Raw genomic sequence first — 55,882 nt, forward strand, 5'->3', positions numbered from 1 at the left:
ATGCGATCGTCGGCAGCGTCAGATGTGTATAAGAGACAGGTGCGGGCTGGCCCGGCGGCGGCGCTTGGCCCGGTGGGGGCGCCTGGCCGGGCGCCGGCTGACCCGGCGGCGGGGCCTGGCCCGGGGGCGGCGCCTGCCCCGGGGGCGGCGCCTTCGGGGCGGGCTTGGGCTGGACGGCCTGCGCCGGCATCGAGTTCAGCACCGGGCGGATGTAGAGGCGGGCTGTCTGGCCCAGGTTGCGGGCCTCGTTGCCGTCATTGCCGGGCACGGTGATGACCAGGTTGTCGCCGTCGACAACCACTTCGGAGCCGGACACGCCAAGCCCGTTGACCCGCGCACTGATGATCTGCTGTGCCTGTGCCAGCGCATCCCGGCTCGGGCGCGACCCGTCCGGGGTGCGGGCGGTCAACGTGACGCGGGTACCGCCCTGCAGGTCGATGCCGAGCTTGGGGGCGGCACGCTTGTCCCCGGTCAGGAACACCAACAGGTAGACGCCGACGAGCAGCAACAAGAAAACCGACAGGTAGCGGGCAGGGTGCACCGGCGCCGAAGACGATGCCACGTTCCTTCTATCTCCTCGAGTAGCGGTTCTTACCCCGGACAGAGCCCGGAACAGAGCCTAGTGCCGCGCACGCGTCCGTTGCGCAAGCGGTCCGCCGCGGCGGCGGGATCTTCCGTCAGGAATCCTTGGTAACCCGGCCCTCGTCGGATTCTGCCAAGTCGTCGGAGTCGTCACCGTCGGCCAGGTCTTCATCGTCGTCGGGCAGGATCCGGTCGCGGATGGCCAGCTTCATCCACGTGGTCACCACGCCGGGGGCGATCTCGAGATCGATGGTGTCCTCCGTGATCGCGACGACCGTCGCCTCCAGACCGGACGTCGTGTGGACGCGGTCCCCCGGCTGCAGTGACTCGTGCAGGTCGATGGTGGCCTGCATCGCGCGCTTCTGGCGCCGCGACGCGAAGTACATGAACCCACCCATGATGAGTAGGAAGGGCAGGAACAGGATCAAACTCTCCATGAACGGGCCTGTCTTTCGTAGTGGCGTTTAAGGCATTTCTTGTCGCCGGGTGCCGGACGGCCCGCGGGCCGCGCACCTCGTACCGGCCAGTGTGCCATTGCCGCAGGTCGCTCTCGACCGCCGCGGTGCGCGGGAGGCCCGATGGCGCCGCGCCGGATAGGCTTTAGTGGCGACGTGACAGGCGCGCCGCGGTGAGGAGGAAATCGTGGCTGGCCTCGAGCAGACTCGCCAGCTGGTCACCGAAATCCCCGGTCCCGCTTCGCTGGAACTGACCAAACGGCGCGCCGCGGCGGTGTCCCATGGGGTGAACGTCTCGCTGCCGGTGTTCGTCGCGCGCGCCTCCGGCGGCATCATCGAGGACGTCGACGGCAACCGGCTCATCGACCTGGCGTCGGGCATCGCGGTGACCACCATCGGCAATTCCGCACCCCGGGTGGTGGAGGCCGTGCGCGCGCAGGTCGCCGAGTTCACTCACACCTGTTTCATGGTCGCGCCGTACGAGCAGTACATCGCCGTCGCCGAGGAGCTCAACCGGATCACGCCAGGCTCCGGCGAGAAGCGTTCGGTGTTGTTCAATTCCGGCGCCGAAGCGGTCGAGAACGCCGTCAAGGTCGCGCGCACGTACACGCGCAAGCCCGCCGTCGTGGCGTTCAACCACGCCTATCACGGCCGCACCAACCTGGCGATGGCGCTGACCGCCAAGTCCAAGCCCTACAAGAGCGGCTTCGGCCCGTTCGCGCCGGAGGTCTACCGCGCCCCGGTGTCCTACCCCTATCGGGACGGACTGCTCGACAAGGAGCTGGCCACCGACGGGGAGAAGGCCGCCGCGCGGGCGATCGACGTGATCGAGAGCCAGGTCGGTGCCGACAGCCTCGCCGCCGTCATCATCGAACCGATCGCCGGCGAAGGCGGATTCATCGTGCCCGCCGAGGGATTCCTGCCCGCCCTGCTCGACTGGTGCCGCAGCAACGACGTGGTGTTCATCGCCGACGAGGTGCAGACCGGCTTCGCGCGCACCGGCGCGATGTTCGCCTGCGAGCACGAGGGCATCGAACCCGACCTGATCTGCACCGCCAAGGGCATCGCCGACGGGCTGCCGCTGTCGGCGGTCACCGGCCGCGCGCCGATCATGGACGCATCGCACGTCGGCGGTTTGGGCGGCACATTCGGCGGTAACCCAATCGCTTGTGCGGCAGCACTGGCCACCATCACCACGATCGAAAGCGACGGACTGATCGAGCGCGCTCAACAATTGGAACGGCTGATCACCGAACCATTGTTGCGTCTGCAGGCCAGCGATGACCGGATCGGCGATGTGCGTGGCCGCGGGGCCATGATCGCCATCGAGTTGGTGAAGTCAGGGACCTCGGAACCCGACGCGGAGCTGACTCAGAAATTGTCCACCGCGGCCCACGCCGCCGGGGTCGTCGTGTTGACCTGCGGCATGTTCGGCAACATCATCCGGCTGCTGCCGCCGCTGCCGATCGGCGACGAGCTGCTCAACGAGGGGCTCGACATCCTCGGCCGGCTCCTGGGCGACCTGTAAGTCCTGGGGACTCATCGGCCCGCGTGGGCAATCTCACAACGTCCGCCGCGGCGAGCCCATGGTGGAATAACGTTACTTTAGCTAACGTTCTAACCGTCAGCGCATCGGCGCGAAAAACGACTCACTATCTTTCATTGCAAGGGAATTTGTTTATGTCGACCATCAATCGCGACGAGCGGCTCGAGCGCCGCATCGAGGACCTGACCGCCAACGACCCGCAGTTCGCCGCCGCGCGCCCCGACCCGGCGGTCGAGGCCGCCGTCGAAAAGCCCGGGATGCCACTCCCGCAGGTCATCCGGACCGTGCTCGAGGGGTATGCGGACCGGCCGGCCCTCGCGCACCGCGTGGTGGAGTACGTCGAGGACGCGGCGACCGGACGCACCAGGCTGGAGCTGCTACCCCGCTACGAGACCATCACGTACCGCCAGCTGGGCGACCGCGTCGAAGCGCTCGGCCGCGCGTGGGCCAACGACGAGGTACACGTCGGTGACCGGGTCTGTGTGTTGGGCTTCAACAGCGTCGACTACGCCACCATCGACATGGCGCTGGCCGTCATCAGCGCGGTGTCGGTGCCGCTGCAGACCAGCGCATCGCTTACGTCGCTGCAGCCGATCGTGACCGAGACCGAGCCCACCGTGATCGCGGCGAGCGTGAACCAGCTGCCCGAGGCCGTGGAGTTGATCCTGAGCGGCCACCGGCCCGCCAAGCTGGTGGCGTTCGACTACCACCCCGAGGTCGACGACGAGCGCGAGGCCGTGGAAACCGCGCGCACGCGGCTGGCAGACGCCGGCGTGCTGGTCGAGACGCTGGCCGAGGTGCTCGAGCGCGGCAAGGCGCTGCCGGAGGCCGCCATCGCGGTGCCCGACTCCGACGACCCGCTGGCCCTGCTGATCTACACCTCCGGCAGCACCGGCGCACCCAAGGGCGCGATGTACCCGCAGAGCAACGTCGCCAAGATCTGGCGCCGGGGCAGCAGGAACTGGTTCGGCGAAAGCGCCGCGTCGATCACCCTCAACTTCATGCCGATGAGCCACGTCATGGGCCGCGGCATCCTCTACGGCACGCTGGGCAACGGCGGCACCGCCTACTTCGCCGCCAAGAGCGACCTCTCCACGCTGCTGGAGGACCTCGAACTGGTGCGGCCGACCGAGCTGAACTTCGTGCCGCGCATCTGGGAGACCCTGTTCGGCGAATTCCAGCGCCAGGTGGAGCGGCGGCTGGCCGACGGTGCCGACCGCGCAGCGGTCGCGGCGGAGGTCCTGGCCGAGCAGCGCCAGTACCTGCTGGGCGGGCGGTTCATCTTCGCGATGACGGGCTCGGCCCCGACCTCGCCGGAGTTGCGCACCTGGGTCGAGTCCCTGCTCGAGATGCACCTGATGGACGGCTACGGCTCGACCGAGGCCGGGATGGTGCTGTTCGACGGCGAGATTCAGCGCCCGCCGGTGATCGACTACAAGCTCGTCGACGTGCCGGACCTGGGCTACTTCAGCACCGACCGGCCGCACCCGCGCGGTGAGCTGTTGCTGCGCACCGAGAACATGTTCCCCGGCTACTACAAGCGGGCCGAGACCACCGCCAACGTGTTCGACGAGGACGGCTACTACCGCACCGGTGACGTGCTCGCCGAGATCGCGCCCGACAAGCTTGTGTACGTCGACCGCCGCAACAACGTGCTGAAGCTGGCGCAGGGCGAGTTCGTGACCCTGGCCAAGCTCGAGGCCGAGTTCGGCAACAGCCCGCTGGTGCGCCAGATCTACGTCTACGGCAACAGCTCCCAGCCCTATCTGGTGGCCGTCGTGGTGCCCACCGAGGAGGCGCTGGCCTCGGGCGACCTCGAGACGCTCAAGCCGAAGATCGCCGACTCTCTGCAGAACGTCGCCCGTCAGGTGGGCCTGCAGTCCTACGAGGTGCCGCGCGACTTCATCATCGAGACCACACCGTTCAGCCTGGAGAACGGTCTGCTGACCGGCATCCGCAAGCTGGCATGGCCGAAGCTGAAGCAGCACTACGGCGAGCGGCTCGAGCAGCTCTACGCCGAGCTCGCCGAGGGGCAGGCCAACGAGCTCGCCGAATTGCGCCGCAACGGCGCGAACGCAGCGGTGCTGCAGACGGTGAGCCGGGCCGCGGCCGCGATGCTGGGCACGGCGAGCACCGAGCTGACCCCCGACGCGCGCTTCACCGATCTGGGCGGAGACTCGTTGTCGGCGTTGACGTTCGGCAACCTGCTGCGCGAGATCTTCGACATCGACGTCCCGGTGGGCGTCATCGTCAGCCCGGCCAGCGACCTGCAGGCCATCGCCAACTACATCGAGGGCGAGCGCCAGGGCACCAAGCGGCCGACCTTCGCCGCAGTGCACGGTCGCGACGCGACCACGGTGCACGCCGGCGACCTCACCCTGGACAAGTTCCTCGAGGCCGAGACGCTGGCCGCCGCGCCCAGCCTGCCCAAGCCCACCACCGAGGTGCGGACGGTGCTGTTGACCGGCGCGACCGGCTTCCTGGGCCGCTACCTGGCGCTGGAATGGCTCGAGCGCATGGACATGGTGGACGGCAAGGTGATTGCGCTGGTCCGCGCCAAGTCCGACGACGAGGCTCGCGGCCGGCTGGACAAGACCTTCGGCGTGGGCTCCCCGCACGGCGATCCGAAGTTGGTGACGCACTATCAGGAACTCGCCGCCGACCACCTCGAAGTCATCGCCGGTGACAAGGGCGAGGCCAACCTCGGCCTGGACCAGCTGACCTGGCAGCGGCTGGCCGACACCGTCGACCTGATCGTCGACCCGGCCGCTCTGGTCAACCACGTCCTGCCGTACAGCGAGCTGTTCGGCCCGAACGCGGTAGGTACCGCCGAACTGATCCGGATCGCGCTCACCACCAAGCTGAAGCCGTACACCTACGTGTCGACGATCGGCGTCGGTGACCAGATCAAGCCGGGCGAGTTCGTCGAGGACGCCGACGTCCGGCAGATCAGCGCGACCCGCGAGATCAACGACAACTACGCCAACGGCTACGGCAACAGCAAGTGGGCCGGCGAGGTACTGCTGCGCGAGGCGCACGACCTGTGCGGACTGCCCGTCGCGGTATTCCGGTGCGACATGATCCTGGCCGACACCACCTACGCCGGACAGCTCAACCTGCCGGACATGTTCACCCGGCTGATGCTGAGCCTGGTCGCCACCGGTGTCGCACCCGGTTCGTTCTACGAGCTGGACGCCGAGGGGAACCGTCAGCGTTCGCACTACGACGGCCTGCCGGTCGAGTTCATCGCCGCGGCGATCTCCACGCTGGGGACGCAGGTGCTGGACACCGGGGACGGCTTCCAGACGTACCACGTGATGAACCCGTACGACGACGGCATCGGGCTCGACGAGTACGTCGACTGGCTGATCGACGCCGGATATGGGATCCAGCGGATCTCCGACTACGGCGAATGGCTGCGGCGGTTCGATCAGACGATGCGCGGCCTGGCCGAGCGGCAACGCCAGTACTCGCTGCTGCCGCTGCTGCACAACTACCAGCAGCCCGAGAAGCCGATCAACGGATCGATGGCACCGACCGACCGCTTCCGCGCCGCGGTGCAGGAGGCGAAGATCGGCCCCGACAAAGACATTCCACATGTCTCGGCGCCGATCATCGTCAAGTACATCACCGACCTGCAGTTGCTCGGACTGCTGTAAGCACAAGACAGCGATCGCCCAGTCCGTCGCGGACTGGGCGATCGCTGTTCTAGCTGAATCGGTTACTGCTGTGGGTGCGGCCAGCGCAGGTACGCGGCGTTGGCACCCGACGCCGGGCGATGGCGACGCCACCCCCGCTTCGGCTCCGGGTCGGCAGCCGTGCGCGGCTTGGTCAACGCGCCGGAGGACACCTCGGCGGGCTCGTACGCCGAGTCGCGGTAGGGCTCGACGCCCGGCGCCGCGGCGGCTGTCGCCGGCGCGATGGGCTGGACGTCACGCGCCAACCGCGCGGCCGTGCGGGCCAGCACGACACCGCCGACGAAGACGATCAGCGCACCCAGTCCGGAGAAATAGGTGACCTCGAGCACCGCACGCTTGCGCTCGGTGGCGGCGACCGGGTCACCGGCGGAGCCGATTCCCAGCAGCGGCGCGAGCTGACCACCGACGACGAACCAGGCGCCGGCCAGCACCGCCAGCCATCCGCCCAGCATGGCCGCCACCCGATTTCCAGCGACGATCAACAACAGACCGCCCAGCACGGTCGCGGCTCCCGGCAGGACCTCGAGCCACCCACGAGCCGAACTCCACGCCCACTCCCGATCGGGTGTGTAGGCGAAATTGATGCGCGGTCCGACAAACGGTATTAACGCCCCCCAAGCTCCCAAGATGACCAGGAGCAATCCGCTGACCGCGCCACGCGAACGCGGCATGCTCAGCCCGCGGGTTTGGCCGTCTTCTGCGTATTTCATGACTTCCCCTCGTTGAATACCGGGCCTATTTCCGGCCGGAGATGGGTACCCGGCGGTTTCTAGTCGTAACCCATCGGGCGCGCGAAAACCACCGTGCCCCGTGACTATTGGTGCTGATGAGGCTGCTGTTACTGCTGAAGTCCGAGCAGCAGCAGCACGATCGCGATCACCGGGAAGATGCCCTGCGTCACCGCGGCGCGCGCCTTCTCCGGCGCGGACAAGAGCAGCACCACCGCGGCCGCCGCCATCGAACCGACACCGGCGAAAATCAGGGCTGCACCAACGGCGTTGTGCCGCAAGACGATCGCGACAATGCCCAGGCCGCTGACCACCGCCAGGAACAAGTTGTAGAAGCCTTGGTTGAAGGCCAGCAGCTTGGTGGTCTCGGCCTCCTCGGCCGTGGTGCCGAACGTGGCACGGGTGCGCGGCGAGGTCCAGGTCAACGATTCCATCACGAAGATGTAGATGTGCAATAACGCCGCCAATGCGGCGAATACCAACCCGGCGGCGATCATCGCTCCTCCTCGCTTGTCGAGGCCCGCGCGATGGTCACGCAAGCATCCCGCATGTCCCGGCGCCGGTGACTCTACCGATCTGCGGGTGGCGGAGTGCCCTGACGCGAAGGGCGCCGGTAGCCAACGGCTACCGGCGCCTCCCGAGTTGCTAGTTACCGCCCTACACGCCGGCGTGGTGGCGGCGGTGGAACAGGCCCCGCCCGCGGGGCTCCGGCTCGGGCGCCGTTGCGTCCGCCCGCGCCCGCGTCACGCCGTGAGTCTCGTCGTACATGGCGGGCTCACCCGCCGGTACGGCGTCCCCGGCCACTGGCGCCGGTTCCCTCACCATGACATCGCGTGCGTGCCGAACCGCCAGGCGCGCCACGGCCGCCCCGCCCAGGAACACGATCAGGGCGCCCAGGCCGGTGAAGTAGGTGATCTCGAGCAGGGCTCGCTTCAGGTCCGTCGACGCCACGGGCTGACCGAGGCCCCCGATGCCCAGCGTCGACGCGAAGGCGCGGCCCACCACGAACCAGGCGCCGCCGGCGACCGCCAGCCAGCCGCCGAACACGGCGCTGGCCCGGTTACCGGACAACAGCACGAGCAGGCCGCCCGCTGCCGTAGCGGCCCCGGGAAGCACCTCGAGCCAGCCCTTGGTCGTCGTCCACGTCCATGCCGGGTCGGACATGTACGCCCAATCGATGTTGGGCCCGAAGAACGGCACCAATGCGCCCCAGGTACCCAACAGAATCAGGAGCAGGCCGGTCAGCGCGCCGCGGGTGCGCGGCATGTACAGCGCGCGAGGGCGTTCATAGTCGTAGCGCGTGGTCCTCATCAGAATCTCCTTCAACAGGTATTGCTGTTGTGAGCCTGGTTACCCGGCGGCGCCTACGTATAACCTGGCGCGGGCCACGCATGTGGTTTGCTGCGACCTTTCACCTAGGTGCGCGCGGCGCTGGCTGCGGCCCTCTGAGCAGGCCGGATCCCGCCGGCGCACGTCCGCGCACCGGTCCGGCGGAAAGGTCACGATTTGGCCGCAAGGGCAGGCCGCCGACGGTGGCGGCCCGCTTCGCCCGCCTACGCCGCTAGTCGAACAGACCGGGTTGGCCCAAACCGGCCGCCCCCGCCGGCGGGCTCATGCCCAGGTGGGTCCACGCCTGAGCGGTGGCCACCCGGCCCCGGGGGGTGCGGGCCACCATCCCGGCGCGAACCAGGAACGGCTCGCACACCTCCTCGACGGTGGCGGCCTCCTCGCCGACGGCCACCGCCAGCGTCGAAACCCCGACCGGCCCCCCGCCGAAACTGCGGGTCAGCGCCGACAGCACCGCCCGGTCCAACCGGTCCAGGCCGAGTTCGTCGACGTCGTAGACCGCCAGCGCGGACTTGGCGACGTCGCGAGTGATCACCCCGTCGGCGCGGACCTCGGCGAAGTCCCGGACCCGGCGCAGCAGCCGGTTGGCGATGCGCGGTGTGCCGCGCGAGCGCCGGGCGATCTCCTCGGCCGCCTCGGCGCCCAGCTCGATACCCAGGATGCCGGCGGAGCGGGCCAGCACCCGCTCCAGCTCGGCTGGCTCGTAGAAGTCCATGTGCGCGGTGAAGCCGAACCGGTCGCGCAGCGGGCCGGTCAACGCGCCGGACCGGGTGGTCGCGCCGACCAGGGTGAAGGGCGCCACCTCCAGGGGAATCGACGTCGCGCCGGGACCCTTACCCACCACCACGTCGACCCGGAAGTCCTCCATGGCCAGGTACAGCATTTCCTCCGCGGGCCGCGCGATGCGGTGGATCTCGTCGATGAACAGCACGTCGTGCTCGACCAGGTTGGACAGCATGGCCGCGAGGTCGCCGGCGCGTTCCAGCGCGGGGCCCGACGTCACCCGCAACGACGTCCCGAGTTCGGCCGCGATGATCATGGCCAGCGACGTCTTGCCCAGCCCGGGCGGACCCGACAGCAGGATGTGATCCGGTGTGCCGCCGCGGTTCTTGGCTCCCTCGATCACCAGTTGGAGCTGTTCGCGCACCCGCGGCTGGCCGATGAACTCTTGCAGCGAACGCGGCCGCAGGCTGACGTCGACGTCACCCTCCCCGACGGCCAGCGCCGGGGAAAGCTCGCGGTCGGCGTAGTCGTCAGTCATTTGCGCCGCTCTCCCCCCAAGCGGGTGGTGCCCCCACCTCATCGCTCCGTCCCCCGCAGGCTGGCGGTACCCCAACTGCATCGTCGCCGGCGCGGGTCATCGCGACTTACCCAGCAGCGACAGGGCGGCGCGCAGGGCGCCGGACGTCGTCGCGTCCTGCTCGCTGGCCAGCACCTTGTCGGTGGCCTCTTCGGCCTGCTTGACGGCGAAGCCCAGACCGACCAGGGCCTCGATCACCGGCCCCCGGACCGCGTGCCCGTTCACCACGGATGCGCCACCCGGTGCGCCCGCCGCGACGGCGCCGACCTTGTCCCGCAGCTCGAGCACCATCCGCTCGGCGCCGCGTTTACCGATCCCGGGCACCCGGGTCAGCGCGGTGACGTCGCTGTCGTGCAGCACCTGCCGCAGCGCCGCGGCGTCGTGAACCGCCAGTGTCGCCATGGCCAGCCGTGGCCCTACGCCCGACACCGTCAGCAGCGTCAGGAAGAGGTCGCGGGTGTCGGAGTCTCCAAATCCGTACAGCGTCATCGAGTCCTCGCGGACCACCATCGCGGTGATCAGCCGGGCCTCGGTCCCGGTGCGCAGGGTCGCCAACGTCGACGGGGTCGCGTTCACCCGGTAGCCGACGCCGGCGGCCTCGATCACCGCATGGTCGAGCGCCACCTCGAGCACCTCGCCGCGCACCGACGCGATCATCGCGCGGCCTTGAGCTTGGCCAGATACTTATGCCGCTGTTGCTCGGCCAGCGCCTCGGCCGCGGCCATCCGTGCCATCATCGGCGCCCGCCAGCAGTGACAGATCGCCAGCGCCAGCGCGTCGGCGGCGTCGGCCGGGGTCGGTTTGGCTTGCAGCGCAAGGATTTTGGTGACCATCGCGGTGACCTGAGCCTTGTCCGCGGCGCCGTTGCCGGTGACCGCGGCCTTCACCTCGCTCGGGGTGTGAAAGTGCACGTCGATGCCGCGCTTGGCGGCCGCCAGCGCGACGACCCCGCCGGCCTGCGCGGTGCCCATCACCGTCGAGACGTTCAGCTGGGAGAACACCCGCTCGATGGCCACGACATCCGGTTGATGGGTGGCCAGCCAGTGCTCGACGGCATCGCTGATGGCCAGCAGCCTGTGGGCCAGCGGCACATCAGACGGGGTCCGCACCACGTCGACGTCGAGCGCGACCACGTTCCGCCCGCGACCAGTTTCCACCACCGACAGTCCGCATCGGGTCAGCCCGGGGTCGACGCCCATCACGCGCATTGCCCGCTCCCACCTGTAGAACAGCTGTTCGATACCCTAGCGGCCGGGGGCGACGGCTCCGCGGAGGACACGCGGCGGCGCCGCCGATTCCCGGCTCGGGACGTTACAGCGCCGAACCCGCGCAAAAGCTGTTAGCTTTACCCCACGTTCGCTCAAGCAATGTGGCAACGGAAGGGTTTGCGTGGGATCACTGCTGGTCATTATCGCGATCGTCCTGTTCATCGCGTCAATCGTGGTGTTGGTCATCGCTTTGCGGCGCCCCAAGCAACCGGCCCCGCCGCGCGGACGCCAGGATCCCCTCTCGTTCAACGCGATGCCGGAGTTCGGCCCCCGTCAACTCGGCCCTGGCGCGATCGTCAGCTACGGCGGCGTCGACTACGTGGTCCGCGGATCGGTGACGTATCGCGAGGGCCCGTTCGTGTGGTGGGAGCATCTGCTGGAGGGCGGCGACCAGCCGATCTGGTTCAGCGTCGAAGAGGACGACGGGCGCCTCGAGCTGGCGATGTGGGTCAGCCGCAAAGACATCCAGCTGCATCCGGGCGACTCCTATGTCGTCGATGGGGTGACGTTTCACGAGTCCGAACGCGGTCGCGCCTCGTTCACCACCGAGGGCACCACGGGCCTGCCGGCGGGCGGCGAGATGGAGTTCGTCGACTGCGCCAACTCCGACGAGTCCGCGCTGCTCTCGTTCGAGCGCTGGGCGCCCGGCATGCCGTGGGAGGTTTCGACCGGCAAGCCCGTGCTGACGGGCGAGCTGACCGTGTATCCGGCGCCCCCGCCCTCGTCCCCCTAGGGCGCGTCGGTGCCCCTTCATCAACTCGCCGTGGCCCCTTCGGACGTCTCCGGGCAGAAGCTCGGACTCGCGCTCAACGCGCCCGCACCGCCGCCGCTGGCGACCTGCCTTCTGCGCCACCCCGGTGGCGGCGCCCTGCGGCTGGGGGTCCTGGGCGCATCGCACGTCGTCACCGTCGAGCACGGCGCGGACCGGTTCTCCGAAGAGGTCTCCTGCACGGCACGCGGCCTCGGCGTCGACCTCCCGGAGCACACGGCCGCGCCCGGCTACTCCCTGCAGTCCCGCACCGACTCCTACGACGAGGCGGCCTTCCGCCGCATGGCGCGCGACCTTCGTGACCGGTGTGCGCGGGAAAAGGGTTGGCTCGGTGGCACTTTCCCCGGCGACGACGCCGCGCTGACCGCGCTGGCCGCCGAACCCGACGGCGCCGGCTGGTATTGGCAGACCTGGCACCTCTACCCGCGCAGCCCTTTTGGATCCGGCGGCGACGTGGTCCACACGGTGAGCCGGTGGCACCCGTGAGCCGCAATCGCCTGTTCGTCATCGCCGGTGCGCTGGCCGTCGCCGCCGTCGCCTGCCTGGTGCCCGGAATCATCTTGTCGCAGAAGAACATTGCTTCCTACATCGCGAGCCACTATCACGAGTACTCCCACGACGCGAACGGGAAGCGCTACGAATGCAGCGGACCTCCCGACGACGTGGCCGACACGCTCGCCGAGTATCAGGCCCCCGAGGCGCGGGCCGCCAACGGCGACAGTGAGTACCTGCGCTACAGCAGCAACATCGTGATCGTCGGCCCCGACGGCAATCGCCCGTGCAGCATCCGCTTGGAAGGCCTGAACGCCGGATACAGCCACGGCGCCTTCATCTTCCTGGGCCCCGGATTCACCCCCGGCTCACCCTCGGGCGGCGCCGGAGGTACGCCCGGCGGCCCCGGCGGAACCAAGTGACGGCTCACCACCACAAAGGAGAAAACCATGTACCTCGCCGTCGAGATCGGCACCGTCGACCTCAACCCCGTCCTGAAGGGCGCAGTCGCAACGATTTTGTACTTCCTGGTGGGCATGGCAGTGCTGCTTGTGGGGTTCTACGCGGTCGACGTGTTGACCCCCGGCAATCTGCGCCGGCTGGTGTTCATCGACCGCCGCCCCAACGCCGTCATGGTCGCGGGTGCGATGTATATCGCCCTGTCCATGGTCATCATCACCGCCATCGCGAACAGCTATAGCCAGCTGGGCCAGGGGCTCGTCGGCGTGGCGGTGTACGGGCTGATGGGCGTGATCCTGCTGGGGATAGCGCTGCTCACGATGCACCTTTTGATACCGGGCAGTTTCCACGAGCACATCGACGAGCCGGAGCTGCATCCGGGATCGTTCGCGGTGGCGCTGATATTGCTCGCCGTGGGAGGGGTCACGGCCGCTGCGGTGTCATGACGTCCGTTGATCTGCCGGTGCCAGAGGTGAGCCGGCCCGCGGAGCCTTCGGTGCGCTGGCGCGCCGTGCTGCTGGCCGCCGTAGCGGCATGTGCGGCGTCAGGCATCGTCTACGAACTCGCGTTGCTCACGCTGGCGGCGAGCCTCAACGGCGGCGGCATCGTCGCCACCTCACTGATCGTCGCGGGCTACATCGCCGCGCTCGGCGTGGGCGCCCTGTTGGTCAAGCCGCTGCTGGCGCACGCGGCGATCGCGTTCATCGCGGTGGAGGTGCTGCTGAGCATCGTCGGCGGGTTGTCCGCGGCGGCGCTGTACATGGTGTTCGCCTTCATCGACGACGAGTCGATGTGGATGCTGGCGGTGGGCACCGCCCTGATCGGTGGGCTGGTCGGCGCCGAAGTGCCGCTGCTGATGACGATGCTGCAGCGCGGCCGCAGTGGCGAGGCGCCCGACACGGGCCGGACGCTGGCCAACCTCAACGCCGCCGATTACCTCGGCGCGCTGCTGGGCGGACTGCTGTGGCCGTTCCTGCTGCTGCCGCAGCTGGGCATGATCCGCGGCGCGGCGGCCACCGGCATCGTCAATCTCCTGGCGGCGGCCGTGGTGGCGATCTTCGTGCTGCGCCGAGTCGTTTCGGCCCGCCAACTGGCGACGGCGCTGTGCGCGCTCGCCGCCGCGCTCGCCCTCCTCGTCACGCTGCTGGCGCGTTCGGCCGACATCGAGACCACGAGCAGGCAGCGCCTCTACGCCGACCCGATCATCGCCTACCAACACTCGGCCTACCAGGAGATCGTCGTCACCCAGCGCGGTAACGACATGCGCCTTTACCTGGACGGGGGCCTGCAATTCTCCACCCGGGACGAGTACCGCTACACCGAAAGCCTGGTCTACCCCGCGCTCGGGGCGAGCGGGCGATCGGTCCTCGTCCTCGGGGGCGGCGACGGGCTGGTGGCCCGCGAGCTACTGCGTCAGCCGGGCCTCACGAGGATCGTGCAGGTGGAGCTCGACCCCGCGGTGATTCAGTTGGCGCGCACCACGATGCGCAGGGCCAACGGCGGCTCGCTGGACAGCCCGCGGGTCAAGGTGGTGATCGACGACGCGATGCGCTGGTTGCGCTCGCCGCACCCGGACGTCGTCCCGCCCGGCGGCTTCGACGCGGTCATCGTCGACCTGCCCGACCCCGACACCCCGGTCCTGGGCCGGCTGTATTCGACCGAGTTCTACGCACTTGTCGGGCACGCGCTCGCCGAAGATGGCCTGATGGTCGTGCAGGCGGGCAGCCCGTTCTCGACGCAGACCGCGTTCTGGCGCACCGCCTCGTCCATCCGCGCGGCCGGCTACGCGGTGACGCCATACCACGTGTATGTGCCGACTTTCGGTGACTGGGGTTTCGCGCTGGCGCGCCGTGGGGGAAGCGCGCCCACGCCCACCGTGCCGCCCAACGCGCCCCCGCTGCGTTTCCTGAACCAGCACGTCCTCGACGCCGCCACGGTGTTTCCCGACGACACCCGCCCCCGCCCGCTTGAGCCGTCGACGCTGGACAATCCGCGGATCGTCGACGACATGCGGCACGGTTACGACTAGATCTGGCTCACTCCTCGTCGAGAGCGGCGAGCACCTCGTCCGACAAATCGACGTTGGTCCAGACGTTCTGCACGTCGTCGCTGTCCTCTAGGGCGTCGACGAGCTTGAACACCTTCCGGGCGCCGTCGACGTCCACCGGCACGCTGACCGAAGGCTGGAAGCTGGCCTCAGCGGACTCGTAGTCGATCCCGGCGTCCTGCAAGGCGGTGCGCACCGCGACCAGATCGGTTGGCTCCGAGATGATCTCGAAGCTCTCACCGAGGTCGTTGACGTCCTCGGCGCCGGCGTCGAGAACCGCCGTCAGCACGTCGTCTTCAGTGAGCCCGTTCTTCTCCAGCGTGACGACGCCCTTGCGGGTGAACAGATACGAGACCGAGCCCGGATCGGCCATGGTGCCGCCGTTGCGGGTCACCGCCACCCGGACCTCGCCGGCCGCGCGGTTGCGGTTGTCGGTCAGGCATTCGATCAGCACCGCCACGCCGTTGGGCCCGTAGCCCTCGTACATGATCGTCTGATAGTCGGCGCCGCCGGCTTCCTCGCCGGCGCCGCGCTTGCGGGCACGCTCGATGTTGTCGTTGGGCACCGAGGTCTTCTTCGCCTTCTGGATGGCGTCGTAGAGCGTCGGGTTGCCCGCCGGGTCCCCACCGCCGGTCCGCGCGGCGACCTCGATGTTCTTGATGAGCCGGGCGAACTCCTTGCCTCGGCGCGCGTCTTTGACGGCCTTCTGGTGCTTGGTGGTGGCCCACTTGGAATGGCCGCTCATTGGTGTCTCTTACCTCTTCTGTCTTCGAAAGTTCGCCAGATGAGTCTACGTGGACGGCCGGCGGCGATTGCCCGGCCGCTCCCCTGGCGGCCCAGCCGCCCCAGCAGTCACAAGAACGCGGGTATGCGCTGTCACGAAGGTGCGTCAGGCGTCGCCGTTGACGATGTCCACGAAGAGCTGGTGGACGCGCCGGTCGCCGGTCATCTCGGGGTGAAACGCCGTCGCCAGCTTCGCGCCCTGCCGCACCGCGACCGTGTGCCCCGACGCTTCGGCCAGCGCCTGCACGTCGTCGCCGGCCCGCTCCACCCAGGGGGCGCGGATGAACACCGCGCGCACCGGACCGTCCAAACCGACGAACGGTATGTCGCCCTCGAACGAGTCAACCTGCCGTCCAAAGGCGTTGCGCCGCACCGTCATATCGATCGCACGCAGCGGCAGCGCCTCCCGGCCGCCCGCGCCGGCGTCGAGGATTTCGCTGGCCAGCAGGATCATGCCGGCGCACGCGCCATAGGCCGGCAGCCCGTCGGCCAGCAGCCCGCGCAGCGGCTCCAACAGGTCGAGGTCGAGCAGCAGGTGGCTCATGGTGGTGGATTCGCCACCGGGAATGACCAGCCCGTCGACCTTCTCCAGCTCCGCGCGGCGCCGCACCGGCATCGACTCGGCCCCCGCTTCGCGCAGCGCCGCCAGGTGCTCGCGGGTGTCGCCCTGCAGCGCCAGCACCCCGATCAGGGGACGGCTCACGGCTGGAATCCGCGCGGGAAGCGGGTCAGCCCCTCCTGCATGACCGCCGCCACCATCTCGCCGGACTGGGTGAAGATCTTGCCCTGGCATAGCGAGCGACCGCCGCTGGCCGACGGCGACGACTGGTCGTAGAGCAGCCACTCGTCGGCCCGGAACGCCCGCATGAACCACATCGCGTGATCCAGCGACGCCACCTGCAGGTGCTGGCGGACGTCGAGGTGGTTGACCTGCGCCGACCCCAGGAGAGTGAGGTCGCTCATGTAGGCCAGCGCGCAGATGTGCAGCACCGGGTCATCCGGCAGCGGGTCGCGGTGGCGAAACCACACCTGCTGCTGGGAGGCCTTGCCGGGCGACAGCTGCAGGCGCTCGCGCGGCACGATGCAGACGTCCCATTCCTCGAACTGCTTGAAGCCGGCGTCGTCGAACACCTTGATCGAGTCCAGCCCGGGCAGCCCGTCGGGCGGCGGCGCGGCCGGCATGACGTCCTGGTGGTGGATGCCCTCCTGGTCGGTCTGGAAGGACGCCCCCATGCTGAAGATGATTTCGCCGTGCTGGATCGCGTTGACGCGCCGGGTGGCAAAGGAGCCGCCGTCGCGGGTGCGCTCGACGATGAAGACCGTGGGCTGGTTGGCGTCCCCGGGTCGCAGGAAGTAACCGTGCAGCGAGTGCACCTGATAGCGCGGGTCGACCGTGCGCACCGCCGAGACCAGTGACTGCCCGGCCACGTGGCCACCGAACGTGCGCTGGAAATATCCCGACTCCGGACTGAACACCCGACCGCGGTAGATGTTGACCTCGAGTTGCTCAAGATCAAGGATCTCTTCGATCGCCACCAATAGCCTCGGCTTACCAGCCGCGTTCGGCCAGCCGATGGGGCTGAGCGATCTGCTCGACGTTGATGCCCACCATCGGCTCGCCGAGGCCGCGCGACACCTTGGCCAGCACGTCCGGGTCGTCGTAGAACGTGGTGGCCTTGACGATGGCGGCGGCGCGCTGCGCGGGATTCCCCGACTTGAAAATCCCCGAGCCGACGAAGACGCCCTCGGCTCCGAGCTGCATCATCATCGCCGCGTCCGCGGGGGTGGCGATGCCGCCGGCGGTGAACAGGGTGACTGGCAGCTTGCCGGCCCGGGCCACCTCGACGACCAGGTCGTAGGGCGCCCGCAATTCCTTTGCGGCCACATACAATTCGTCTTCCGACATCGACGTAAGCCGCCGGATCTCGCCACCGATCGCCCGCATGTGCGTGGTCGCGTTGGAGACGTCTCCGGTGCCGGCCTCGCCCTTGGACCGGATCATCGCCGCGCCCTCGCTGATGCGGCGCAGGGCCTCGCCCAGATTGGTGGCCCCGCACACGAACGGCACGGTGAACTTCCACTTGTCGATGTGGTGGGTGTAGTCCGCGGGGGTCAGCACCTCGGACTCATCGACGTAGTCGACGCCGAGGCTCTGCAGGATCTGCGCCTCGACGAAGTGCCCGATACGCGCCTTGGCCATCACCGGGATCGTCACCGCGGCGATGATGCCCTCGATCATGTCTGGGTCGCTCATCCGCGACACGCCGCCCTGGGCGCGGATGTCGGCGGGCACCCGCTCCAGCGCCATCACGGCGACAGCGCCCGCGCCCTCCGCGATGCGGGCCTGCTCCGGGGTGACGACGTCCATGATGACGCCGCCCTTGAGCATCTCGGCCATGCCGCGCTTGACGCGCGCGGTGCCGGTTCGTCCGCTGCCGTTGGGTGACGCGGCGGTATCCACTGCTGATCTCCTTCAACCGTTGTCGCCCCAGTCTAGTGGGGGCAGGAGACGAGTTTTCCCACTGTGGGGCCCACAAAAGCGGCCGATTGGCCCTAGGCCCGTAAATCGACCCCTTGCTACACACTTCATGGTTAGTTTGCTCACATCGGGTCTTCGAACGCGACGGATAGCGGGCCACCTGGTAACGGGGATGGCGGCCGCCGACCTGGCTGAGGAGGGGTCAGGATGTTCCCGGATTTCGTGCTCTTGCCGCCGGAGATCAACTCCGCGCGGATGTATGCGGGACCGCGCTCGGGTTCGATGTGGGCGGCGGCGGCGGCGTGGGACGCGTTGGCCGCCCAGTTAGGCTCCGCGGCAAGTTCCTTCCAGTCGACGGTGTCGACCCTGACGGGTGGGGCATGGCAGGGTCCCGCGTCGATGACGATGGCGACGGCCGCCGCCCCGTACGTGCAGTGGATGACCGCGACGTCGGCGCAGGCAGAGTTGGTGGCCAACCAAACCCGGTTGTCGGCAGCCGCGTTCGAGGCGGCGTTCACCGCGACGGTTCCCCCGGAGGTGGTTGCGGCCAACCGGGCGCTGCTGATGTCGCTGATCGCGACCAACCTTCTGGGCCAGAACACCGCGGCTATCGCGGCGACCGAAGCCCAGTACGCCGAGATGTGGGCCCAGGACGTGACGGCGATGACCGCCTACGATGCCAGCACCCAGGCGGCCGAGGCGACGTGGACGCCGTTCAGCAACCCGCCCCTCACCCTGACGAGCCTGCCCACCCCGACCTTCACCTCCTTCGGGGAGCAGCTGCTCCAGGCCCTGACCCAGATGTTGACCCAGCAGCTGATGAACCCGATGTCGCAGCTGCAGATGCTCTCGACGCCCGCCCAGTTCGCGATGGAGCCCATGAACATGATGGTGGGCCAGCTGATGTCCGGCACCAATCCGTTGCTGAGCGGCGCCGGCAGCGTCCCCGCGATGGATCCGGTCATGGCGTCGACGGTCAGCCCGGGCACCGGCGGCCCCATGACCGCGCAACTCGCCGGGCGCATGGTCTCGGCCAGTACGGGCCGGGCCGGTTCGATTGGGGCGCTATCCGTCCCGGCGACCTGGGCCGACGCGGCGCCGGAGGTGGCCCCGACTCCCGCGGCCACCGTGGCACCCGGTGCCCCGGTCAGCCCCATTTCGGCGAGCCTGCCCACCACGCCGCACCTGCCCTCCACGGGCATCCCCGGGCGAGGGACGGCCACGGCCACACATTCGATCGCCGGAACGCGCGAAGGTCTGGCATCGCGCGCGGTGCCGAGTTAGTCAGGCGGAGCGCCGATGTCGTTTGTGATCACCGACCCCGACGCCATGGCGACGGCCGCCGAGGAGCTGCAAGCGATCGGCTCGTCCGTGGAGGCCACGAACGCGGCCGTGGCCGCCCCGACGACGGGAGTGCTACCGCCGGCCACGGATTCGGTGTCGGTGCGGGTGGCGGCGATGCTGGACACGCATGCCCAGCAGTACCAGGCGCTCAGCGCGCAGGCGGAACTGTTTCACAACCAGTTCGTGCAGACCCTGATCACGGCAAAGAACGCGTACGCCGAAACGGAGGCCACCAACGCGGCCGCCATGCAGTCGTCGACGGGGTCGGACAAGATCGCGCTGATCATGGGAGGCACCGGGAACCCGTCGCCGGATCTCAGGTACATGACGTCCATCGAACAGGCGTATCTCGCCCAGAATTACTCCGGGTACACCCTGGTGAGTTTGCGTACGCCTGAACAGTTTTGGCCGATTACCGGGCTCGGCAGCGAAACCTTCGGCAAGTCGGTCTACCAGGGCGTGGCAACGCTGAACAGTGCAATCCTGACGCAGACCGCCGTGGGCAATCACGTTGTCGTCGTTGGTTATTCGCAGAGCGCGACCGTTGCCAGCCTGGAAATGCGCTACCTGCAAGCTCTGCCGGCCGCCCTACGACCGAGTCAGGACCTGCTGAACTTCGTGTTGCTCGCCGATCCGAACAATCCGATGGGCGGCATCTTGACGCACTTCATTCCGGGCTTCGGGGCGTTTCACTTCGCCACCCCGCTGACGACGTCCTACGCGACCTCCATTTTCACGCTGCAATACGACGCGATCGCCGACTTCCCGCTGCATCCCTTGTGGCTCCCGTCGGACCTCAACGCCCTTTTCGGGTTCCTGGATCTGCACCACACGGTCCCCTTCCTCTCCGCGGCACAAGTCGCCAGCGCCCTCCACCAGCAGATCGGCAACCTGTCTTTCTATTTCATGCCCACCACGCAGTTGCCGCTGCTCGATCCGCTGCGCATGTTCCTGCCCATCATCGGAAATCCGTTGGCAGACTTGCTGCAACCGTTCCTCAAGCCGATCGTCGACCTGGGCTATGCGCCCGGGTTCTTCCCGGGTCCGGTGAGCATTGCCGGGTATCTCGGCCCAGGCGTTGTGTCCGGAATCGGGAACCCGCTGTTTGCGGGATTGCCGCCGTTGGTCTCCAACGGTCTCCCGAGCGGGTTCTGACCGCGTCAGCGGATCGATTGCAGCGGGCCCGGCGCCCGGCCGCCGGCCAGCGCGGCCGCATCGGTGAGAAGTTCGGACAGCTGCATCGGGTACACCGTCTCACCGGCCGCGGCCAGTCGGGCGATGTCAGCGGCATCGCACCACCGGTTGCCGTGGATGTAGCTGCGTTCCAGGTCCGTTCGGTCCGCGGCGGACGGCTCGAACCGGTGGGTGCGGTGCACGAAGTAGAACTCTTCGCTGTCGATCAAGGCGCCGTTGAACTCGAACACCTCGTCGCGCCGCCACACGGGGCCGATCATCTCCGCCGGCGCCACTCGTAACCCGGTCTCTTCGGCCAACTCCCGGGCGGCGGCCTCGGCCAGCCGCTCCCCCTTGCGCACCTCGCCGCCCACGGTGATCCACCACCTCGGCGCGCGATCGCGGGCGATGGCGGGATCCGAACCGCGCAGCAGCAGCACCGCGCCGGTCTGGTCGAGCAGCACCACGCGCGCGGACGTACGGTGGCTGAGCACCCCGTGGTCGCCGTGGGCCAGCGCGTGCGGCCGCTCGACGATCTCGAAATAGCTGGGCAGCGCGGCCGTTCCGCCGAGACGGAGCGTCCGCACCAGGAATCGTTCGCGCAGTGCCAGGGTGTCTCGGACGGCGTCGTTGTGGAAGCGGCGGGCCAGCACCACCCTGGCCTCGGCGTCGGCCAGCTCGGCGATCAGCCCGGTCGGCAGCGACGCCGGATCGACGATCGCCAGCGCGGCCGAGAGCTCGTTCTCGCACGACTCACGCGCCTGCCGGGGCGCGGCCTCGGCGGCGTCGGCCAGCGCGGCCAGCCGCCTGCCCTCCGAGGCACCGCCGTAGGCGTCGATGGCGACCGCACGCGCGACAACCGCGCGCCGCGCCAGCGCACCGTCGAGCGCCTGCCACGACAGGTCGTAGCGGACGTGCAACCGGTCCAGCCGGTTGGCCGTCTGATAGGCCCAGGCACCCAATATCGCGAGGAGCCCCACGAGTATCGCGATGGGGACGATCAGCCACGTCATTAGCTCGCCACCTCGACCTTGGCACCGGACGCGGCGACCGTCTCGTATACCCGCATGATCTGGCTGGCCACCACCGACCAGTCGTAGCGCTGGACCGCGGCCGAACCGGCCGCCACGTAGCGTTCGCGCAGCACATCGTTTTCTAGCACCGAAACAAGGGCATCCGCGAGCGCTACGCCGTCGCCTACCGGCACCAGGCACCCAACTTCGCCGTCACACAACACGCGCCGGAAGGCGTCCAGGTCGCTGGCCACCACGGCGGTGCCGGCGGCCATCGCCTCGACCAGGACGATGCCGAAGCTCTCGCCGCCAAGGTGCGGCGCGCAGTACACGTCGGCGCTGCGCATCGCCGAGGCCTTCCCGGCGTCGTCGACCTGACCCAAAAAGCGAATATGCTTCACCAATTCGCCTGCCTGGCCGCGCAATTCATCCTCGTCACCGCGGCCGACGACGAGCAGCTGCACATCCGGCAAGCGCTGGACCACCCCGGGTAGCGCATCGAGCAGGACCGACATGCCCTTGCGGGGCTCGTCGTAGCGGCCCAGGAACAGCACCGTCTTGCCCGGCCGCGGGTAGCCGTCCAGCCGCGGTGCCGAGGCGAACGAGTCGACGTCCACCCCGTTGGGGATCTCGACCGCGTCGGTGCCCAACGCCTCCATCTGCCAACGGCGGGCCAGGTCGGATACGGCGATCCGGCCGACGATCTTCTCGTGCATCGGGCGCAGGATGCCCTGAAACACCGTCAGCGTCAGCGACTTGGTGGTTGAGGTGTGAAACGTCGAAACGATCGGCCCCGCGGCGATGTTCAGGGCCAGCATCGACAAGCTTGGCGCGTTCGGCTCGTGCAGGTGCAGGACGTCGAAGTCGCCTTCGGCAAGCCACTTTTTGACCTTGCGGTGGGTGGCCGGGCCGAACCGCAGCCGGGCCACCGAGCCGTTGTAGGGAATGGGGACGGCCTTGCCGGCGGACACCACGTAGTCGGGCAGGGCCGCCTGCGGCGAAGCCGGCGCGAGGACGCTCACCTCGTGCCCGCGCCGGCGCATCACCTCGGCCAGCTGCAGGACGTGCGACTGCACCCCGCCCGGCACGTCGAACGAGTATGGGCAGACCATCCCGATCCGCATCAGGTCTCCCTGAGCCGCGCCTGCTTGGCCTCCGACAGGTCTGCCAGCCACTGCGGTTGCAGCATGTGCCAGTCCTCGGGGTGCGCGGCGATGTTCTTGGCGATCTGGTCCGCCAGCGCCTGGGTGATGACGCCGACGTCGCCGCTGCTGCAATCCAGCGGCGGCTGCATCCACACCCGCGAGCGGTCGTCCTCGAACCAGCAATGCGACGGCAGCAGCGCCGCCCCGGTCTCGATCGCGAGCTTCGCCGGGCCCGCGGGCATCCGCGTGGGTTCGCCGAAGAAGTCGACCTGGACCCCGGTGCGGGTCAGGTCGCGCTCGGCCATCAGGCATACCACCCCGTTGTCGCGCAGCCGCTCGCACAGCACCTCGAAGGGTGGTCGTTCCCCGCCGGACAGCGGCAGCACCTCGAAGCCGAGGCTTTCGCGGAAGGCGATGAAGCGCCGGTACAGCGACTCCGGTTTGAGCCGCTCGGCAACCGTGGTGAAGGTGCCGTGTGTCTGCGCGAGCCATACCCCGGCCATGTCCCAGTTGCCGCTGTGCGGCAAAGCGCATATCGCGCCGCGGCCCGCGGCCAGCGCCGCCGCCAGATTGTCCTGCCCCGCGACCGACTCGTGGAGCTGGCTCGCCAGCTTGCGGTGGTCCATCGTGGGCAGCCGGAACGCCTCCCGCCAGTAGCGGGCGTAGGAGGCCAGCGAGGCCCGCATCAACTCGTCGGGCACCTCGGCCGCCGGCACGCCGATGACGCGGGCCAGGTTCTTGCGCAGTTGGTCCGGGCCGCCGCCACGGGCGGCATAGCGCGCTCCCGCCCCGAACACGGTGCGCGCGGCAAACTCCGGCATCGCCCGCACCGCCATCCAGCCGGCCGCGTACCCCCAGTCGCTCGCGGTGCCGGATGCCAGGCGGCGGGGGGTGCCGATCAGACTCATGCCCGGGATCACGGCATGCGCTCCGTCGCGCCGGGCGAGGTCCAGACCGTGCGCAACCGCTGTACGCAGGTGACCACGCTGGCCGCCGCCAGCAGCCACATCGCCACCGGCAGCGCGGGCGGCCAGGCAACGAAGGGAAAGTCGGACACACCGGCACCTAACAGCACGATGATCAACCTTTCGGGTCGTTCGATGATGCCGCCGTCGCCGCGCAATCCGCTGGCTTCGGCCCGCGCCTTGATGTAGGAGATGACCTGCGACGTGACGAGACAGATCAACGTCGCCACCGCCAGCAGCTTGTCGTGCATGCCGAAGGCGATCCACCACAGCAACCCGCAGAACACCGCGCCATCACTGACGCGGTCGCACGTGGCGTCCAGCACGGCGCCAAAACGCGTGCCGCCGCCTCTTTCCCGGGCCATCGCCCCGTCGAGCATGTCGAACAGCACGAAGAACCACACCACGCAACCACCGGCGAACAGCTTGCCCATCGGGAAGAGCGTGAGCGCCCCCGCCACAGATCCGGTGGTGCCCAGGACGGTGACCACGTCCGGCGTCAATCCCAGCCGCAGGCATGCCCTGGCGGTGGGAGTGGTGAGCCGCGCGAACGCCGCCCGCGACAGGAACGGCACCTTACTCATGACTGGTTTGCCCACTCCGTGGCCAGCAGCTGGCGGGTTTCGCGCAGCAACTGCGGGATCACCTTGGACCCGCCGATGATGGTGATGAAGTTCGCGTCGCCGCCCCAGCGCGGCACGACGTGCACGTGCAGGTGTTCGGCCAGCGACCCGCCCGCCGAGGTGCCCAGGTTGAGGCCGACGTTGAAGCCGTGCGGCCGCGACACGTTCTTGATGACGCGAATCGCCTTCTGCATGAAGGCCATCAGCTCCGCGCTCTCCTCGACGGTGAGGTCCTCGAGCTCGGACACCCGCCTATACGGGACCACCATCAGGTGCCCGGGGTTGTACGGGTAGAGGTTGAGGACGGCATAGACGAGCTCGCCCCGCGCGACCACCAGGCCTTCCTCGTCGGACAGTTGCGGGATGTCGGTGAAGGGCTGCTCGGTCTTGCCGTTATCGCGCTTCATCGGCGCTTCGGCCAGATACGTCATCCGGTACGGCGTCCAGAGGCGTTGCAGGTGGTCACTTTGGCCGACGCCCGTGTCCAGGATGGCGTCGTCGGCGCGTTCCTCTTCGGTCACTGTCTACTCACCGCCGGCCATCTTTACGAGTTCGGCTGTGGGAACGGCATTTTGGCGATCGGCGATCCAAGCCACGATGGCGTCGACGGCGCTGTCCCGTGGTACACCGTTGATCTGCGTGCGGTCACCGAAGCGGAAGCTGACGGCATCGGCCTCGACGTCGCGGTCACCGGCCAGCAACATGAACGGGACGCGCTGGTTGGTGTGGTGCACGATCTTCTTGGCCATCCGGTCGTCGCTGGCATCCACCTCCACCCGCAGACCGTGCGATTTGAGCTGCGCGGCAATGCTTTCCAGGTAAGGCACGTGTTCGTCGGCGACGGGGATGCCGACCACCTGCACGGGCGCCAGCCACGCCGGAAACGCGCCGGCGTAGTGCTCGGTGAGGATGCCGAAGAACCGCTCGATGGACCCGAACAACGCGCGGTGGATCAGCACCGGCCGCTGACGCGAGCCGTCGGCGGCGGTGTATTCGAGTTCGAAGCGTTCCGGCATGTTGAAGTCGAGCTGGATGGTCGACATCTGCCAGCTCCGGCCCAGCGCGTCCTTGACCTGCACCGAGATTTTCGGGCCGTAAAACGCTGCGCCGCCGGGGTCGGGAATCAGCTCCAGCCCGGAGGCCACGCCGACGTCGCGCAGGACCTCGGTGGCCTCGTCCCATATCTCGTCAGATCCGGAGTACTTCTCCGGGTCCTTGGTGGACAGCTCGAGATAGAAGTCGTTGAGCCCGTAGTCGGCCAGCAGATCGAGCACGAAATGCAGCACCGACGCCAGCTCGTCACGCATCTGCTCGCGCGTGCAGTAGATGTGCGCGTCGTCCTGAGTCATGCCGCGCACCCGGGTCAGGCCGTGCACCACGCCGGATTTCTCGTAGCGGTACACGCTGCCGAACTCGAAGAGCCGCAACGGAAGTTCGCGATACGACCGTCCGCGCGACCGGTAGATCAGGTGGTGCATCGGGCAGTTCATCGGTTTGAGGTAGTAGTCCTGGCCCGGCTTGCGCACCGTGCCGTCCTCGTTGAACTCAGCGTCGAGATGCATCGGCGGGTACATTCCGTCGGCGTACCACTCCAGGTGACCCGACGTGACGTACAGCTGCGCCTTGGTGATGTGCGGCGTGTTGACGAACTCGTACCCCGCCTCGATGTGCTTGCGCCGCGAGTACTCCTCCAGCTCCCTGCGCACGACGCCGCCCTTGGGGTGGAAAACCGCCAGCCCGGAACCGATTTCGTCGGGGAAGCTGAACAGGTCCAGCTCGCTGCCGAGCTTGCGGTGGTCGCGGCGCTGGGCTTCCGCGAGCAGCTCGAGATGGTGGTCCAGCGCCTCCTGGGACTCCCACGCGGTGCCGTAGATGCGTTGCAGGCTGGCGTTTTTCTGGTCACCCCGCCAATAGGCGGCGGAGCTTCGGGTCAGCTTGAACGCCGGGATGTGCTTGGTGGTCGGGATGTGCGGCCCGCGGCACAGGTCGCCCCAAACCCTATCCCGGGTGCGGGGATTGAGGTTGTCGTAGGCGGTGAGCTCGTCGCCGCCGACCTCCATGATGTCGGGGTCGCCGGACTTGTCGTCGACGAGTTCGAGCTTGTACGGCTCGTTGGCCAACTCCGAGCGGGCCTCGTCTTTGGACTCGTAGACGCGGCGCTCGAACAGCTGTCCCTCTTTGACGATCTGGCGCATCCGTTTTTCCAGCGCCGCCAGGTCCTCGGGGGTGAACGGCTCCGCCACATCGAAGTCGTAATAGAAGCCGTCGGTGATGGGCGGCCCGATGCCCAACTTGGCGTGCGGGAACAGACCCTGGACGGCCTGGGCCAGCACGTGCGCGGCCGAATGCCGGATGACGCTGCGGCCCTCGTCGGTGTTGGCGGCGATCGGGGCGACCTCGACGTCGGCTTCGGGCACCCAACTCAGGTCGCGCAACTTGCCGTCGGCGTCGCGCACCACGACGACCGCGTCCGGGGCACCCCGGCCCGGCAGCCCCGCCTCCCGCACTGCGGCCGCCGCGGTAGTGCCGGCAGGAACCCGGATCGGGGCCTGCGGCGATCGCGAGCCCGGCTCGCCCGGGCGCTGCGGGTCGCCGCCATCGGCCTGCGGCGATCGCGAGCCCGGCTCGCCCGGGCGCTGCGGGTCGCCGCCATCGGCCTGCGGGGTGGGCTGTGCGGCGGCACTCATCGGGTCAATTCTCCAGGCTTGGACATGTCGGAACGATCGCGACCATGCTATCCGTGTGGCCGACCACCACCCCACACCGCCGGGCCAACACTGATTGACCCCTCGGTCGAAGTGCGCCTACCGTGCCAGCGTGGTTACCACCATCGAACGGTTGGCGGGGTGGGCCGCTGACCTGCGTCTCGACGATGTCCCCGACGCCGTGGTCGACCTGTGCCGCACCCAACGCCGATCCGTGTTCGCGGCCACGGCCGCATCGGCCCGCGACGTCGCGTCGCGGCGCGTGCTCGCCGGCGTCGAAAGCTGGGCCGGCGATGGACCCGCGGTGGTGCCGGGATTACACCGTTCCGTTGCCGTCGACGACGCCCTCTACGCCGCGGCCGCGTTGTCGATCGCGCTCGACTTCGACGACTACATGTGCTTCGCTCACGCCGGCCACTCCGCCGTATGGGTACCGGTACTCCTCGCCGCCGAGACCGGCGCCGCGGCGGCCGAGCAACTAACCGCCCAGGTGGCGGCCAACGAGCTCGAGGCCCGCCTGGGCGGCGCCTGCCTGCTCGGGCCGCTCAATGGTCAGTTGTGGTCGTTCGTGCATGCCGCCGGAGCCGCCGTCGGCGCCGGGCGGCTGCTTGGACTCGATGCGGACCGGCTGGCGCATGCCCTGGCCCTTGCTCTCTACCAGGCTCCCCGCGCCACCGTGCCCGGGTTCATGGCCCCCGATTCGAAGCTGCTGACGGCAGCGGAACCGACCCTGGCCGGTGTCCGGGCCGCCCGCCTGGCCGCCAACGGCGTCACCGGCCCCCTGGATGCCCTCGACCACCCGCAAGGCTTCTTCGATGCGTTCGCCTACGCGCCGCTGCCCGCACTTCTGGGTGGGCTCGGCACCGGTTGGGCGACACGGACTCTGAGCGTCAAGCGGTATCCGGGCTGCGCTTATGTCGACACGACCGTCGACGCGCTGCACGAACTCGGGCCGCCGCCACCCGACGAGGTCGCGTCGGTGGTCGTCGATGCGGGCGTGCTGACGTGCGGGATGGATGCCATGTCGCACGGGTACACGGCCGAGCGCGTGCCCACACCGGTGACTATCAACTTCTCGATCCCGTGGACCGTTGCCGCCACGCTTGTTGCCGGCCGGCTCACGCCGGACGAAGTCAACGAGGAATGGCTGGCCGGCCACCACCGCGAACTCGCCGAGGTCGCCGCCCGGGTGTCGTTGCGGCACGACTGGTCGCTCACCCTGCGGACGGCCGAAGCGATGGCACCGCTCCTTCCGGTTCGCGCTATGACAGTCGGCACGCCAACCCGCCGGCTGCTCGGCGCCGTCCGGCGAACTCGCAGGGAACACAAGGGCGTTCGCTTCGCCCTCGGCGACGGCATCGCTCTGCTCCGCGCCCTGCGAGATGGCCGAGTCGGCGCGGCCGGACGAGCGGCGACAGGACAGTTGTGGGCGCCGGCAGCGCTTGACGCGTTCACCATGACTTTCCCGGCCCGGGTGCGGGTGAGGTTGCGCGACGGCCAGGAGTTAGCGGCCGAATGCGGTGTTCCCCACGGCGGAGCCGGCAATGTGAAAACCAGTCCCGATGCCGTCAGCCGCGAAAAGCTTTTGGCGAGTGGACCTGCGGTGTGGGGCCAAGAGCGGTGTGACGACATCGTCGAGGCGATTGACGCCGACGCCGACGACCTGTGGCGCCTGCTGGGCCGTCAGGGCTGACCCGGCTTGAGCCGCACGAACAGCGCGTTGGCTTCGGTCAGCAGCGTGTCGCCGTCGGCCAACCGGCCGGAGACGAAGATCTTGCGCCCGTCCACCCGGTCGATGCCGGCGTCGAACTGCAATTCCTTCTCGATCGGCACGATGTGGCGGTAGTCGATCTTCAGGTAGGCCGTGCGCTGGTAGGGACCCCCGGTGAGCACCGAGGACGTCAACCCGAGCACGCTGTCGAACAGCATGCCCAGGCAGCCGCCGTGCACGGCGCCGTTGCGGCCCAGGTGAAACCGGGCGAACCGGGCCGACCCCTGGATGCGGCCGTCCTCGGTCTTGCGGGCCTTCATGGGCACGGACAGGATGTTGCCGCGCATCGGCAGGTCCATGCGGCGCCCCGACGGGGACGCCCACTCGTCGGCGTCGAACGGAGTCAGCAGTGTCGACACCTTGTCCAGCAGGTTGGCGGCCTCGGTGATCACCGCGTCGGGCGCGTCGACGGCGCGGGCATGGTCCTGCAGCGTGCGCACGGCATCGATGAACCTGCCGTAGTCGGGCCCGCCCTTGGTCGTCGGCTCCGGCGGGTTGAACCCGCCGCCGCGGTGCTGCTGATGTTCCGCCACCAGCACACCGTATTGCGCGGGAGAAGGCGCGGCGCGGTCAGACCGTCTGTTGAGCCCCGGCCGCCGAGAGGGTTTCGAATTCGTCGTCGGTCAGTGTGATCTCGGCGGCGGCCACGTTTTCCTCCAGGTGCGCCACCTTCGAGGTGCCCGGAATCGGCAGCATCACCGGCGACCGTTTCAGCAACCAGGCCAGCGCCAGTTGCGACGGGCTCGCGTGGTGCTCGCCGGCGATGCGCTGCAGCGGGCCGTCGGGGGCGGCCAGCGGCCCGGCCGCCAGCGGGAACCACGGGATGAAGCCGATGCCCTGCCTGGTCGCGGCGTCCAGCAGCGGTTCGGCGCCGCGGGCGGCCAGGTTGTACATGTTCTGCACCGACACGATCTCGGTGGTCCGCTGGGCCTCCGTGAGTTGGTCGACGTTGATCTCGGACAGGCCGATGTGGCGGATCTTGCCCTCGTTCTTCAGCGTCAGCAGCTCGCCCACCTGGTCGGCGAGGGGGAAGTCGGGGTCGATGCGGTGCAGCTGGAACAGGTCGATGGTGTCGACGCCGAGGCGGCGCAGGCTCATCTCGCATTCCTGGCGCAGATAGGTCGGGTTGCCCAGCGGGATCCAGACGTCCGGTCCGGTGCGCAGCAGCCCCGCCTTGGTCGCGATCACCAGGCCCTCGTAGGGATGCAGCGCCTCCCGAATGATGTCTTCGGATATGTAGGGGCCGTAGGAGTCCGCGGTGTCGATGAAGTTCACGCCGAGCTCGACGGCGCGGCGCAACACCCGGACGCATTCGTCGCGGTCGGCCGGCGGGCCCCAGACACCCTTGCCGGTCAGGCGCATGGCGCCGAACCCGAGCCGGTTTATGGTCAGGTCGCCGCCGAGGGTGAAGGTTCCGGACGCTTCTGCAACAGTTTTCGAGTTTTGTGCGGTCACTTTTACGACCGTACGCCGGAAATGTCGCCGCGCATCTCGGCGTGGCAAGCTGAGCGGGTGGACTTAGCAGCGCTCGAGGAACTCCCGCTGACCTATCCCGAGGTGGGGGCGACCGCATCCGGCAACTTGCCCGCGGGATACGGCCACCTGCACACGGAGAGTCAGATCGGCACGGGTCAGCAGCGCTTCGAGCGGGCCGCCGACGCCGTCATGCGCTGGGGCATGCAGCACGGGGCCGGGCTGCGGGTGCGGGCCAGCTCCGACATCGCGGAGGTCGGCACAGTTGTGGTGGTGCGCATGGGTTTTCTGCCCGCGCCATGCCGCGTGGTGTACGTCGTCGACGAGCCCGACATCCGTGGATTCGCCTACGGCACGTTGCCGGGACATCCGGAGTCCGGCGAGGAGCGCTTCGTCGTCCGGCGCGACCCCGTCACCTCCGCGGTGTTCGCGGAGGTGACGGCGTTCTCGCGGCCCGCGACCTGGTGGAGTAAAGCCGCGAGGCCAGTGGTGTCGGTGGCCCAGCGCGTCATCGCCAAACGCTATCTGCGCGGGGTCTGAGCCGGCCGGTTACCGGCGCCCGATGCTGCCGGTGTGCACGCCCTGCGCCAGCCGGGCGAGTGCGATGGCGCCGACCAGCAGACCGAAGTCGCGCAGCGCCACGTCGTAGAAGCCCGGCCCGGTGACGAGGTCGACGATGATCCCGGCCAGCCACGCCGCGACCACCCATGCGCCGAACCGTGGCACAACGGCGACCAGCACGCCGGCCACGATCTCGATGACGCCCACCAGATACATGCATTGATCGGCGGTCCCGGGCACCAGGTCGTTGATCCAGCCGGCCAGGTACATGCTCCAGTGATGCGGATGGGTCAGCACGTTGAAGAACTTGTCCAGCCCGAAGACTATGGGCGCGATGGTGAAAACGGTGCGCAGGGCGTAGTACGCCGACAGCGCCGGGTCCTTCAATTGGGCGGTGAGCGGTGGGGTGGCGTTGGTGGTGCTCATGGATTCCTCCTTCTAACAGATAATAGTCTGAACGTTAGAACCTGTAGACTGTAGCGTCAAGAGTTTTATCCGTTAGAAATGGCTGTTGACGTGGACGACGACTCCCTGGAACGCGACGCCGCCGGCATCGGGGCGCTCGCCGACCCGGTGCGCCGCGAGCTCTACCGGTTCGTGTGCGCCCAGCCGGCGCCGGTGAGCCGCGACCAGGCGGCCGACGCGGTTGGGATTGCGAACCACCAGGCCAAGTTTCACTTGGATCGGTTGACCGCCGAGGGCCTGCTGGAAAGCGACTACGCGCGCGTGACCGGCCGATCCGGACCGGGCGCGGGGCGGACGTCCAAGCTGTATCGCCGGGCGGGCCGCGACATCGCGGTCAGCCTCCCCCAGCGCGAGTACGAATTGGCGGGACGCTTGATGGCGAAAGCAATTGCCGCGTCCTCCTCCACGGGTGCGCCCGTTGTCGAGCTCCTCAACGGGGTCGCGCACGACTACGGGCAGACCATCGCCGCCACGTCGCGCCGGCCCACCAGCCCGGCCGCCGGACTCAAGTTCGCCGTCAAGGTCTTGAGCCGATACGGCTACGAACCCCGCGCCGTCGGCCGCAGGATCGAACTCGCCAATTGCCCGTTCCACGCGCTCGCGCAGGAGCAGACCGAACTGGCCTGCAATATGAACCACGCACTCATCACCGGCGTCGCCGATGCCCTCGCGCCGCACGGTCCCGACGCCCGGCTGTGCCCGGGGCCCGACCGCTGTTGTGTCGTGCTCACCCCCGGCGACCGCTAGGCGGACGCTAGGAGCCCCAGGCGCTCAGCAAACGCTGTGCGCCCGAACATATTTCGTCGATCACCTCAGCCACCGACGCATCGTCGCGGATCATCCCGACGCCCTGACCGGCGTCCACGGGCGCGACCCGGCGGTCGTCGGCGGCGATGGAGGCCGCGAGGTCGTCGCAGGCCTGCGGATTGAGCGTGTCCTCTTTACCCGTCCAGCGCTCGACGAAGTCGTTGGTCAGCACCCGGGACGGGAATCGCGCGGGCCACGGCCGGGCCTGGGCGACGTCGAAGGCCCGGGTGACCGCTGTGTCGGTGGCCCGGGCCGCGATCAGCGCGCGGCGGCTGCCGTCGCCGGAGAGCGCCTCCGGGCACGCGGCCAGGCGGGTGCCCACCCATGCCCCGCTCGCACCGGCGGCCAGCACGGCGGCCAGGCTGCGCGCCGAAGCGACGCCGCCGCCCGCGAGGACCGGCACCGAGACGGCGTCCAGCACGGTGTCGAGCAACGGCAGCGTCGCGAGCTTCGTCTCACCGTGACCGCCACCCTCGGACCCCCGGGCGACCAGAATGTCGACGCCGGCGTCGGCCGCCTGACGCGCGCCCACACTGTCGTATACCTGTGTGGCGGTGGGGATCCCGGCGTCGTGCGCCTTGGCGACCCAGGACCAGTCGGTTCCGAAACTGACCGACAGCAGGGCCGGCCGCGCGGCCAGAGCATCCTCGAGCAGCCCCGCCTCGGTGCGCATCACCCAATCGACCAGGCCGATGCCGAACGATCCGCGCACGTGCTGCAGCTGGGTTTGCAGCAGTTCCCTGGTGGCGACGCTGCCCATGCCGACCATGCCCAGGCCGCCGGCCGCGGTCACCGCCGCGGCCAGCCGACCCCCGGCAACGCCGCCCATGGGCGCGTTGACGATCGGCACCCGCAGCCCGAACTCCCTTGACCAGGGCGTGGAAAGCATCCGGCTAGTGAACCGACGGAATGGTCTTCAGCACGGTCAGCATGACCACCGAATCCTCGACCGCAAGCAGGGCGTGCCGTTCTGTCGGGATCGCTACATAGTCGCCGGTTCTACCCTCCCAGGCGTCACCGCCGGCGGTCAGGCGCACGTGGCCCTGCAGCACCTGCAGCGTTGCCTCCGCGGGGCCGTCGTGTTCGGAAAGCTCATGGCCGCCAAGCAAAGCCAGCACGGTCTGCCGAAGTTCGTGGCTGTGGCCACCATGGATGGTGTGGGCGGCCCGCCCGCTGTGCGATTCCTTGGCCTCGGCCAGCTTTTCCGACGCGAGGCTGGTCAACGAGATCGATTCCATAGCTGAGTCCTTTGCGGTTGAACGGACACGATCAGGCCGTCAGTAGCAGTATCCCCGCCACGACCAACGCGATTACCTTGACCACCTCGAAGCCGACGTACACGTAGTGGGCTCGGGAGCGCGGACCGTCCGACCCGGCGAGCACCCTGTCCGAGCGGCGGGTCAGTCGGGGCCGCACCGCGATCAACTGCACGGCCAGCGCTCCGGCCGCGACGAAAATCGAGACGGTGACGCCCATCGTCGTCGGCCCCCCGGCCACGATCGCCACGAGAACCAGGGCGAAGCAGACCTCGACGGTGTTGAGGCCCCTGAACACCAGCCGCCCGATGCCGAGCCCGATCTGCAACGTCACGTTGGGAGCGCGGAATTTCAGCGGAGCTTCCAGGAACGAGATCGCCAGCACCATGCCGAGCCACACGAAGGTGACCGCAACCGCGATCGCCGGCCCCGTGCTCATTTGGCCGCGGTCCGCGGCGCCAGGTGCGCCACGCACAGATCCGGTTCGACGAACGCGTCGAGCCGATCGACCGACACCGGCGCCCCCCAGGCCTCCATGGCGCCTTGCATGAGGCCCAGATGCACCGGGCACACGACGGCGGTCCGATTTTCGGCCAACTCCAGGAACGGGCAGTGCCGCAGGCCGACCTGTTGTTCCCCGTCGGCCGCCCGGCGTTCGGGCGCGAAGCCGAGCTCGTCGAGCATGTTGACCAAGTGGTCGATGGCGTCGTCGGCGCTGGCGGGTTCGCTGGGCACCGCCTCCAGGCTGGCATCCAGTTTTTGCCCCCAGGCCCGGCCCGCGGCCAACGCCTTGGCACCGGCATCGCGCTCTCCGGCGAACGCCACGGCCAAGATCTCGGCGAGCAGGCGATAGTGCCGCGTGCCGCCGCGGTCCATCTGCCGGACCGCGCGGAACATCAGCGGCGGGCGGCCCGGCCCCTTGCGATCCAGCTCGACGTGCTCCACTTGCCCGTCACCGACCAGGCTGTCGAGGTGGAAGCGGACGGTATTCGGGTGCACGCCCAGCACGTCGGCGATGGCGGCGATGCTCATGGGATCGGGCGACGCCCGCAACACCCGCAGGACCGCGCGGCGGCGGCTGGCGGATTCCCCGATCGACGTCTGCGACAACTTCACGGGACCCTCACGCTCCTTCCGCTTGGTCAGCCCTCGGCTGAGCGGCCACCAAAGGCGTGTCTACACCGAGCGGACCCATCTTGGCCGCCCCACCCGGCGATCCCAAGGGCGCGTCGCGGCCCGGCAGCGTTTCAGCGAAGAACGCCTCGTTGTCGGCCAGGTACGGTCTGAGCTCCTCGGGCAGGTCGTCTTCGTAATAGATGGCATCGACCGGGCACACCGGCTCGCACGCGCCGCAGTCCACGCATTCGTCGGGGTGTATGTACAGCGCGCGGCCGCCCTCGTAGATGCAATCGACGGGACACTCGTCCACACAGGCGCGATCCATCACGTCGATGCATGGCTTCCCGATCACGTACGTCATGGGCTAGAGTTTACACAACATTGCTTGTAAAAACGAGAGCGTTTGGGAGAACCCGGAATGCCACCTCTGAAAAACCCTGCGCGGCAGGCGGTCTGATGATCAAGCCACAACCCGATTCCCGGGCTCCCCTGCCCGCGGCGGGCCGCGCCGACGACGCCGTCGCGGGTCATTGGCTGCTGGCCCGGCTCGGCAAACGCGTTCTTCGGCCGGGCGGCGTCGAACTCACCCGCACACTGCTGGCCCGCGCCGAGGTGGCCGGCGCCGACGTGGTCGAGTTGGCCCCCGGCCTGGGCCGCACCGCCACCGAGATCCTGGCCCGCCACCCGCGGTCGTACGTCGGCGCCGAGGGGGATCCCGACGCGGCCAACGTGGTTCGCGGCGTGCTCACCGAGCTCGGCGTCGAGAATGGCGCGGTCCGGGTCGCCGACGCGGCGGCCACCGGATTGCCGGATGCGAGCACGGATGTCGTGATCGGGGAGGCGATGCTGAGCATGCAGGGTGACGCGACCAAGCACGCCATCGTCGCCGAGGCGTCGCGAGTGCTGCGGCCGCGAGGCCGGTATGCGATCCACGAATTGGCCCTCACACCGGACACCGTCTCGGAGGAGGTCAGCACCGACATCCGGCAATCGCTGGCGCGCGCGATCAAGGTGAACGCGCGGCCGCTGACGGTCGCGGAATGGTCGGGGCTACTCGCCGACCACGGGCTGGTGGTTGACCACGTCGCGACCGCGCCGATGGCCCTGTTGCAGCCGCGCCGACTGGTCGCCGACGAAGGGCTGCTCGGCGCGCTGCGGTTCGCCCGCAACGTGCTGGTCCACCGGGACGCCCGCAAGCGGGTCCTCACGATGCGCCGCACGTTCCGCCGGCACCGCAAGCAACTGGCCGCCGTCGCAATCGTCGCCCACAAACCCTGACCCCGCGCGACATCGACTAAATGCTTTGCGCCGACGCCGGTTTCGCGTCTTCTGGGTGGGCGAGCCGATAGACCTCGATGAGGCGCGCCACATCGGTGGGCGTAACGATGCCGACCACCTGCGCGCCGTCGAACACCAGGGCACGGCTGCGGGGACCGGCCGGTGCCATCCGCTCCAGCAGGGCGGTCAGCGGCTCCTGCGGCGTGCCTGACGGCACCTCTTGCAGCGGTTGCGCGACCTGCCCCACGGTGACGGTGGCGCGCTGGCCGGGCGCGACCTCACGCAACCGACTCAACGTGATCAGACCGGTAATGGCCCCGCTCCGGTCGACGACCGGGTACGCCGAATGGCGGTCACCGAGCACATAGCGCTGGACGAAATCGTCGACGGTGATCCAACCGGGCGCGGTATGCGGCCCGGCGGTCATCGCGTCGGCGACGCGTACGCCGGAGAACATCTGCTGGGTCGATATCCGCGTCTCCTCCTCGCGACTGGCGGCGAAGATGAACCAGCCGATAAACGCCAGCCAGACACCGCCGACCACACCGCCCAACAAGAATTCGGCCAGTCCCAGCCCGATGAGGATGAAGGCGACCACCCGTCCGGCGTGCGCCGCCCCGATGCTCGCTCGCACGCTGTCCCCGTGGCGGCGCCACAGGATGGCCCGCAGCACCCGGCCGCCGTCCAGGGGTGCGCCGGGCAACAGGTTGAACAGGCCCAGCAGCAGATTGATGGCGGCCAGCCAGGAAGCGACCCCGATCACGATGGGAGCGGCGCGCACGGTATGCAGCGCCGCGACCAGCCCGCCGAAGGCGGCGGCCAGCGCGAGGCTGGTGGCCGGCCCGGCGATCGCGATCCGGAAGGCCGCCTTGGGCGTCTTGGCCTCGCCGCCGAGGGTGGTCACGCCGCCGAAAAGCCAGAGCGTCACGCTCCCCACGGACACCCCGGCGCGGCGGGCGACGACGGCATGCGCGAGCTCGTGCGCCACCAGCGACGCCAGCAGCACCAGCGCGCCGCACGCTCCGGCCAACCAGTAGGCGCCGTGCGAATATCCTTTGACGGTTCCGGGCAGCGTGCTGGCCAGGCTCCAGGTGAACAACCACAGGATGACCAGCACGCTCCAGTGGACGTTCACCGGAAATCCGGCGATCCGCCCGATTGGGATCGCGTCGCGCACGTCAAACCTCCAAAGTCGTTGAGCAGAGCCGGTTCGACTGCCGTCTCTGGCTCGAAAGTAGGGCGCCGCCGCGGCCGCCGCTAGGGCACTAGGACCCCGCGCGGGCGGCCAATCGGCCTGCGTGGGACACGGTCAGAATTCGCACCGGCGTCCCCGGCAGAAGCGGGTCCCGGGCAGCGTCGCCCGGGCCCACCACGGCTGTTGCGGGCGCCGGCTCCGGTGATGACTTTGGGCCCTATCCGCAATCTGCGCGTGACGGAATAATGGCGACGTCTGACGTAACTTGGCTGGTGCGGTTGCGGCTGAACGAAGGAGCATGGCGGCTATGGGCGGTATTCCAACGTTGTCGTTGACCGACTCTGACGTGGACGTCCTGGCTTCGGAATTCCTGCAATCGCGGTATCTCGGCCCGATTTATGCCGACTGGTCCCCCGATCGACGCCTCGACACGTTCCTGCGGCGCCGCGGCCTGTCGCGTGTTGCCGACGACGGCGACCTGTCCAATACCGTCCTGGAACGCATCATGGCCCACGTCGGCCGCGCCTCGCAGCGGGCGCGAGGCTGATTGCGACAGCGGCCCCTGGCGCCGGTGCTCAGTCGGCAACGCCTACTGCCGCTTCGAGCTCGGCCAGGCACTCCTCGGTCCACGGGATGAGCGTCTCGATATCGGGCACCACGTCGCGGCCCGCGGCATAGCCGAACCCGATCCGGTCGGCGTACGCGCATGTCGTGATGTTGAGCGCGTGACCGTCGTAGACCGTCGACACCGGATACATCTCCTCGATTCGAGCGCCGTTCCAATACATTTCGGCTACCGGTCCGCGAACGTGGGAAATCGGCAGGTTGTATCCGGTCCGGATTTTCGGCGTGAACGGCAGCAGCGGGCCGACTGCCGTCGCTGCGATGCTGCCGGCGTTCGTCAGCAGTGACGCCGCCGCTCCCCGTTTGGCCACCCAGTGCTTGCCCTCGGACATGGATCGATGGATCGCGTTCAGCCGGGCCAGTGGGTCATCCAGGTTGGTGCCCAGCGGACACATCCACAGCCCAAACCTGTTGCCGTGCTGATCGTTTCGTGCCTCATGCTCGGGGTCGCGCACCGTGATGGGGCAGACGGCCACCAGTGACCGGTTGGGCAGTTCCGCGCGATCAGTCAGCCAGCGGCGCACCACGCCGGCCGCCATCGCGGTGAGCACGTCGTTGCCGGTCACGCCGGCCGCCTGCCGCACGGCTTGGATGCGATCTTTCGCCCAGCTGCCCGCGGCGACCGCGCGCTCGGGACCCACGCGGCCGTTGAACCGGGTGTAGGGCGCCCCCAGGGGCAGCACCGTGGTGTGCCCGACCAGGGCATCCAGCACCGTCGCAACCTCGCCGGTGGCCACCCGCCCGATCAGCCCCACACTCGACGCCGCCGCACCGGTCAGCGACCGCAGCGGCGCGACCAGACGAGACACCAACCCGGCCGAAGCCGGCGGCGAAGGTTCGGGACGGCAATCGGCGTAAAACGGCGGCATCGACCGGCGGTCGGGATCACTGCTGAGCGCGTCGGTGATCATCTGAAAACCGGCCACCCCATCGGTCACGCTGTGATGCACCTTGATGTAGAACGCGAAGCGCCCCCCGTCGAGGCCGTCGATCAGATACGACATCCACATCGGCCGGCTCCAGTCGAGGCGCATCGCGTCCAGCTCCCCGATCAGCCTCCAGAACCCATCCCCGGACACCGTGCGGCGCTGGCAATGTCGGCTCACATCAACGGAATCCATGTGCCGCCAGACCCACATGCCACCGGTCTCCACACCGCGATGCGGATACCTGCGGAGCCTCGGATCGATCGGGTCGTTCCCGCCCAGCGTCTTCCGGTGCAGTTCGTCGACGTAGTCGGGCCCGGCGCCGTCAGGCGGCGACAGGATCAGCACGGCACCGACGTGCATTGGGTTGGACACCCACTCCGCGGTCATCATCGCCGCGTCCAGCGGATCCAGCGGGTTCATTCTCCACCTCCGCGACTAGGCGGGGCGGTCGCGCCGGGGCGCCGCCCCATCCAATAAGCCCGACTGCTGCAACGCAGCCTCGAGGAACCGCTGTACCGGTCGCGCACGGAAGAAGCCGGTATGACCGCCGCGGTACCAAACGATCTCCGGTTTCCCCCAGTGTTCCCACAGGCGGACCACCTGCTCGCGTGGATGCACGACCTGATCGGCGACGCCGGCGTAGATGAAGCGGCCCGGCATAGGCACGAGCGGAGCGAGCGACAGCGGCGACGTCATCCGCCCGATGGGCTCGGCGGCTTCGATCGTCCGGCGGCGCGGATCGTCGGGGCCAAGCCCGGAGTGCCGACTCAGCAGCCCGACCAGGTCTGCGACCGGGACGCCGAGAATCGCGCAGGTGAGCCCGGTTTCGAGGCTGGCGACCAACGCCGTGATGTAGCCGCCCAGCGACAGACCGTTCAACCCGATCTGCGATTCCGGCTCTTCTCGGCGTATCCAGGACAGCAACCGCCGGATGTCCCACACCGCCTGCGCAGTCGCGTGCACGTCGTCGAGGATGTCCTCGCCCGGAAACACCGCACCCTTCGGCAGGCCCCGGGCGCGGGGGCCGTGCATCGGCAGGACCGGCATGACGACGTTCAACCCGAGGTCTTCGTGTAACCGCCAGGCCCGGAACAAGGCGAGATCCAACGCGGCCCGACCCATTTCGGTTCCGTGGATGCACACCAGCCATGGGCGTGGTTGCGGATGGCGGAGCAACAGGGCGTACTCGCGGTCGTTCGCGGTGTAGCCCATCCACCGCTGTGCACCGGGTTCACCCGGCCGGGGCCGGTATCCGCTGTCGAAGAAGATGCGGTGGAAGGACCGCCGCCCCCCTTTGACCTTTCGCACCGTGACGTCCGAAAGTGGCGGCGGCGTACCGAAAAATCGCCTCGGCTTAGTGAGCCATCCCCGGTCGCCATAGAACTTCAGCCCCGCGGCCACCTCGCTCGTGATGCGCTCGAAATCCTCGGGGCGGCTGATCGGGCGCCGCGCCTTCAGGCCCATCAGGACGACCTCGTCGCGGAACGCCTGGGCCGCCAGGGCGAGGGTGGGTCGCGCGATCGGAAGCTCGTCAGGGGCTTGGCCGAGATATTCGCGCCATGACTCGGCGAAATATCGACCGGTGCTCGTGAACGGTTTGACGGCACTACCCAGGACGACCGCCCCGGGCGGGGTCAACGGCAAAGCGCCCGGACGTCGTGAAGCGCCGTTGTTGGTTGGTACCGCCATGGTGGCAAATTAGCAGGCGCTGAAATCGTCGTGTTAGGGACTTACGGCCCGGTCGGGGCCGCGAAAGTCCTTGGCCGGCAAGCCGAGGGCGGGCGGCCGGTCTGGGCCGTATGACCGGGCGCGAAAGGTCTTTTGTCACTCGCGCCGATGTCTTGCCGGTCGTAACCTCGGAGCCGTCACAAGTATCTCCGAAAAACCCCTTGTCGATTAGGAGTGAGATCATGACCGAAGCACCGCACAAGACCGAGCCACGTTGGGCCGAACTCTCCGACGACGTGCTGGAATCCGTCGAATCCGGCCGCAAGCACGCCATCGAGGCCGTCCGCAAGTTCGTCGACCAGATCAGTCCGGTGCTCCCCGAGCAGTCGCGACGCAAGACCGTCGTCGACGCCGCGCTGGACCTGGCCGACGACCTGGTCACCGCCCGCATCGAATTCTTCCGCAACGTGGTGCGCAGCGCCGGTCAGGCCGTAAGCAAGCACGACGAATAGACCGCTGCCGCAGGCTATTCGACGTCCGACTCCCCCGATAGCACCCGGACGGCGTTCCGCACGGCGTGCTGCAATTCGACCGCGGCGGTCCAGCTGTCGCCCGAGGGCATGATCGGCTCCCCCACCGCAATGTCGATCGCTCCGCGGCGCGGGAAATGGTGTTCTGGGCGCAGAATCGTCCGGGTCCCGCGAATCCCCACCGGCGTGACGGGCACGCCGGTTCGGGCGGCCACTACGAAGGCGCCCATGTGAAACGGGCGCAACCCCGGGGCGCGGGCAAGGCGGCCTTCCGGGAAGATCACGAGCGACTGGCCGGCCCGCACCAGGTCGGCCAGCCGGTCGGTGTCCGCCACGCCGTGTTCACGCTCGTGACGTTCCACGAACTGGTGGCCCAGCCGCCTGAGCACGAATCCGTTGATGCTTTGATGCTCAAGGACTTCGGCGGCGACGAAGTGAAACCGTTGCGGCATTTCCGACGCCAGTGCCAGCGGATCGATCCAGCTGGGGTGGTTGGCCACCGCAATCGACGCGCCTGCCGGGAAGCGGTCGAGGCCATCCACGGTGATCACCGTCCCCGTGAGGCGAGCCAGCAACCGGACCGCGGTGCGGGCCACCCGCCAACGCCAATCCGCCCGCGGTAGCAGCAGCAGCGAGGCGGCAACCGCCAGCCCGAGGATCGTGTACACCGCCCACGCGTAGCCGGCGAAGGCCACGTCGCCCGCCGCGCGACGAACGCGGCGCAGTGAAGGCATCGCGCCGCGGAGGCGAAGCCGTGCCAGTTCCCACCACAACGCCCGTGGTCGCGCACCGATCTTGCCGGAGTGGTAGAGGGCCCGGCTGGCGGCCCGCCTGATCTTGCCGCTGGACGTCTTCAGTACGGTGCGCGGTGGCGCCAGCACCACATCGTCGGGCGCTACCCCGAGCAGATCGACTGTAGTGGCGGCGATTTCGGAGCGTAACGCCGCGCGCGCGTCGTCTCGAATCGCTCGGGTCTCGGCCATGACCACGAGTCGCTCGGGGCCACCGGAGGGATCGGGAGAGGCGAATACCGCCACACAGCCCTTTCGGACACCTTGGATGTTGCCTACCGCCTCTTCCAGTTCCGCGGGGTGCAGGTTGCGTCCGGCCCGGATGATCATGTCCTTGATCCGGCCGGTGACGTACAGGTCAGCCTCGACCGTGTACCCCAGGTCGCCGGTGTCGAGCCAGGCGTCGTGGAACAGTGCGCGCGTCGCCGCCGGGTTGTTGAAATAGCCTGCGGTTGCCGACGGACCGCGGAACTCCACCCGCCCCTCACGGCGGTCACCCAATTCGTTGCCGGCCGCGTCGACGATCCGGATCTCGTGCCCGGACAGGGGTCGGCCGCAGGCGACGAATCGAAGGTCCCGCTCCCCGGGCTTGGCGGGCTCGGCCTGCCCGGACCTGACGAAGGTGTCTCGGCGAATCCGGTCGATGATCGGCCCTCGGTTGAGTGGGGGGAACGCCAGCCCCACCGACGACTCGGCCAGCCCATAGACCGGTGTCATCGCTTCCCGGCGAAACCCGTACGGGGCGAAGCGATCACCGAAACGTTCGATGGTGGCGGCGCTCACCGGTTCGGCGCCGTTGTAGGCAAGCCGCCAGCAACTGAGATCGAGTCCCTCGATCTCTTCGTCGCGGATCTTCGACAGGCAGAGTTCATAGGCGAAGTTCGGGCCGGCCGACATGGTGGCACGGTTGGCATGGATCGCCCACAGCCATCGCGAGGGGCGGATCAGGAACGCCTGCGGACTCATCACGACCAGCGGGACGCCGAAGTACAAGCTGCCCAACCATGCACCGATCAAACCCATGTCGTGATACAGCGGCAGCCAACTGACGAACGTGTCCGACCCGGTCGCCGCCGCGGCCCGACCCATCGCCCGGATGTTGGCGAGCAGGTTGCGGTGCTTCAGCGCGACCCCTTTGGGCTGCCCGGTGCTGCCGGAGGTGTACTGCACCAGCGCCAGGTCGTCAGTCCGCGGCCTGGGAAGCGATGATGGTGCGTGTTCGCCTGCGTGCGTGAGAGATTCGGGAACGAGGACATGACGCAGGCTTTCGACGTTCGAGCGCAACAGGTGGCCCAGGGCGACGGCCTCCGGCACCGTGACGAGCATCGTGGCGCGTGCATTGGCGAGGATGCCGGCGGTGCGACGCAGGTGGTCCGCCAGCTGAGACGGCCGCGCGGGCGGGTAGACCGGGACGGGCACCGCGCCGGCGAGGACCACGCCGGCGAATGTCACGAAATACGCCCGGCAGGTCGGCAGCATGATGGCGACAGCGTCACCCGGCATGACGTCGTGCGCGATCAGTCCGGCCGCCACCGCGGCCGCCTCGCGGTGCAGATCCGCATAGGTCATGTCGGTGCTGTTCCGGGGGTCACCCGCATCGTCGAGGATCCGGAGGTGGATGCGGCCCGGGGTCGCACCGACGTGCCAGTTGAGGGCGTCGTTGACGGTCAGCGCTGATTCGGGCGCCGGCGCGGACGATGCGGTGGCCGGAAGCGAGACGACGCCATGGTCCGCGCGCACCGCGGCGTGACCCCGACCCAGGACCGGGTTGAGCGCCGCCACCAGGTCGCGCGGTGTCTCCGCGCTGGCCAGGGTGTGGGGCGGCAGCGCCACCCCGAATTCGTCCTGCACGCGCAGCAACAATTCCGCCAGTTCCAGGCTGCCGATGCCCAGGTTGTCGAAGGAGCTGTCGAGCGTCACCGAGGGTGGCGTGGCCTGCGAGTGAACCTCTTCGACGAGGCCACGCACCAGCGCGAGGACGGGAGGAGCGCATTCTTGGTGTGCCATCGGTCGGCGCGACTCCTTCGACTAGCAAGCAGGTCCTATGCTGCGGCCGATTCCGGCCTTCCGATAAGGGCGCAAAGCCATCAGATGGCGGGGCATTTGTCACTTGCGTCCGCTAGTCGAATGCCTGGATCACCTGGCGGGCCACCTGCCGAATCTGCTCGTACACACCGCGATCGAGGGGCAGATCGCGAAAGCGCGGTATCTCCCCCGTCGCGGTGACCACGCCCGGTTCCTCGCGCTCCCAACACGCGTTCACCTTTTCGCCCAACGCGCGCGCGGACGGATTCTCGGAGAGCACGCGGCCATGGAAGCGCTTGATGCCGTCGACGCGGGCCGCGACCGCCAGTGCGCCGAGCAGCAGCGTACCGATCCCGCGCCCCTGGTAGCCGTCCGCCACGGTCAGCGCAACCTCTGCCGACACGGGGTCGTCTTGATCCCGGACGAAGCGGGCATCGGCGACGACCGGCCCCGCCGGGCCGTCGGTGACGACCCAGACGAAGTGGTCGACATAGTCGACCTCGAACAGATACGTCAGGCGCGCGTCGGTTGGGGTGCCACCTTGATACCGCCGGTACAGCGTCTCCTTCGAGAAGGAACCGCTGCTCTTGAACCGCTCGGCATCGCCGGGCAGGACGGGCCGCAGCAAGAGCGGGGCGCCGTCCCTGCACGACACCGGGATGGGGGCGATGTACGCGGCCAACCGCTGCCGCGCGGTGCGCAGCATCCGGTCGGCGATCGCCGGCATGGCCAGCATGCAGTCGAAGGCCGCGCTGTATCCGGTATAGCCGTGCACGTCCTCCCGCGCGGTCACCGTCGCCGTTCTGGTCGCGTGCCGCAGCAACGCGATCTCGCCGACGATCGTCGCGGATGACAGCTCGGTGGTCATGACCCGGCCCTTCGGACCGACGTGCCTCACCACGACTCGACCGGACGCGATGATCGCGAAGGACTCCGCTCGTTCCCCCTGCCGCATCAGGACCTCCCCGGGTGCGGCGTGCAGGGGCTCGAGCAGAGCGGCCAGCGCCGTAAGGTCCTCCGCCGCAATGTCGGCGAACACCGGAAGCGCCGCCAGCTCCTCGGCGTCGACAGCACTCACGCCGGCCTGCCCGTCAGCCCGAGACTGCGGCCCGAATCACGCCCCGATTGCGAATCCATTGCTAAATCGGTCATCTCGCCAATTTCGTAATCCGGTGCGCCCGAAACGAGTAACGTGGCGATGCACCCTCCCCGATGTACGGTACGCGACCTGCACCGCCATCGCCGGAGAAGTAAGTAGGTGACGGTAGTGACAAAAGACCCTGTCGGACTGGGACTTCGGCAGGCCGGAAGGACGACCAAAGCCTTTCGATAGTCGTGCTGTTGGCCTCTACGGCCGGACCTCTAGGGCTGGTCGGATAGATCGCTAAGGCTAGCGGGGAGGGAACATGAATACAGCGAAGTGGCGGCCGCATTGGTCGCAGCGCAGGTCGACGGCCGCGATCTATCAGCTGACCGATCGCCTCCACGAGGGACATGTTGCCCGAGTGCCCGCCCATCAGATACCCGCGACCGTGTCCGCTTGGTTGGCGGAGCTCGGCGCCCACAGCCCCTTGGTCGACGACCTGGAGCGCGCGGTCGAAGGCGGCGATTGGTCCGCGGCACACGCCCTCGGCGAGTGCCTCTCCATCGAGATAGCCCTGGCCGACTGACGGCCGGCACAGGGGCCCGTGCCCCGGGGACGTTTGCCGATCCCCACATGACTTTCGTCACTACCGAGTAGCCACCGCGCTCCGCAGGATCGAACGGTATACCGGTTCGCCTATGTCATCGGTAAACGTTTCGGGAGCAATGGATCGCGTTATGAAAGCACCACTGGCCTCAATGGAGAGGCCCGATTTCCGCAAGATTGAAAACCGCGCGCCCTCGGTGGCACAGATGTTCGTCAACCGTGTCGCCGCCACCCCGCACGCGGAGGCCTTCCGCTACCCGCAAGACCACACCTGGGCGAGCGTGACCTGGCAGCAAGTCGGTGAACGCGTCAGCAATCTCGCCGCGGGTCTGATCGCGCTGGGCATCGAGCATGAGGACCGGGTGGCGCTCGCCTCGGCGACGCGCTACGAGTGGGTGCTCGTCGATTTCGCGATCATGTGCGCGGGCGCCGCCACCACCACCGTGTATCCGACGACGAACGCCGCCGATGTCGCGTATATCGTCGCCAATTCCGGGAGCCGGGTGGTGGTCGCCGAAAACCAGGCCCAGCTCGACAAGCTGATCGAACACCGGGCCGAACTACCCGACGTCAGCAAGGTCGTCGTCATCGACGGCAACGGCGACGGCGACTGGGTGATCAGCCTCGCCGACCTGGATCTGTTGGGAAAGCAACTGCTCGCGGACTCACCCGACGCCGTCAACGAGCGGGTCGCAGCCGTCGGCCCCGATCACCTGGCGAGCCTCATCTACACCTCCGGCACCACCGGGCGGCCCAAGGGCGTGCGGCTGACGCACGGCGCGTGGACGTACACCGCCGCGGCCATCGATTCGCTGGACATCCTCGGCCCCACCGACCTGAATTTCCTTTGGCTGCCACTGGCGCACGCGTTCGGCAAGGTGATGCTCGCATTGCCCCTGCAGATCGGCTTTCCCACCGCCATCGACGGCCGCGTCGAGCGGATCGTCGATAACCTGGCCGCCCTGCGGCCCACTATCATGGGCGCGGCACCACGCATCTTCGAGAAGGCGCATGCCCGCGTCCAGGACATGATCGCCGAACAGGGCGGACTCACGAAAGTGATGTTCGACTGGGCGATCAAGGTCGGTGTCAAGGTGTCGGAAGCCCGGCAGACGGGTACAAAGCCCTCGCTTGCGACATCGCTGGCCTACAAGGTGGCCGACCGCCTGGTGTTCACCAACATCCGCGAGCGGTTCGGCGGACGTCTGCGGTTCTTCGTCTCCGCCGCCGCCGCGCTGGACCGCGACGTCGCCCAGTGGTTCGACGCCGTGGGCATCATCGTGCTCGAGGGCTACGGGCTGACGGAGACCGCGGCGGCATCATTCATCAACCGCCCCAACGCTTATCGGCTCGGGACCGTGGGCTGGCCATTCCCCGCCACCGATGTGAAGATCGCCGACGACGGCGAGGTATTGCTCAAAGGCCCGGGCCTGATGACCGCCTACCACGACCTGCCGGACGCCACCTCCGAGGCGCTGGATGAAGACGGGTGGTTCCACACCGGCGACATCGGAGAGGTCGACCCCGACGGATTTTTGCGGATCACCGACCGCAAGAAGGACATGTTCAAGACCTCCCAGGGCAAGTACGTAGCGCCGTCGGCGATCGATGCGCGGTTCAAAGGCTCATGCCCGTACGTGAGCGAGATGGTGGTCTACGGCGAGGGCAAGCCCTACTGTGTCGCCCTGGTCAGCCTCGACAGCGAGGCGATCACCGACTGGGCCAACAAGAACGGCCTGGCGGGCAAGTCCTTCGCCGAGATTGCGCGTGACGACAAGACACAGCAGCTGATCGCCGGATACCTCGACGCCCTGAACACCGAACTGAATCGATGGGAACAGATCAAGAAGTTCACGATCGCCGACCGCGAACTGACCGTTGAGTCGGGTGATCTGACGCCGAGCATGAAACTGCGCCGGAAGGCGGTCATCGACGAATTCTCCGACCGCCTCGATGCCCTCTACGAGCGTTGACGACCAGGCCTTCCGCCCGGGACCTAAGACCCGGCGCTGGGGGCTAACGACTCTCGTGGATTTACGTCCACCGTCCATACGGTGGGCGGATATCGGCAATGGCAACAGTGAAGAGGGATGGCATGCAATCAGATCGCCTCAGGTGGCTGGTAAAAGTAAAAGGCCCATTCGCCTCGGTATATTTCGACGACTCGCACGACACGTTGGACGCCGCCGAGCAGCTCGAAGCGAAATGGAACGGCATCCGTCAGCATCTGCACGAGATGGGCGCTGACGGGGCAATCGTCGGCATGCTCGAGGATGCGGTGCTGCATCATCGACCTGCCGTCGGACGGCGCGGCCGCGCGGTGATCGCGACCGCCGAACATGTACTGATCAACGAGCACCTGATCAACCCGCCGCCGGCCACGGTGATTCGGGTGTCGGAGTATCCCTACCTCGTGCCGTTGATCGATTCGGAAATTCGGCGCCCCACCTACGTGTTCGCCGCGATCGACCGTACCGGGGCGGACATCAGCCTGTACCGGGGCGGTGCCGTCAGCTCCGAAAGCGTTGAGGGCGGGGGCTATCCGGTGCACAAGCCGACGACCGCCGGTTGGAACGGCTACGGCGACTTTCAGCACACGACCGAGGAAGCCATTCGAATGAATTGCCGTGCGGTCGCCGACGAACTCACGCGCCTGATGGACGACGCGGATCCCGAAGTGGTGTTCTTGTGCGGGGAAGTGCGTTCGCTCGCGGATCTGGTTGCCGAACTACCCGAGCGGGTCTCCGAACGCGTGTCGGAGTTGCATGCCGGGACCCGCAAGAGCCATTGCGACGACGAAGAGATGAGCGAGCTGACGGGCGAGGAGTTCGCCCGGCGTCGTGGCATCGAGATGTCCGCCCTGGCCCAACGATTCGAAGCGGAGATCGGCCGCGGATCCGGACGGGCGACCGAAGGTCTTGCCGATGCCTGCCGGGCCCTTCGCGACGGCAACGTCGACACGCTGATCGTCGGCGAGCTCGGCGATGCCACTGTGGTCACCGGCAAGGCACTGACCACCATCGCGGCCAACGCCGACGCGCTGTCCGAACTCGGCGAACCGGTGGCACGGGTGGCAAGGGCCGACGAGGCGTTGCCTTTCAACGCCATCGCGGTGGGCGCCTCGTTGGTCCGGGCCGGTCAGCTGATGGCACCCGCCGAAGGAGTGGGCGCCCTGCTGCGCTTCTCCGCAGGCGACCGGGCTCGTCGTCGCGGCGCATAGGCGCGAACCGCCATGGCCCACCACGGTTGTGGGCATCGATCCCCGACGGCCGCATTCGGCAGGCGGTGCTCGGTGGCGTGCACCACCCAAGCAATCGGCATCACGATAATGCCACCGCGTCCCGGTTCTATTGCACCGGAGGCTATATCGAAGCACCGGGTTGCGGTGGCTCGAGGGCGACATCGAGTTGGTGGGCGAAGACTCTGATCATGTGTTGGACGGCGACCTCGTTGCGGCCGATGATCATGTGATCGTGTTGGCCGTGGCGTACGCCTTGGCCACATTGGGGCAGCATGGTGAAGTCTTCGTCGCGCACGGCGGCGTGTACGGCGTCGTAGATGGTGTCGTAGCCCGCCCGCATGTCGTCGTTGATGGCGGGGACGCGGGCCAGCCAGGTGTGGCGCACGGTGCAGCGAGTGGGTGAGCCGGCGGGCAGTATGTCGATGATTTCCACGCCGACGCTGCTGTTGGCCAGGATGAGATTGGGGTAGATCCAGTAGATGACGCCCATGTTGTCGCGGACGTCCCACGAGCCGTCGAGATCGGTTTCGAGGTTGGTAATCCACTTGAAGGGGAAGCCAAGTCGGTGATGTCGATCGTATTCGTCATAGACGGCGGTGTTGGGTAGGGCGTTCATGCCGATCAGGCTTTCGCCATGCACGAAGGGAAAGTGGTAACCCTCGCCGAACGCTTCCAGCGCTCCTTTCCAGGACACTTCGGATTCGAACTCGCGGTGGTCGTGGTAGCCGAATGAGGCGTAATCGAGTTCAGCCAGCTGCGGTCCGAGTGCGCCTAGGTGGGCATCGACGTCGATGTCAGCGTCGGCGGTGAGGACCGCCCAGATGAAGCCGTAGCGTTCCTGGCTGGGTAGCTCAACGAGCCCGTAATCACGCGGATTGATTCCGTGGAAGCCGGACTTGCCGGGCATCATGGACAGTTCGCCGGTGTTGGTGTAGGTCCAGGCGTGATAGGGGCAGGTGAATCGGCCGGCGGTGCCCGATCCGCAGGCCGGCATCGCCCCCCGGTGGCGGCAGTAGTTCAGCAACACGTGCGACTGGCCGGACTTGTCACGAGTGATCAGCAGCGAAATGCCCATCACTGAGCGCACCACGTAGTCGTTGGTCCTTGCGATCTGGGCACTGGGCAGCACCGCCAACGGTGTGCGTCGCAGAAGTTGGGTCTGCTCGATCTCGGTGAGCTTGGGGTCGTTGTAATAGCGCAGCGGAACGTGCAGCACGTCGGCTGCCATGTCAGTAGTCTTATCGAGCACCAAGCGCAACGCCCGCCGAGTGAGATCCTTATTGAGATAACGGATATCGGTGTCAGGGTTCAAAGTCATGACCGCTCCTCTTCAACATGAGTTATGGGCTGCCCCGAGGCACCCAGTTGACGGATTCGAGGAACGGTCGGGGCCGGCAAGCCAACGCCGACGGAATACCAGCGCGCAGCGACGTTGGGGTCTTCCTCGTACTTTTTGAACCATCCAGCCGCGAACTCAGGCAATCTCTCGTGCTGCGGATCATGGTTGGGCGCCTGTGAACGCACCAGGCCGCCCAGCATCGCCAGCAGTTCACGCCGCCCGACTCCTGAATACGTCGATTGGCGGGTCTTATTGACCTCTCGCGCGGCAGCGATGCTCTCGCGAATCGCGCCGTACGACAACCCCTTTGGCATAAGGCGGCCGTAGTATCCGCCGTCCTCTTTCGGGACGTGCTTCTCGAAGCCACTCGCGATCATCGAAATGATCTCACCCATGTGCTTGACCACCCCAGGGATCGTGCACAGCCGGTACAGGTAACTGCCGTGAACGGCGTCGTAGACGATCAACGCCGAACTGCGGTGCTCGATCTCCTCAACGAAGTGCCACAGGAAAAGCGACGCGACACGTTCGTCACCAGGCCGAAACAGCTTGTCCTCATGGTCGAGGAACACTTTGAAGTACGGGGTGAACGTGGCCTCGACCACAGCGGCATACGCGAGGCGCCAGGCCAGCGGTTTGGTCGCGGTCAGGCGGTCGTAGGACGCAATGACCTCGTCTCGTGTCTCTTGCAGGCCCGGCCAACGCTTGATGAGTGCGCGTAGGTGGCTGGCATGCGCGGCCGAGTGCTGAGCCTCCTGGCGCAAGTAGGCCCCGGCCTCCTCGACGTCGGCGGTGCTTCGCATCAGCGGTATCGCCTCACGCGTCGCTTCGACGATGAACTTCTCGAATCCCGGTGCGAAGAACGAGATCACGTTGCACTGCATTCCGAATGCGGGCCGCTCCGGCTGCCAGTTGAACGGGACATCGGCGCTTGCGAAATCGAACCGGACTCGCCTGACCTGTAGGTCCGTCATGCGTCAAGGCTATCGATCCCACGCGTCTGCGACAAGACGTTGTCTAGAATTTGTATGGTCTTGTGGTCGCAATACAGCGACGATATTGACACAGATGGTCTATGGCCATACATTTCTGGTTCATCGTCCAGTCCCAGTCCTCGCAGGTGAGCACATGAACCTGATCGTGATCAATAACCCCGCCGACCTTCCATGGCAAACCAATCTGTGCGATCTGATGCTGCTGACGATGTTTTCGGCGGCGGTGGCCTACAGCTTCGTGCAGCTCCGTCGTGGTCGGCGCATCTACAGCGCAGTACTGATCGCCGCGACCATCTACGGGCTCGTCCTGGAACTGGCCGGTATGGCCACGCTCAACATGTATCAGCAGGGCGACTTCATGTTGATGATCAACTGGCCTGTGCTCCCGCTGTGGCGTGGCACCACGATGATGCCCGCCTACGTGGTCATCTTCTACCCGGTCTTTCTGTTCACTGGCTTCAAGGTCGTCGAGGCGTTAGGCATCGAAAAGCGATGGCAGGCAGCCGTTACCGGCGGATTGTTCATGATAGCCCTCGACGCGCCCTACATCATCGAGGGCAACCTGCGCCACGTCGTGTGGTGGACCTGGGATCCAAACTTCAAGTTCTTCCAGTACTGGGTCGGGTGGCCCCTGCTCGACCTCTGCTGGCAGGGCATCTGGGATGCGGTGTTCATCTACATCATGCTGCGGGCACTACCGCGAATCGACGTCGCGGTCAGCAACGGTGCCGCCCGATGGTCGAACGCCAATGCATTAGGCGCGTTCCCGGCGCTGGCTGCGCTGGCTGTCCTGATGCTCGGTCCGATCCTGATATCCCCGGTGGTCATCGTCACCGCACTGGGCGGACCGCAATGGCCGATCGTGATGCTACTGGTGGCCGCCTACACCGCGGTCGCCGTGACCGCGCTGCACTCCGCGAGACCACACACTCCACCTGAGGGCATCACCGCGGGCATCATCTTCGTCTACGTCGCGAACCTTGGCGCGATGGTGGTCGCCAACGTGGCTCACGAAGGCGGCATCACGCCGTACATCGTCGTCCAGACCGCCGGCCTGATCATCGTCAGCGGAGTGGCACTGTTCCCCCACATCGCAGCACGCCGACGGCCAGCGGCGGTCCCGCGCGAACAGGCCACCCGAACACCACCCAGCACGGTGAGCTAGGAGAGTCGATGAGCGTTGCCGTCCTATGCCCCAATGTATTCGACGCCGGACTGCCGACGATCGCGTACGACTACACCGATATCCCGGCCGACGTCTACCCGCGAATCGAAGCCACACAGCAAACCGCCGCGATCGCCCTCGGGCCCTACGGACCAGAAGACCCTGGAAACCGGTGATGGGTATGAGCTGGCCGATAAGCCTGCCGATAGAGTTCTCCCGTGCGTAGCCACGGCTGGTCCGGAAACGCCCCGGGCACCGATGAAGAGGCTATCGACAGGATCCTCGATGCAGCCGACGACATTATCGCGCAACGGGGCTCGCCGATCCGCATCACCGACGTCGCCCGCATCTTGGGAGTCACAAGGCAGACGGTGTATCGCTACTTTCCCGGGACCGAAGCCCTATTGATCGGCAGCGCCATGCGCTCGGCAAACGGATTTCTCGACCAGCTCGCCCAGCACATCAGCGGGCTGACCGAACCGGTTGCCGCGATCGTCGAAGGAATCGCCTTCGCTGCCGAAACCCTTGCGGGAGACCGACAGATCGAGAACCTACTCCGCAATGGTGCACAGGATGGCTCGAATATTTCGTTGACCTCCGACACCGCACGGGCATTCGGACGCTCGATGTTCCATCGGCTCGACGTCGACTGGGATAAGCACGGGTTCGACGAAGCCGCACTCGACGAACTAGCTGAAATCAGCCTGCGCACACTGCATTCAATTCTCGTCGATCCAGGACAGCCGCCACGTGATGGCATCACTCTGCGTCACTTCGTGTCCCGCTGGCTCGGCCCCGCCATAGTCTATCCACGAGTCGCACAAGCCATGGACGCCCTACGGGCCGCCTCAGCGAGACCCCAGCGGCGCAAGCCTCCAGCCGCATCCTCACCACGACCCATGCAGACCAAGGCCACCGAAAGGATGCTCAGGTCATCGCCGCCAACACCGATGCCAACCGACGCTGCGGCAAACAGGCAATGGCGAAGCTGACAATGTCAAAGTTTGGAGCGGCGGTCCCGGACGGGGGGATTGCCGGGACCGCCGCGGCTTCGGTTGGCCTATTGGCGTTCAGCTCGCCGGTGCGATGAGCCCGTAGTGTCCGTCGTAGCGGTGATACAACACGCTGCCACGGTCCCGGGCGGCGTCGACGAAGAACAGGAACGGCAGGCCGAGCAAGCCGATCCGCTCGATGGCCTGCTGGACTTCCAGCCGCGGGGCCGGCTGCGAACTGACGGTCAGCGGCAACTGGAACGGCGCCAGCTTATCGGCAGAGCCCGGATTGACCTGTGCCAGGCGGTATTCGGTCGGGCCTTCGCGGTATAGCACGCTGTCCTGCTGCGTGCCCTCCTCGGTGAAGAGGTGGAAGTCGTAGTCGAGCTGCTCCATCTCCAGCGCGGCCTCTTCAACCGTGCAGGTGGGCAGGCTGTAGGACTTGTGCCGCATGATCCCGCGTTCGCTTTCCGGTCGCGGGAAGTACTTCGGCCGGTGGTTGTGTTCGGTTTCGTGCCGCCATTCATGCGGGCCGCGACGGGGCATGCCGCCTCGCTTGGCTTCCCAGTGCTCGGCCGCACGCTCCAGTTGGCGACGCAGTCGCGCCTCGAGTCGATCGATGGCTTCCCGCGCGGTGACGCCTTCGACCTGTGCACGCACCGGCCGGCCGTTGACGTCCAGGCTTGCCTGCGCGACCACCCGGCGGGCCACCGCGGGGTCGCCGTGCTCGGCCAACCTGACGTGGGCGTACAGCACCGGTTCGTGGGCGAGGTGGCCGAGCTCGCCGATCTTGGTGCGCGCGTATTCCTCGGCGTCGGGCAGCTGGCCGTGCGTCGTTATCTGGACGTCGAAGGCAGTCGGTAAATCGGGTCGGTGTCTCATGGTGGCTTTCTTGCTTCGTCGCTGATCGCTCAGTGATGCAGACCCGTGATGGGTTCGTGGGTACTGGTTTGGATATCGACGGATGTCGCAGCCAACAGCTGATTCGCCAGATCGGACAGCGCGCGGGCGATCGCGAGCTCGTCGCCGATCGCGGCCACGGGCGGATCGGCCGGGTCGAGTCGCGCCAAGCCGACGCCGACGAGGGCCTTCCCCGCCCAGGACAGTCGTGCCTTCGCCCGGGTCCGTTCGTCGCGCTCTTCGACCAGCACGTCGATGCGGCATGTCTTGGTGCCGTCGTCGTTCTTTGTCATCACCAGATGCGACCATTCCGCGCCAGGCACCGAGTAGGGGCGGAAGTCCCGAATCGTGAGGTCGTTCGTCGGCCCGCCCCGACGCCGGGTCGGTGGGTTGAAACCGCCAGCAAATATGTTGACGCATACGAAGAAAATGTCGAACTTAATCGACATTATTGCTGGGCTTAATCGACAGTTTCGTTCGCGTATATCGTCGTGCCCGACAGTAACGGGCGTGTCCGACCTCCCGACACAGACCAAGTACCTGCATGCCTCGCGGGGCCGCCGGTCGGCTCCGCACTCGGGCGACGACCGCGAACAGGCGATACTGGCCACGGCCGAGCGCCTGCTGCAGGAACGGCCGCTCGCCGACTTTTCCGTCGACGACCTAGCAAAAGGCGCCGGGATTTCGCGTCCCACCTTCTACTTCTATTTCCCATCGAAGAACGCGGTGCTGCTGTCGCTGCTCGACCAGATGAACGCCAAGGCGCATGCGGCCCTCATGTCGCTCGGCGGCATATCGACCGACGACCCCGCGGAACTCTGGCGGGCCCGCATCGAGGCGTTCTTCGAGGTGTCGGGCGCTCACCCGGCGGTAGCCGTGGCGGGCGCCTCGGCGAAGGCGACCAACCCCGAGGTGCGGCAGTTGTGGTCCACGCTCATGCAGAGGTGGATCTTGCTGACCACCGCGGCCATCAAGGCGGAGCGCGGCCGGGGCGCCGCCCCCGACACCGTCCCGGCGGAGCAGCTGTCGGTGGCCCTGAACATGCTGAGCGAGCGGGTGATGGCCGCGACGTTCACCGCCGAGGACGAGGCGATGCCCGAGGACCGGGCGATCGACACGCTGCTGCACATCTGGCTGGCCAGCATTTATCAGCGCTGACCCAGCGCCCGGCTGGCGCGATCCAGGCTCGCGTCGATCAGCCGGTCCACCGCTCCCAAGTAACTTGGCGACGCCGGCTTTCCCGCCAGGTCGGCGATCGCCTTCTGCTCCCCCAGAACGTCTGCCGCAGCCAGGTTTTCGGACATCCGATCGGCGTGCACCACCAGCCCCGCCAGCAGCTCGGCGCATTGGGATCCGGCGACCACGGTGCGTCGGGCCAAGGTGCGCAGTGCGTCCCACTCGGCGTGCCAGGCGCCGTCGGGCCGTTCGTCGTTGGCCAGCGCCGCGGCGGTGTGCAGGGTCGCCGCCAGCTGCGGCGCGGAAAGCGCGGCCCGGCGAATGAGGATGGATAGCACCGGGTTTCGTTTGTGCGGCATCGACGACGAACCCCCGCGGTTCCCGCCGCCCGGCTCGCTCAGTTCGCGTATCTCCGGGCGGGCCAGGGTGACGATGTCCGAGGCGATGCGGCCCCAAGAGTCGGTGCAGCCGACGAACGCGTCGGCGGCCGCGGTGACCGGCGTTCGCGTCGTGTGCCAGGGCGATCGGAAAGTCAGACCCAAAGCCGTCGCCGCGCTTTGCACCAGGCCGATCGAGACCTCGGCGGGGTCGTCGGCGCCGGTGAGCAGCGCCGCGAGCTCCGTGCTGGCCGCCAGTGTCCCGGCGGCCCCGCCAATCTGGATAGGAACGACCACCGCGGACAGCCCCTCGACGGTGTCGACGGCGCCGTTCAGCCAGCCGGCCGCCTTCGCGCCGAACGTGGTCGGTGCCGCGTGTTGGGTGAGGGTGCGGGCCACCATGGGCGTCGCCCGGTGCCGGGTGGCGAGCTCGGTCAGCGTCGAGATCTGCTCCGCAAGCTGCGCTCTCAGCTCCCCGACCACGTCACGCACTCCGAGCATCAGGCCGGTGTCCAGGACGTCCTGGCTGGTGAGTCCCCGGTGGACCCACGGCGCGACGGCCGGCGCAGCACGCTGCCGCAGCAGGGCGACGAG

56 protein-coding genes and 3 pseudogenes (1 of these 59 cut by a window edge) are annotated in these 55,882 nt (G+C 67.9%); 22 read left to right on the forward strand and 37 right to left on the reverse strand.

The window, feature by feature from the left end:
* Positions 1 to 562 (reverse strand): annotated as a pseudogene (locus A5781_RS12105) (protein translocase subunit SecD); the annotation flags it as partial.
* A gap of 115 nt (positions 563 to 677) precedes the next feature.
* Positions 678 to 1,019 carry a preprotein translocase subunit YajC gene (yajC, locus tag A5781_RS12110; RefSeq protein WP_067205632.1) on the reverse strand — a complete coding sequence of 114 codons (342 nt, stop codon included), beginning with the start codon at positions 1,017 to 1,019 and terminating at the stop codon, positions 678 to 680.
* Positions 1,020 to 1,224: 205 nt separating this feature from the next.
* On the opposite strand from yajC, the gene gabT reads away from it, so the two are divergent.
* Positions 1,225 to 2,565, forward strand: coding sequence for a 4-aminobutyrate--2-oxoglutarate transaminase (gene gabT, locus A5781_RS12115; protein WP_067205635.1), 1,341 nt, complete (start codon positions 1,225 to 1,227; stop codon positions 2,563 to 2,565).
* A gap of 152 nt (positions 2,566 to 2,717) precedes the next feature.
* A complete protein-coding gene (gene car, locus A5781_RS12120; protein ID WP_067205640.1) occupies positions 2,718 to 6,242 on the forward strand; it encodes a carboxylic acid reductase in 3,525 nt (1,174 codons plus the stop codon).
* A gap of 62 nt (positions 6,243 to 6,304) precedes the next feature.
* Here car and A5781_RS12125 read toward each other — a convergent pair whose 3' ends face one another.
* From A5781_RS12125 to ruvC, 7 genes and pseudogenes are all read right to left on the reverse strand, one after another.
* Positions 6,305 to 6,991 (reverse strand): hypothetical protein, encoded by a 687-nt coding sequence (locus tag A5781_RS12125; RefSeq protein WP_067205644.1) that lies wholly within the window; start codon positions 6,989 to 6,991, stop codon positions 6,305 to 6,307.
* Positions 6,992 to 7,119: 128 nt separating this feature from the next.
* On the reverse strand, positions 7,120 to 7,506 hold the full coding sequence (locus A5781_RS12130) for a DUF1304 domain-containing protein (protein ID WP_067205648.1): 387 nt from the start codon (positions 7,504 to 7,506) through the stop codon (positions 7,120 to 7,122).
* A 160-nt stretch (positions 7,507 to 7,666) separates the two neighbouring features.
* Positions 7,667 to 8,320 carry a hypothetical protein gene (locus A5781_RS12135; protein ID WP_067205650.1) on the reverse strand — a complete coding sequence of 218 codons (654 nt, stop codon included), beginning with the start codon at positions 8,318 to 8,320 and terminating at the stop codon, positions 7,667 to 7,669.
* A 250-nt stretch (positions 8,321 to 8,570) separates the two neighbouring features.
* Positions 8,571 to 9,617 (reverse strand): Holliday junction branch migration DNA helicase RuvB, encoded by a 1,047-nt coding sequence (gene ruvB / locus A5781_RS12140; protein ID WP_067205653.1) that lies wholly within the window; start codon positions 9,615 to 9,617, stop codon positions 8,571 to 8,573.
* A 1-nt stretch (position 9,618) separates the two neighbouring features.
* A pseudogene (locus tag A5781_RS26180) lies at positions 9,619 to 9,717 on the reverse strand (hypothetical protein); the annotation flags it as partial.
* On the reverse strand, positions 9,714 to 10,313 hold the full coding sequence (ruvA, locus tag A5781_RS12145; protein WP_067205661.1) for a Holliday junction branch migration protein RuvA: 600 nt from the start codon (positions 10,311 to 10,313) through the stop codon (positions 9,714 to 9,716). The pseudogene A5781_RS26180 and the gene ruvA, both read right to left, overlap by 4 nt.
* On the reverse strand, positions 10,310 to 10,864 hold the full coding sequence (gene ruvC, locus A5781_RS12150; protein WP_067205663.1) for a crossover junction endodeoxyribonuclease RuvC: 555 nt from the start codon (positions 10,862 to 10,864) through the stop codon (positions 10,310 to 10,312). Before ruvC ends, ruvA begins: the two co-directional genes overlap by 4 nt.
* A 181-nt stretch (positions 10,865 to 11,045) precedes the next feature.
* Here ruvC and A5781_RS12155 point away from each other — a divergent pair, with 181 nt between their 5' ends.
* Genes A5781_RS12155 through A5781_RS12175 form a run of 5 tightly spaced genes read left to right on the forward strand, consistent with a single transcriptional unit; the run spans position 11,046 to position 14,673 of the window.
* On the forward strand, positions 11,046 to 11,657 hold the full coding sequence (locus A5781_RS12155; protein WP_067205666.1) for a DUF4178 domain-containing protein: 612 nt from the start codon (positions 11,046 to 11,048) through the stop codon (positions 11,655 to 11,657).
* Between the two features lie 9 nt (positions 11,658 to 11,666).
* Positions 11,667 to 12,179 carry a DUF2617 family protein gene (locus A5781_RS12160; protein ID WP_067205668.1) on the forward strand — a complete coding sequence of 171 codons (513 nt, stop codon included), beginning with the start codon at positions 11,667 to 11,669 and terminating at the stop codon, positions 12,177 to 12,179.
* Positions 12,176 to 12,607: a DUF4247 domain-containing protein gene (locus A5781_RS12165; RefSeq protein WP_067205875.1), complete on the forward strand. Its 432-nt coding sequence runs from the start codon at positions 12,176 to 12,178 to the stop codon at positions 12,605 to 12,607. The genes A5781_RS12160 and A5781_RS12165 overlap by 4 nt, the downstream gene beginning before the upstream one ends.
* A gap of 27 nt (positions 12,608 to 12,634) precedes the next feature.
* Positions 12,635 to 13,090, forward strand: coding sequence for a DUF350 domain-containing protein (locus tag A5781_RS12170; RefSeq protein ID WP_067205674.1), 456 nt, complete (start codon positions 12,635 to 12,637; stop codon positions 13,088 to 13,090).
* On the forward strand, positions 13,087 to 14,673 hold the full coding sequence (locus A5781_RS12175; protein WP_067205677.1) for a polyamine aminopropyltransferase: 1,587 nt from the start codon (positions 13,087 to 13,089) through the stop codon (positions 14,671 to 14,673). Before A5781_RS12170 ends, A5781_RS12175 begins: the two co-directional genes overlap by 4 nt.
* Before the next feature lie 7 nt (positions 14,674 to 14,680).
* Here the strand turns inward: A5781_RS12175 and A5781_RS12180 are convergent, their stop codons facing one another.
* The 4 genes from A5781_RS12180 to pdxS form a co-directional block, all read right to left on the reverse strand.
* The gene (locus A5781_RS12180) at positions 14,681 to 15,436 is read right to left on the reverse strand and encodes a YebC/PmpR family DNA-binding transcriptional regulator (RefSeq protein WP_067205682.1); all 756 of its coding nucleotides are present in this window, start codon (positions 15,434 to 15,436) and stop codon (positions 14,681 to 14,683) included.
* Positions 15,437 to 15,580: 144 nt separating this feature from the next.
* Complete coding sequence (gene pdxT / locus A5781_RS12185; RefSeq protein WP_067205685.1) at positions 15,581 to 16,177, reverse strand: pyridoxal 5'-phosphate synthase glutaminase subunit PdxT; 597 nt, start codon at positions 16,175 to 16,177, stop codon at positions 15,581 to 15,583.
* Positions 16,174 to 17,010, reverse strand: coding sequence for an acyl-CoA thioesterase II (tesB, locus tag A5781_RS12190; RefSeq protein WP_067205689.1), 837 nt, complete (start codon positions 17,008 to 17,010; stop codon positions 16,174 to 16,176). Before tesB ends, pdxT begins: the two co-directional genes overlap by 4 nt.
* Before the next feature lie 13 nt (positions 17,011 to 17,023).
* On the reverse strand, positions 17,024 to 17,872 hold the full coding sequence (gene pdxS, locus A5781_RS12195) for a pyridoxal 5'-phosphate synthase lyase subunit PdxS (RefSeq protein ID WP_231990695.1): 849 nt from the start codon (positions 17,870 to 17,872) through the stop codon (positions 17,024 to 17,026).
* 288 nt (positions 17,873 to 18,160) lie between these two features.
* On the opposite strand from pdxS, the gene A5781_RS12200 reads away from it, so the two are divergent.
* Entirely contained in the window at positions 18,161 to 19,237 is a 1,077-nt protein-coding gene (locus tag A5781_RS12200; protein ID WP_067205695.1) for a PPE family protein, read from the forward strand.
* Between the two features lie 15 nt (positions 19,238 to 19,252).
* A complete protein-coding gene (locus A5781_RS12205; RefSeq protein ID WP_067205699.1) occupies positions 19,253 to 20,452 on the forward strand; it encodes a PE-PPE domain-containing protein in 1,200 nt (399 codons plus the stop codon).
* A 5-nt stretch (positions 20,453 to 20,457) separates the two neighbouring features.
* Here A5781_RS12205 and A5781_RS12210 read toward each other — a convergent pair whose 3' ends face one another.
* Genes A5781_RS12210 through thrS form a run of 6 tightly spaced genes read right to left on the reverse strand, consistent with a single transcriptional unit; the run spans position 20,458 to position 26,903 of the window.
* Positions 20,458 to 21,483: an NUDIX hydrolase gene (locus tag A5781_RS12210; RefSeq protein WP_067205702.1), complete on the reverse strand. Its 1,026-nt coding sequence runs from the start codon at positions 21,481 to 21,483 to the stop codon at positions 20,458 to 20,460.
* A complete protein-coding gene (locus A5781_RS12215; RefSeq protein WP_067205704.1) occupies positions 21,483 to 22,607 on the reverse strand; it encodes a glycosyltransferase family 4 protein in 1,125 nt (374 codons plus the stop codon). The genes A5781_RS12210 and A5781_RS12215 overlap by 1 nt, the downstream gene beginning before the upstream one ends.
* Positions 22,607 to 23,536: a phosphatidylinositol mannoside acyltransferase gene (locus A5781_RS12220; protein WP_067205880.1), complete on the reverse strand. Its 930-nt coding sequence runs from the start codon at positions 23,534 to 23,536 to the stop codon at positions 22,607 to 22,609. Before A5781_RS12220 ends, A5781_RS12215 begins: the two co-directional genes overlap by 1 nt.
* Before the next feature lie 8 nt (positions 23,537 to 23,544).
* On the reverse strand, positions 23,545 to 24,177 hold the full coding sequence (gene pgsA, locus A5781_RS12225) for a phosphatidylinositol phosphate synthase (RefSeq protein ID WP_067205707.1): 633 nt from the start codon (positions 24,175 to 24,177) through the stop codon (positions 23,545 to 23,547).
* A complete protein-coding gene (locus A5781_RS12230) occupies positions 24,174 to 24,737 on the reverse strand; it encodes an HIT domain-containing protein (protein ID WP_067205710.1) in 564 nt (187 codons plus the stop codon). Before A5781_RS12230 ends, pgsA begins: the two co-directional genes overlap by 4 nt.
* Before the next feature lie 3 nt (positions 24,738 to 24,740).
* Positions 24,741 to 26,903, reverse strand: a complete 2,163-nt coding sequence (gene thrS, locus A5781_RS12235; RefSeq protein WP_082939312.1) for a threonine--tRNA ligase — start codon at positions 26,901 to 26,903, stop codon at positions 24,741 to 24,743.
* A 130-nt stretch (positions 26,904 to 27,033) separates the two neighbouring features.
* Between thrS and A5781_RS12240 the strand changes: the two genes are divergently transcribed.
* Positions 27,034 to 28,614: an MmgE/PrpD family protein gene (locus A5781_RS12240; RefSeq protein WP_067205713.1), complete on the forward strand. Its 1,581-nt coding sequence runs from the start codon at positions 27,034 to 27,036 to the stop codon at positions 28,612 to 28,614.
* Here A5781_RS12240 and A5781_RS12245 read toward each other — a convergent pair.
* Together A5781_RS12245 and A5781_RS12250 are read right to left on the reverse strand one after the other, a co-directional pair.
* Positions 28,605 to 29,231: a PaaI family thioesterase gene (locus A5781_RS12245; protein WP_067205716.1), complete on the reverse strand. Its 627-nt coding sequence runs from the start codon at positions 29,229 to 29,231 to the stop codon at positions 28,605 to 28,607. The two genes, A5781_RS12240 and A5781_RS12245, sit on opposite strands and share 10 nt — an antisense overlap.
* 31 nt (positions 29,232 to 29,262) lie before the next feature.
* Positions 29,263 to 30,147, reverse strand: a complete 885-nt coding sequence (locus A5781_RS12250) for an aldo/keto reductase (RefSeq protein WP_067205719.1) — start codon at positions 30,145 to 30,147, stop codon at positions 29,263 to 29,265.
* Between the two features lie 57 nt (positions 30,148 to 30,204).
* Here A5781_RS12250 and A5781_RS12255 point away from each other — a divergent pair, with 57 nt between their 5' ends.
* Positions 30,205 to 30,705, forward strand: a complete 501-nt coding sequence (locus A5781_RS12255; protein WP_067205883.1) for a DUF1990 family protein — start codon at positions 30,205 to 30,207, stop codon at positions 30,703 to 30,705.
* 9 nt (positions 30,706 to 30,714) lie between these two features.
* Here the strand turns inward: A5781_RS12255 and A5781_RS12260 are convergent, their stop codons facing one another.
* Positions 30,715 to 31,152, reverse strand: a complete 438-nt coding sequence (locus tag A5781_RS12260; protein ID WP_067205722.1) for a DoxX family membrane protein — start codon at positions 31,150 to 31,152, stop codon at positions 30,715 to 30,717.
* Between the two features lie 78 nt (positions 31,153 to 31,230).
* Here A5781_RS12260 and A5781_RS12265 point away from each other — a divergent pair, with 78 nt between their 5' ends.
* The gene (locus tag A5781_RS12265) at positions 31,231 to 31,938 is read left to right on the forward strand and encodes a metalloregulator ArsR/SmtB family transcription factor (RefSeq protein WP_156624582.1); all 708 of its coding nucleotides are present in this window, start codon (positions 31,231 to 31,233) and stop codon (positions 31,936 to 31,938) included.
* 7 nt (positions 31,939 to 31,945) lie between these two features.
* On the opposite strand, the gene A5781_RS12270 is transcribed toward A5781_RS12265, so the two are convergent.
* The 5 genes from A5781_RS12270 to fdxA are packed head-to-tail and all read right to left on the reverse strand — an operon-like array spanning position 31,946 to position 34,734.
* Positions 31,946 to 32,887, reverse strand: a complete 942-nt coding sequence (locus A5781_RS12270; protein WP_067205730.1) for a nitronate monooxygenase family protein — start codon at positions 32,885 to 32,887, stop codon at positions 31,946 to 31,948.
* Positions 32,888 to 32,891: 4 nt separating this feature from the next.
* Positions 32,892 to 33,236 (reverse strand): cupin domain-containing protein, encoded by a 345-nt coding sequence (locus A5781_RS12275; RefSeq protein WP_067205733.1) that lies wholly within the window; start codon positions 33,234 to 33,236, stop codon positions 32,892 to 32,894.
* A gap of 31 nt (positions 33,237 to 33,267) precedes the next feature.
* Positions 33,268 to 33,693, reverse strand: a complete 426-nt coding sequence (locus tag A5781_RS12280) for a hypothetical protein (RefSeq protein WP_067205886.1) — start codon at positions 33,691 to 33,693, stop codon at positions 33,268 to 33,270.
* Positions 33,690 to 34,370: a metalloregulator ArsR/SmtB family transcription factor gene (locus tag A5781_RS12285; RefSeq protein ID WP_231987374.1), complete on the reverse strand. Its 681-nt coding sequence runs from the start codon at positions 34,368 to 34,370 to the stop codon at positions 33,690 to 33,692. Before A5781_RS12285 ends, A5781_RS12280 begins: the two co-directional genes overlap by 4 nt.
* Positions 34,371 to 34,377: 7 nt before the next feature.
* A complete protein-coding gene (gene fdxA / locus A5781_RS12290) occupies positions 34,378 to 34,734 on the reverse strand; it encodes a ferredoxin (protein ID WP_067205739.1) in 357 nt (118 codons plus the stop codon).
* 95 nt (positions 34,735 to 34,829) lie between these two features.
* Between fdxA and A5781_RS12295 the strand changes: the two genes are divergently transcribed.
* Complete coding sequence (locus A5781_RS12295; protein WP_067205743.1) at positions 34,830 to 35,651, forward strand: class I SAM-dependent methyltransferase; 822 nt, start codon at positions 34,830 to 34,832, stop codon at positions 35,649 to 35,651.
* A 16-nt stretch (positions 35,652 to 35,667) separates the two neighbouring features.
* Here A5781_RS12295 and A5781_RS12300 read toward each other — a convergent pair whose 3' ends face one another.
* The gene (locus A5781_RS12300) at positions 35,668 to 36,828 is read right to left on the reverse strand and encodes a site-2 protease family protein (RefSeq protein WP_067205746.1); all 1,161 of its coding nucleotides are present in this window, start codon (positions 36,826 to 36,828) and stop codon (positions 35,668 to 35,670) included.
* Positions 36,829 to 37,177: 349 nt separating this feature from the next.
* Here A5781_RS12300 and A5781_RS12305 point away from each other — a divergent pair, with 349 nt between their 5' ends.
* Positions 37,178 to 37,393, forward strand: coding sequence for a hypothetical protein (locus tag A5781_RS12305; RefSeq protein ID WP_197503815.1), 216 nt, complete (start codon positions 37,178 to 37,180; stop codon positions 37,391 to 37,393).
* A 28-nt stretch (positions 37,394 to 37,421) separates the two neighbouring features.
* Here the strand turns inward: A5781_RS12305 and A5781_RS12310 are convergent, their stop codons facing one another.
* Positions 37,422 to 38,819 (reverse strand): wax ester/triacylglycerol synthase family O-acyltransferase, encoded by a 1,398-nt coding sequence (locus A5781_RS12310; protein ID WP_067205752.1) that lies wholly within the window; start codon positions 38,817 to 38,819, stop codon positions 37,422 to 37,424.
* Between the two features lie 15 nt (positions 38,820 to 38,834).
* Positions 38,835 to 40,088 carry a S9 family peptidase gene (locus tag A5781_RS12315; protein ID WP_067205755.1) on the reverse strand — a complete coding sequence of 418 codons (1,254 nt, stop codon included), beginning with the start codon at positions 40,086 to 40,088 and terminating at the stop codon, positions 38,835 to 38,837.
* 221 nt (positions 40,089 to 40,309) lie between these two features.
* On the opposite strand from A5781_RS12315, the gene A5781_RS12320 reads away from it, so the two are divergent.
* A complete protein-coding gene (locus A5781_RS12320) occupies positions 40,310 to 40,579 on the forward strand; it encodes a hypothetical protein (RefSeq protein WP_067205764.1) in 270 nt (89 codons plus the stop codon).
* 14 nt (positions 40,580 to 40,593) lie between these two features.
* Here A5781_RS12320 and A5781_RS12325 read toward each other — a convergent pair whose 3' ends face one another.
* On the reverse strand, positions 40,594 to 43,395 hold the full coding sequence (locus A5781_RS12325) for an AMP-binding protein (protein WP_067205769.1): 2,802 nt from the start codon (positions 43,393 to 43,395) through the stop codon (positions 40,594 to 40,596).
* Between the two features lie 112 nt (positions 43,396 to 43,507).
* Positions 43,508 to 44,491, reverse strand: a complete 984-nt coding sequence (locus tag A5781_RS12330; RefSeq protein WP_067205772.1) for a GNAT family N-acetyltransferase — start codon at positions 44,489 to 44,491, stop codon at positions 43,508 to 43,510.
* A gap of 328 nt (positions 44,492 to 44,819) precedes the next feature.
* On the opposite strand from A5781_RS12330, the gene A5781_RS12335 reads away from it, so the two are divergent.
* From A5781_RS12335 to A5781_RS12345, 3 genes are all read left to right on the forward strand, one after another.
* A complete protein-coding gene (locus A5781_RS12335) occupies positions 44,820 to 45,083 on the forward strand; it encodes a hypothetical protein (RefSeq protein WP_067205775.1) in 264 nt (87 codons plus the stop codon).
* A gap of 151 nt (positions 45,084 to 45,234) precedes the next feature.
* Positions 45,235 to 47,076, forward strand: a complete 1,842-nt coding sequence (locus A5781_RS12340) for a long-chain fatty acid--CoA ligase (RefSeq protein WP_067205778.1) — start codon at positions 45,235 to 45,237, stop codon at positions 47,074 to 47,076.
* Positions 47,077 to 47,198: 122 nt separating this feature from the next.
* Complete coding sequence (locus tag A5781_RS12345) at positions 47,199 to 48,323, forward strand: Vms1/Ankzf1 family peptidyl-tRNA hydrolase (RefSeq protein WP_067205781.1); 1,125 nt, start codon at positions 47,199 to 47,201, stop codon at positions 48,321 to 48,323.
* Positions 48,324 to 48,465: 142 nt separating this feature from the next.
* Here A5781_RS12345 and A5781_RS12350 read toward each other — a convergent pair whose 3' ends face one another.
* The gene (locus tag A5781_RS12350; RefSeq protein WP_156624585.1) at positions 48,466 to 49,662 is read right to left on the reverse strand and encodes an SRPBCC family protein; all 1,197 of its coding nucleotides are present in this window, start codon (positions 49,660 to 49,662) and stop codon (positions 48,466 to 48,468) included.
* A complete protein-coding gene (locus tag A5781_RS12355; protein ID WP_067205784.1) occupies positions 49,659 to 50,657 on the reverse strand; it encodes a metal-dependent hydrolase in 999 nt (332 codons plus the stop codon). Before A5781_RS12355 ends, A5781_RS12350 begins: the two co-directional genes overlap by 4 nt.
* An 85-nt stretch (positions 50,658 to 50,742) precedes the next feature.
* Here A5781_RS12355 and A5781_RS12360 point away from each other — a divergent pair, with 85 nt between their 5' ends.
* The 3 genes and pseudogenes from A5781_RS12360 to A5781_RS12365 all read left to right on the forward strand — a co-directional run.
* A complete protein-coding gene (locus tag A5781_RS12360) occupies positions 50,743 to 51,843 on the forward strand; it encodes a hypothetical protein (RefSeq protein WP_156624587.1) in 1,101 nt (366 codons plus the stop codon).
* Between the two features lie 8 nt (positions 51,844 to 51,851).
* Positions 51,852 to 52,019 carry a hypothetical protein gene (locus A5781_RS25575; RefSeq protein WP_156624589.1) on the forward strand — a complete coding sequence of 56 codons (168 nt, stop codon included), beginning with the start codon at positions 51,852 to 51,854 and terminating at the stop codon, positions 52,017 to 52,019.
* A 42-nt stretch (positions 52,020 to 52,061) separates the two neighbouring features.
* Positions 52,062 to 52,727, forward strand: a pseudogene (locus A5781_RS12365) (TetR/AcrR family transcriptional regulator); the annotation flags it as partial.
* A 186-nt stretch (positions 52,728 to 52,913) separates the two neighbouring features.
* On the opposite strand, the gene A5781_RS12370 reads toward A5781_RS12365, so the two are convergent.
* Both A5781_RS12370 and A5781_RS12375 read right to left on the reverse strand, forming a co-directional pair.
* Positions 52,914 to 53,717: an HPF/RaiA family ribosome-associated protein gene (locus A5781_RS12370; RefSeq protein ID WP_067205790.1), complete on the reverse strand. Its 804-nt coding sequence runs from the start codon at positions 53,715 to 53,717 to the stop codon at positions 52,914 to 52,916.
* Between the two features lie 29 nt (positions 53,718 to 53,746).
* A complete protein-coding gene (locus tag A5781_RS12375; RefSeq protein WP_067205892.1) occupies positions 53,747 to 54,028 on the reverse strand; it encodes a DUF1876 domain-containing protein in 282 nt (93 codons plus the stop codon).
* A gap of 217 nt (positions 54,029 to 54,245) precedes the next feature.
* On the opposite strand from A5781_RS12375, the gene A5781_RS12380 reads away from it, so the two are divergent.
* A complete protein-coding gene (locus tag A5781_RS12380; protein WP_067205793.1) occupies positions 54,246 to 54,893 on the forward strand; it encodes a TetR/AcrR family transcriptional regulator in 648 nt (215 codons plus the stop codon).
* On the opposite strand, the gene A5781_RS12385 is transcribed toward A5781_RS12380, so the two are convergent.
* On the reverse strand, positions 54,884 to 55,882 hold the 3' portion of the coding sequence (locus tag A5781_RS12385) for a lyase family protein (protein WP_067205796.1). 228 nt of this gene lie beyond the right edge of the window; the window shows 999 of its 1,227 coding nt (coding positions 229–1,227); its start codon lies beyond the right edge, outside the window; its stop codon occupies positions 54,884 to 54,886. The two genes, A5781_RS12380 and A5781_RS12385, sit on opposite strands and share 10 nt — an antisense overlap.

Origin of the sequence: Mycobacterium sp. 852002-30065_SCH5024008 (assembly GCF_001665645.1) — a bacterium.
GTDB classification, from domain to species: Bacteria; Actinomycetota; Actinomycetes; order Mycobacteriales; family Mycobacteriaceae; genus Mycobacterium; species Mycobacterium paraffinicum.

Coding starts and splice junctions, on each gene's coding strand:
- yajC (WP_067205632.1), bottom strand. CDS start 1,019: ATGGAGAGTTTGATCCTGTTCCTGCCCTTCCTACTCATCATGGGTGGG.
- car (WP_067205640.1), top strand. CDS start 2,718: ATGTCGACCATCAATCGCGACGAGCGGCTCGAGCGCCGCATCGAGGAC.
- A5781_RS12125 (WP_067205644.1), bottom strand. CDS start 6,991: ATGAAATACGCAGAAGACGGCCAAACCCGCGGGCTGAGCATGCCGCGT.
- A5781_RS12130 (WP_067205648.1), bottom strand. CDS start 7,506: ATGATCGCCGCCGGGTTGGTATTCGCCGCATTGGCGGCGTTATTGCAC.
- A5781_RS12135 (WP_067205650.1), bottom strand. CDS start 8,320: ATGAGGACCACGCGCTACGACTATGAACGCCCTCGCGCGCTGTACATG.
- ruvB (WP_067205653.1), bottom strand. CDS start 9,617: ATGACTGACGACTACGCCGACCGCGAGCTTTCCCCGGCGCTGGCCGTC.
- ruvA (WP_067205661.1), bottom strand. CDS start 10,313: ATGATCGCGTCGGTGCGCGGCGAGGTGCTCGAGGTGGCGCTCGACCAT.
- ruvC (WP_067205663.1), bottom strand. CDS start 10,864: ATGCGCGTGATGGGCGTCGACCCCGGGCTGACCCGATGCGGACTGTCG.
- A5781_RS12170 (WP_067205674.1), top strand. CDS start 12,635: ATGTACCTCGCCGTCGAGATCGGCACCGTCGACCTCAACCCCGTCCTG.
- A5781_RS12175 (WP_067205677.1), top strand. CDS start 13,087: ATGACGTCCGTTGATCTGCCGGTGCCAGAGGTGAGCCGGCCCGCGGAG.
- A5781_RS12180 (WP_067205682.1), bottom strand. CDS start 15,436: ATGAGCGGCCATTCCAAGTGGGCCACCACCAAGCACCAGAAGGCCGTC.
- pdxS (WP_231990695.1), bottom strand. CDS start 17,872: ATGGCCGAGATGCTCAAGGGCGGCGTCATCATGGACGTCGTCACCCCG.
- A5781_RS12200 (WP_067205695.1), top strand. CDS start 18,161: ATGTTCCCGGATTTCGTGCTCTTGCCGCCGGAGATCAACTCCGCGCGG.
- A5781_RS12205 (WP_067205699.1), top strand. CDS start 19,253: ATGTCGTTTGTGATCACCGACCCCGACGCCATGGCGACGGCCGCCGAG.
- A5781_RS12210 (WP_067205702.1), bottom strand. CDS start 21,483: ATGACGTGGCTGATCGTCCCCATCGCGATACTCGTGGGGCTCCTCGCG.
- A5781_RS12215 (WP_067205704.1), bottom strand. CDS start 22,607: ATGCGGATCGGGATGGTCTGCCCATACTCGTTCGACGTGCCGGGCGGG.
- A5781_RS12220 (WP_067205880.1), bottom strand. CDS start 23,536: ATGAGTCTGATCGGCACCCCCCGCCGCCTGGCATCCGGCACCGCGAGC.
- pgsA (WP_067205707.1), bottom strand. CDS start 24,177: ATGAGTAAGGTGCCGTTCCTGTCGCGGGCGGCGTTCGCGCGGCTCACC.
- thrS (WP_082939312.1), bottom strand. CDS start 26,903: ATGAGTGCCGCCGCACAGCCCACCCCGCAGGCCGATGGCGGCGACCCG.
- A5781_RS12260 (WP_067205722.1), bottom strand. CDS start 31,152: ATGAGCACCACCAACGCCACCCCACCGCTCACCGCCCAATTGAAGGAC.
- A5781_RS12265 (WP_156624582.1), top strand. CDS start 31,231: ATGGCTGTTGACGTGGACGACGACTCCCTGGAACGCGACGCCGCCGGC.
- A5781_RS12270 (WP_067205730.1), bottom strand. CDS start 32,887: ATGCTTTCCACGCCCTGGTCAAGGGAGTTCGGGCTGCGGGTGCCGATC.
- A5781_RS12275 (WP_067205733.1), bottom strand. CDS start 33,236: ATGGAATCGATCTCGTTGACCAGCCTCGCGTCGGAAAAGCTGGCCGAG.
- A5781_RS12280 (WP_067205886.1), bottom strand. CDS start 33,693: ATGAGCACGGGGCCGGCGATCGCGGTTGCGGTCACCTTCGTGTGGCTC.
- fdxA (WP_067205739.1), bottom strand. CDS start 34,734: ATGACGTACGTGATCGGGAAGCCATGCATCGACGTGATGGATCGCGCC.
- A5781_RS12295 (WP_067205743.1), top strand. CDS start 34,830: ATGATCAAGCCACAACCCGATTCCCGGGCTCCCCTGCCCGCGGCGGGC.
- A5781_RS12310 (WP_067205752.1), bottom strand. CDS start 38,819: ATGAACCCGCTGGATCCGCTGGACGCGGCGATGATGACCGCGGAGTGG.
- A5781_RS12315 (WP_067205755.1), bottom strand. CDS start 40,088: ATGGCGGTACCAACCAACAACGGCGCTTCACGACGTCCGGGCGCTTTG.
- A5781_RS12320 (WP_067205764.1), top strand. CDS start 40,310: ATGACCGAAGCACCGCACAAGACCGAGCCACGTTGGGCCGAACTCTCC.
- A5781_RS12325 (WP_067205769.1), bottom strand. CDS start 43,395: ATGGCACACCAAGAATGCGCTCCTCCCGTCCTCGCGCTGGTGCGTGGC.
- A5781_RS12335 (WP_067205775.1), top strand. CDS start 44,820: ATGAATACAGCGAAGTGGCGGCCGCATTGGTCGCAGCGCAGGTCGACG.
- A5781_RS12340 (WP_067205778.1), top strand. CDS start 45,235: ATGAAAGCACCACTGGCCTCAATGGAGAGGCCCGATTTCCGCAAGATT.
- A5781_RS12345 (WP_067205781.1), top strand. CDS start 47,199: ATGCAATCAGATCGCCTCAGGTGGCTGGTAAAAGTAAAAGGCCCATTC.
- A5781_RS12350 (WP_156624585.1), bottom strand. CDS start 49,662: ATGACTTTGAACCCTGACACCGATATCCGTTATCTCAATAAGGATCTC.
- A5781_RS12355 (WP_067205784.1), bottom strand. CDS start 50,657: ATGACGGACCTACAGGTCAGGCGAGTCCGGTTCGATTTCGCAAGCGCC.
- A5781_RS25575 (WP_156624589.1), top strand. CDS start 51,852: ATGAGCGTTGCCGTCCTATGCCCCAATGTATTCGACGCCGGACTGCCG.
- A5781_RS12370 (WP_067205790.1), bottom strand. CDS start 53,717: ATGAGACACCGACCCGATTTACCGACTGCCTTCGACGTCCAGATAACG.
- A5781_RS12375 (WP_067205892.1), bottom strand. CDS start 54,028: ATGACAAAGAACGACGACGGCACCAAGACATGCCGCATCGACGTGCTG.